Annotated in this window: 29 protein-coding genes; 13 read left to right on the top strand and 16 right to left on the bottom strand. The window is 67.4% G+C overall.

What is annotated here, in order from left to right; all coding sequences use genetic code 11:
- Together ACN6PJ_RS27185 and ACN6PJ_RS27180 are read left to right on the top strand one after the other, a co-directional pair.
- A partial coding sequence (locus tag ACN6PJ_RS27185; RefSeq protein WP_427998883.1) for an electron transfer flavoprotein subunit alpha/FixB family protein occupies positions 1-279 on the top strand: 279 nt, incomplete at its 5' end.
- A gap of 197 nt (positions 280-476) precedes the next feature.
- A complete protein-coding gene (locus ACN6PJ_RS27180; RefSeq protein WP_427998882.1) occupies positions 477-1,622 on the top strand; it encodes a PrpF domain-containing protein in 1,146 nt (381 codons plus the stop codon).
- Positions 1,623-1,938: 316 nt separating this feature from the next.
- On the opposite strand, the gene ACN6PJ_RS27175 is transcribed toward ACN6PJ_RS27180, so the two are convergent.
- Positions 1,939-2,667, bottom strand: coding sequence for an IclR family transcriptional regulator (locus ACN6PJ_RS27175; RefSeq protein ID WP_427998881.1), 729 nt, complete (start codon positions 2,665-2,667; stop codon positions 1,939-1,941).
- A gap of 95 nt (positions 2,668-2,762) precedes the next feature.
- On the opposite strand from ACN6PJ_RS27175, the gene ACN6PJ_RS27170 reads away from it, so the two are divergent.
- The 10 genes from ACN6PJ_RS27170 to ACN6PJ_RS27125 all read left to right on the top strand — a co-directional run bounded on the left by ACN6PJ_RS27170 (position 2,763) and on the right by ACN6PJ_RS27125 (position 12,373).
- Positions 2,763-3,731 carry a Bug family tripartite tricarboxylate transporter substrate binding protein gene (locus tag ACN6PJ_RS27170; protein WP_427998880.1) on the top strand — a complete coding sequence of 323 codons (969 nt, stop codon included), beginning with the start codon at positions 2,763-2,765 and terminating at the stop codon, positions 3,729-3,731.
- Positions 3,732-3,737: 6 nt separating this feature from the next.
- The gene (locus ACN6PJ_RS27165) at positions 3,738-4,604 is read left to right on the top strand and encodes an amidohydrolase family protein (RefSeq protein ID WP_427998879.1); all 867 of its coding nucleotides are present in this window, start codon (positions 3,738-3,740) and stop codon (positions 4,602-4,604) included.
- A gap of 23 nt (positions 4,605-4,627) precedes the next feature.
- On the top strand, positions 4,628-5,623 hold the full coding sequence (locus ACN6PJ_RS27160) for a Bug family tripartite tricarboxylate transporter substrate binding protein (RefSeq protein WP_427998878.1): 996 nt from the start codon (positions 4,628-4,630) through the stop codon (positions 5,621-5,623).
- Between the two features lie 35 nt (positions 5,624-5,658).
- Positions 5,659-6,342 carry an RraA family protein gene (locus ACN6PJ_RS27155; RefSeq protein WP_427998877.1) on the top strand — a complete coding sequence of 228 codons (684 nt, stop codon included), beginning with the start codon at positions 5,659-5,661 and terminating at the stop codon, positions 6,340-6,342.
- The gene (locus ACN6PJ_RS27150) at positions 6,339-7,286 is read left to right on the top strand and encodes an NAD(P)-dependent oxidoreductase (RefSeq protein WP_427998876.1); all 948 of its coding nucleotides are present in this window, start codon (positions 6,339-6,341) and stop codon (positions 7,284-7,286) included. Before ACN6PJ_RS27155 ends, ACN6PJ_RS27150 begins: the two co-directional genes overlap by 4 nt.
- Positions 7,287-7,298: 12 nt before the next feature.
- Entirely contained in the window at positions 7,299-8,369 is a 1,071-nt protein-coding gene (locus ACN6PJ_RS27145; RefSeq protein ID WP_427998875.1) for a cyclase family protein, read from the top strand.
- Between the two features lie 69 nt (positions 8,370-8,438).
- Positions 8,439-9,389, top strand: a complete 951-nt coding sequence (locus ACN6PJ_RS27140; protein WP_427998874.1) for a Bug family tripartite tricarboxylate transporter substrate binding protein — start codon at positions 8,439-8,441, stop codon at positions 9,387-9,389.
- Positions 9,390-9,432: 43 nt separating this feature from the next.
- Complete coding sequence (locus tag ACN6PJ_RS27135; protein ID WP_427998873.1) at positions 9,433-10,392, top strand: Bug family tripartite tricarboxylate transporter substrate binding protein; 960 nt, start codon at positions 9,433-9,435, stop codon at positions 10,390-10,392.
- Positions 10,393-10,419: 27 nt separating this feature from the next.
- Positions 10,420-11,418 (top strand): Bug family tripartite tricarboxylate transporter substrate binding protein, encoded by a 999-nt coding sequence (locus ACN6PJ_RS27130; RefSeq protein ID WP_427998872.1) that lies wholly within the window; start codon positions 10,420-10,422, stop codon positions 11,416-11,418.
- 16 nt (positions 11,419-11,434) lie between these two features.
- On the top strand, positions 11,435-12,373 hold the full coding sequence (locus ACN6PJ_RS27125; RefSeq protein WP_427998871.1) for an SMP-30/gluconolactonase/LRE family protein: 939 nt from the start codon (positions 11,435-11,437) through the stop codon (positions 12,371-12,373).
- A 348-nt stretch (positions 12,374-12,721) separates the two neighbouring features.
- Here ACN6PJ_RS27125 and ACN6PJ_RS27120 read toward each other — a convergent pair whose 3' ends face one another.
- From ACN6PJ_RS27120 to ACN6PJ_RS27055, 14 genes are all read right to left on the bottom strand, one after another.
- Positions 12,722-13,210 (bottom strand): RES domain-containing protein, encoded by a 489-nt coding sequence (locus ACN6PJ_RS27120; protein WP_427998870.1) that lies wholly within the window; start codon positions 13,208-13,210, stop codon positions 12,722-12,724.
- Positions 13,207-13,446 carry an MbcA/ParS/Xre antitoxin family protein gene (locus tag ACN6PJ_RS27115; RefSeq protein WP_427998869.1) on the bottom strand — a complete coding sequence of 80 codons (240 nt, stop codon included), beginning with the start codon at positions 13,444-13,446 and terminating at the stop codon, positions 13,207-13,209. The genes ACN6PJ_RS27120 and ACN6PJ_RS27115 overlap by 4 nt, the downstream gene beginning before the upstream one ends.
- A 151-nt stretch (positions 13,447-13,597) precedes the next feature.
- Positions 13,598-14,644, bottom strand: a complete 1,047-nt coding sequence (locus tag ACN6PJ_RS27110) for a peptidylprolyl isomerase (protein ID WP_427998868.1) — start codon at positions 14,642-14,644, stop codon at positions 13,598-13,600.
- A gap of 28 nt (positions 14,645-14,672) precedes the next feature.
- The gene (locus tag ACN6PJ_RS27105) at positions 14,673-15,188 is read right to left on the bottom strand and encodes a YbjN domain-containing protein (RefSeq protein ID WP_427998867.1); all 516 of its coding nucleotides are present in this window, start codon (positions 15,186-15,188) and stop codon (positions 14,673-14,675) included.
- A 33-nt stretch (positions 15,189-15,221) separates the two neighbouring features.
- Entirely contained in the window at positions 15,222-15,926 is a 705-nt protein-coding gene (locus ACN6PJ_RS27100) for a DNA repair protein (RefSeq protein ID WP_427998866.1), read from the bottom strand.
- 14 nt (positions 15,927-15,940) lie between these two features.
- Complete coding sequence (locus ACN6PJ_RS27095) at positions 15,941-17,665, bottom strand: putative porin (protein ID WP_427998865.1); 1,725 nt, start codon at positions 17,663-17,665, stop codon at positions 15,941-15,943.
- A gap of 42 nt (positions 17,666-17,707) precedes the next feature.
- The gene (locus ACN6PJ_RS27090) at positions 17,708-18,433 is read right to left on the bottom strand and encodes an energy transducer TonB family protein (RefSeq protein WP_427998864.1); all 726 of its coding nucleotides are present in this window, start codon (positions 18,431-18,433) and stop codon (positions 17,708-17,710) included.
- A gap of 10 nt (positions 18,434-18,443) precedes the next feature.
- On the bottom strand, positions 18,444-18,863 hold the full coding sequence (locus tag ACN6PJ_RS27085) for an ExbD/TolR family protein (protein ID WP_427998863.1): 420 nt from the start codon (positions 18,861-18,863) through the stop codon (positions 18,444-18,446).
- Positions 18,864-18,874: 11 nt separating this feature from the next.
- The gene (locus tag ACN6PJ_RS27080; RefSeq protein WP_427998862.1) at positions 18,875-20,746 is read right to left on the bottom strand and encodes a DUF2341 domain-containing protein; all 1,872 of its coding nucleotides are present in this window, start codon (positions 20,744-20,746) and stop codon (positions 18,875-18,877) included.
- A gap of 36 nt (positions 20,747-20,782) precedes the next feature.
- Positions 20,783-22,417 (bottom strand): ShlB/FhaC/HecB family hemolysin secretion/activation protein, encoded by a 1,635-nt coding sequence (locus ACN6PJ_RS27075; protein ID WP_427998861.1) that lies wholly within the window; start codon positions 22,415-22,417, stop codon positions 20,783-20,785.
- A gap of 186 nt (positions 22,418-22,603) precedes the next feature.
- Positions 22,604-36,520 (bottom strand): filamentous haemagglutinin family protein, encoded by a 13,917-nt coding sequence (locus tag ACN6PJ_RS27070; RefSeq protein ID WP_427998860.1) that lies wholly within the window; start codon positions 36,518-36,520, stop codon positions 22,604-22,606.
- Positions 36,521-36,647: 127 nt separating this feature from the next.
- On the bottom strand, positions 36,648-37,604 hold the full coding sequence (locus tag ACN6PJ_RS27065) for a FecR family protein (protein ID WP_427998859.1): 957 nt from the start codon (positions 37,602-37,604) through the stop codon (positions 36,648-36,650).
- Between the two features lie 74 nt (positions 37,605-37,678).
- A complete protein-coding gene (locus ACN6PJ_RS27060; protein WP_427998858.1) occupies positions 37,679-38,212 on the bottom strand; it encodes an RNA polymerase sigma factor in 534 nt (177 codons plus the stop codon).
- Entirely contained in the window at positions 38,209-38,841 is a 633-nt protein-coding gene (locus ACN6PJ_RS27055; protein WP_427998857.1) for an STN domain-containing protein, read from the bottom strand. Before ACN6PJ_RS27055 ends, ACN6PJ_RS27060 begins: the two co-directional genes overlap by 4 nt.
- Positions 38,842-39,018: 177 nt before the next feature.
- Here ACN6PJ_RS27055 and ACN6PJ_RS27050 point away from each other — a divergent pair, with 177 nt between their 5' ends.
- Positions 39,019-39,354 carry a hypothetical protein gene (locus ACN6PJ_RS27050; RefSeq protein WP_427998856.1) on the top strand — a complete coding sequence of 112 codons (336 nt, stop codon included), beginning with the start codon at positions 39,019-39,021 and terminating at the stop codon, positions 39,352-39,354.
- Positions 39,355-39,373: 19 nt separating this feature from the next.
- Here the strand turns inward: ACN6PJ_RS27050 and ACN6PJ_RS27045 are convergent, their stop codons facing one another.
- Positions 39,374-39,853 (bottom strand): YbaB/EbfC family DNA-binding protein, encoded by a 480-nt coding sequence (locus ACN6PJ_RS27045; protein ID WP_156124247.1) that lies wholly within the window; start codon positions 39,851-39,853, stop codon positions 39,374-39,376.
- Positions 39,854-40,398 lie beyond the last annotated feature (545 nt).

Raw genomic sequence — 40,398 nt, 5'->3', positions numbered from 1 at the left:
GACAAGCTGGGCGCGGCGCTGGGCGCTTCGCGCGCCGCGGTGGACGCGGGCTACGCGCCTAACGACTGGCAGGTCGGTCAGACCGGCAAGATCGTCGCGCCGCAGCTGTACGTGGCGGTCGGCATCTCGGGCGCCATCCAGCACCTGGCTGGCATGAAGGACTCCAAGGTCATCGTCGCGATCAACAAGGATCCGGAAGCGCCGATCTTCGGCGTGGCCGATTATGGCCTGGTCGGCGATCTGTTCCAGGTCGTGCCGGAACTGGCCGGGACTCTGTAATTCCCCGCCCGCTCCCACGAGAAACCGGCCTTCGGGCCGGTTTTTTCATTGGGGCGGGATTCCATTTTCACTATGTGGACCGGGTCCCGCACGCGCTGCGTCCGCAAAGACCCGCAACTTGCGTAGAGTGTCGACGACACCGATAGCCAGTGCCGTGGGACGATCGGACCACGCAAACATCTCTTGGGGCCAACGCGATGCACACTCCGGAAAGCTTGCCGTTCGTTATGATGCGCGGTGGAACGAGCAAAGGAATTTTCCTCCGGGAATCCGACGTTCCCGCTGACCGCGAATCGCTGACGGCCCTGTTGCTGGACATCTTTGGCAGCCCTGACCGCCGCCAAATCGATGGTTTGGGCGGAGCCGACAAACTGACCAGCAAGGCTGCCATCATGGGCCCGCCACGCCGCGAAGACAGCGACGTCAGCTACCTGTTCGGCCAGGTCGGAATCCTGGCCCCGGAAGTCGATTACAACCTGAACTGCGGCAACCTGACGGCTGCCGCCGGCGTATACGCGATTGAAAGCGGCCTGGTCGCTCCCCGGGACGGCCATACGCTGGTACGCGTCCACAACCTCAATACAGACCGGATTGTCCACGTCAGCGTACCGACAACGTCGACGCAGGTCATCACCCAGGGCGATCTGCAGATCGGCGGGGTTCCCGGACAGGGCGCGCCCATAGCGTTGGATTTCTCGCGAGCGGTCGGCGCGATCACCGGCCGGCTGCTGCCCTTCGGAGAAGCGCGGACGGAAATTGCCGTTCCAGACAGGGGAAACGTGACGGTATCCGTCGTGGATGGCGCGAACCTCGTCATTTACGCCCACGCCGAGTCCTTCGGGCTATCCGGCACGGAAGATCCACAGGCTATCGATAGCGATCCTGCGCTGCGCGCCCACATGGACGCATTGCGTCGCGAGGTCGCCATCCGCCTGGGATTGAGCGAATACTGGCACCAACGCAGCGCCCCATCCACGCCGATGCTGGTAATGCTGCAAAAGCCTCGCGATTACCATACGTGCACGACGGGCGAACTGATCAGCGCCGATCGCCTGGACCTCGTGTGCAGACAGTACGCCTCCGGCTCCGCCAGCAAGACGCTAGCCGGTACGGTCACCGTCACGACCGGCATGGCTTGCGGAATCGCCGGCAGCCTTCCCGCCCAACTCTGCGGCGAGCCCGGCCCGAGACGCTATACCTTCGGGCATCCAAGTGGCGTCATTCACGTAGATGCCAGCGTGACGCGGCGCGGCGACAGCTGGCATGTCGAACAGGCGGCCATACAACGAACCGCGAGGCGCATCGCGGAAGGACGTGTTTTCCTGCGCGGAACGCTCCCGTAATCGAGGGGAGGCGGGCGCATCAATGCGCTGCGCGGCGCATTGCTGGATACGGCAGCCACCGGGGCCCTGGCGCGGCGCATTGCGCCCTTGGGCTGGCACTTGCAGCGGCATGTCGAGGGCGCGCCGGGCTATCGCGCGCTTGCCCTCTTGGCGGAATTCCTGCTGGGAACCGCGCCGCAGCGCCTGCTCTGGGGCTCCGACTGGCCCCATCCCGGCTGGCGCGCGCGAGGCGCGGGTCGACAACCCCGCGCGTCTATATGGCTTTACCGACGCGCCGGCAAAAAAATAGCGATCGACAAGGCGAATCGCGCCCGCCCTACCCTTGCCCCGCGCCCATCATCGAGCGCGACAGGCGGCTGGCCGCGGCCAGGATCGACTCTTTATGTTCGAGCAGCACCGATTCCGTAAGACGAGAGAGCGGGCCTGAAATGCAGATCGCGCCCTGCAAGGTCCAGTTGATGCCATAGACCGGGGCGGAGATGCTCGACACCTCGGCGTCGCGTTCGCCCAGAGAAAGCATGTAGCCGGCGCGGCGTATCGATTCATAGGGCTCACCCTCCGCTCCGGAGAACGCGAGCAGGACCCGGCCCGGGCTGCCCAATTCCAGCGGCAGCGCGGCGCCGACGCGCACGTGGTGACGGATGGACTTGGGACCTTCGACACGCGCCATGCAGATGCGCTGCTTGCCCTCGCGCACGTAGAACGTCGCGCTTTCGCCGGTGGCGACCGACAGTTCGCGCAGCACCGGCTGCACCACCTCCACGATATTGAACGTGGCCTGGTAACAGGCGCCCAGCCAGCCAGCGGCGCGCGCCAGACGCCACGTGCCGTCCGGCCGTTGCGCCAGGTAGTCGTCCATCGCCAGCGTGCGCGCCAGCCTCAATACGGTGGAGCGGTGGCACCCGGTGCGCCGGCTCAGCTCCGCCAGGGTCAGGTGCGCGTCGTCCACGCCGAAAGCCTCGAGGATTTTCATCGCGCGGCGCACCGCCACCACGCCTTCTTCCGCAGGGGATTCGTCTGAATCCAGCGTCACATCATCGCTCATTGTACGGAACACGTTTCGTTGTACGAACTCGCATTGTATTCCTCGGAACACGCATCCACAATGCTCCCACCAAAAACAAAGATCGGAGACTAACCATGAAGCAGATCGCGCGCGTGCTGTCCGGCCTGGCCCTGATGTGCATGACCGCCCTGAGCGCGGCTCAGGATTACCCCAACAAGCCCATCCGCCTGATCGTTCCGTTCCCGCCTGGCGGCGGCACCGACGTACTGGCGCGGGAAGCCGCGATCAAGGTGGCGGCCAACACGGGCTGGAACATCGTCACGGAAAACCGGCCTGGATCGGGCGGCAATATCGGCGTGGACGCGGTGGCCAAGTCGGCGCCGGACGGCTATTCGCTGGTGCTGGGCCAGACCAGCAACCTCGCGATCAATCCCACCCTCTATGCCAAGCTGCCCTACGACCCCGAGAAAGACCTGACCGCCATCGGCCTGGTCGCCGATGCGCCGCTGGTGATCGTGGTGCCGGCCAACTCGCCGCTGAAGTCCTTCGACGACATGATCGCCGCAGCGAAGGCCAAGCCGGGCGTGCTGAACTTCGCCAGTTCGGGCAATGGCACGGTGGCGCACCTGGCCGCGGTGCAATTGCAGAACGCCGCGGGCATCAAGCTCACCCATATTCCCTACAAGGGCGCGGCACAAGCCTCCAACGACCTGATCGGCGGCCAGATCGACATGTACCTGTCGTCCGTGCCCACCCTCATCGGCCACGTGCGCAACGGCAAGATGCGGGCGCTGGCCGTGACCTCGGCGCAGCGCGTGCCGGACATGCCGGACGTGCCTACCGTCGCCGAACGCGGCTTTCCCGGCTTCGAAGCGGTGACGTGGTTCGGCCTGGCCGCGCCCGCGGGCACCCCGAAAGACATCGTGCAGCGCCTGAATGCCGAATTCAACAAGGCGCTGCAGACGAAGGACCTGAGCGTGAAGTACCAGGAGCAGGGCGCGCGCGTGCTCACCGGCACGCCGGAAGGATTCGCCAGGCTGATCCATGACGACCGCATCCGCTGGGGCAAGATCGTCAAGGATTCGGGCGCGAAGGTGGAGTGATCCGCCATGCGGGCCCGCTATCCCTATTCCAGCGGCGACGCGCGGCCGGCCGTCGCCGTCCCGGCCGGCGCGTGCGATTGCCACATCCACGCCTATGACGCCCGCTACCCGGCCGCCGCCGGCGCGAAGCTGCTGCCGCCGGACGCCTCGATGCCGCAGTACCGCGATATCCAGGCCCGGCTGGGGACGCAGCGCGCCGTACTGGTCACGCCATCGACCTATGGCGCCGACAACCGCGCCATGCTCGACGGCCTGGCGCAATTGGGCGAACAGGGGCGCGGCGTGGCGGTGATCGACGGCACCGAAAGCGATGCGCGGCTCCAGGCGCTGAGCGACGCCGGCGTGCGCGGCATCCGGCTCAATCTTTCGCTGGGCGTGACGAGCTCCGCCGATCAGATCCTGCCCTTGGCGGCGCGCATCGCCCCGCTGGGCTGGCACATGCAATTGCTGATGGCGCCGGATCACCTGGCCGCCATGGCGCCGGTGCTGTCCGGCCTGCCCGTACCGATCGTGTTCGACCACATGGCGCGCATCGCCCCGCATCAAGCCGGCGCGCATCCGGCCCATGCGCTCGCGCTGCGCCTGCTCGAACGCGGCCGCGCGTGGGTCAAGCTGTCCGGCGGCTACATCGTCAGCGCCCGGCGCTCCATTGAAGACGCCGCGCTCGACGCGCTGGCGCGCAGCTATCTCGACGCCAATCCCGAACGCGTCGTGTGGGGCAGCGACTGGCCCCACGCCTCCGCGTCGTCGGGTATGCAGCCCATGCCCGACGACGCGCGCCAGCTCGACCGGCTGGCCGACTGGACCGGCAGCGCCCGGCTGCGCCAGGTCCTCGTCCACAACCCGGCTGCCCTCTATGGCTTTCCGGCATGAACCGCACACCACGGAGACACCCCATGCAAGCCCCGCCCGCCTTCTCCCGCCGTAGCTTCCTCGCCGCAACCGCGGCACTGACCGCAAGCGCCGCCTTCGGCGTGCGCGCCGCGCAGGCGTGGCCCGCGGGCAAGACCATCACCTGGGTGGTGCCCTACCCGGCCGGCGGCAGCACCGATGTGCTGGGCCGCGCCATTGCGCAGCAACTCGACGCCTTGCTGTCGACTCGCGTGATCGTCGACAACCGCCCCGGCGCCACCGGCACCATCGGCGCGGCCCGCGTGGCCCGCGCGGACGCTGACGGCCTGACCCTGCTGGGCACGTCCATCGGGCCGCAGGCGATCGCGCCGCACGTCCTGGGCAAGCTGCCCTACGACCCCGTGGCCGATTTTGCGCCCGTGATCATGATCGGCACCATCCCGCATCTGCTGGTCGTGGGCAAGGCCCAGCCTTTCAGGACGGCGGCCGAACTGGTCGGGGCGGCGAGGCAAGCGCCAGGGAGCCTTGCCTACGCCTCGGGCGGCACCGGCACCATCCTGCACATGCAGGGCGAGCTCCTGCAGCAGAAGACCGGCGCGCGCTTCCTGCACGTTCCCTACAAGGGCGACACGCCAGCGCTGCAGGACACGCTGGCAGGCCAGGTCCAGTTCGCGTTCATTCCCGCCGCGGCAGCGCTGCCGCACGTACAGACCGGCGCGTTGCGCGCCCTCGCCGCCACGTCCGCGCAACGCCTGCCGGCGCTCCCCGACGTGCCGACCATGGCCGAAGCCGGCTTCGACGATTTCGTGGTCGAGCAATGGCAGGCCGTGTTCGCGCCGGCCGCGACGCCCCCTTCCGTAATCGGCAGGCTCAACGCGGATATCGGCCGAGCGCTGCAACGCCCCGCGCTCGTCGGGCTGGCCCGGCAGCTTGGCATCACGCTGGCCGGCGGCACGCCGCAAGCGCTGGACCAGACGCGCAAGGCGGATTTCGACAAGTGGGGCAAGGTCATCCGCGAGGCCGGCATCAAGCCGGCTTGAGCTCATCGTTTTTCCACTCCGAACAGGAAACATTCATGGCCAATCAGGACATCATCAAGGAATTTCCCCGCGTGGACGCCGGCATCGTGCGCCGTGCCGCGGAACTGCAACCCGCCATCCTGGCCGACGTGGCCGGGCGGCGCGGCGCGCTCAGCGGCCGCATCCGGCCCCTGCATCCCGGCATGAAAGTGGCCGGCACCGCGCTGACGGTCGAAGTGCGCCCGGGCGACAACCTCATGATCCACGCCGCGATTTCGCTAGCCAGGCCTGGCGACGTGCTGGTCATCGACGGCAAGGGTGATCTCAGCTCGGCACTGATGGGCACCATCATGATGAACGCCTGCCGCAAGCTGGGCATCGCCGGCGTCGTGATGGACGGCGCGGCGCGCGACACGGCCGAGATCATCGAGATGGACTATCCGGTATTTGCCGCCGGCGCCAACCCCAATGGCCCGACCAAGAATGTGCCCGGGCGCATCGGCCATCCGGTATCGGTGGGCGGCGTAACCGTCCATCCCGGCGACTTCGTCATCGGCGATGCCGACGGCGTGGTGGTGGTCGAACGCGAAAAAATCGCAGGGCTGTTGCCTGCCGCCGAGAAGAAAGTGCGCGACGAAGCCGCCCGCATCGCCGCCATCCAGGCCGGCGACACCGCGGCCAAGTGGCTCGACGCGGCCCTGCGCGCGGCGGGCGTTCTGAAGGAAGGAGAATCGCTGTGAACGCTGCCGCCACGGGCAAGCCCGTCATTGTCGTGACCGCGGCGGACCTGGCGCCGGAGGCGCTGGCGCTGTTGCAGGACTTCGAGCTGGTCTTCGCGGGCAAGACCCCCGCCGAGGAAGGCATCGTCGCGCTGTGCCGCGAGCGCAACCCGGTCGCCATCATCGTGCGGTACAGCAAGGTGGGCGCCGCCGCGATGGACGCCGCCCCCGCATTGCGCGTGATTTCCAAGCACGGCAGCGGCACCGACACCATCGACAAGGCGGCGGCCGCCGAACGCGGCATCCAGGTCGTCGCCGCGGTGGGCGTGAACGCTGCCGCCGTCGCGGAACAGGCCCTGGCGCTGCTCCTGGCCTGCGCCAAATCGGTGGTGGGGCTGGACGAGCGCATGCGCGCGGGCCACTGGGACAAGTCCACCCACAAGAGCCTGGAGCTGGACGGCAAGACCATCGGCCTGATCGGCCTGGGGGCCATCGGCCAGCGCATGGCCGCCATGGCCCGCGGGCTGAACATGCGGGTGGTCGGCTTCGACCCGTATGCCGGGAGCCTGCCCGATTACATCGAAAGCGTGCCGCTGGACGCCCTCTGGCGCGAAGCCGACGTGGTGTCTCTGCACTGCCCGCTTACCGACGACAATCGCGGCATGGTCAACGCGGCGACGCTGGCGCAATGCAAGCCCGGCGTGATCCTGGTGAACACGGCGCGCGGCGGACTGGTCGACGAAGAAGCGCTGTTGCAGGCGGTGCGCTCGGGCCACGTACGGGCCGCGGGCCTGGATAGTTTCGCCGTCGAACCCATGACCGCCGGCCATCCGTTCCAGCAGGAGCCGCGCATCATCCTGAGCCCCCACATCGGCGGCGTGACCGGCGCGGCCTACGTCAACATGGGCGTGGCCGCGGCGCGCAACGTGCTGGACGCGCTGACCCGCGCCAAGGCGCAGGCCTGAAGGAGCTCAGCCATGCCGCAACGATGGAAACACGCGCCGGCCGGCAGCAACTGGGGCGAGTTCGGCCCCGACGATCAACGCGGCCGCATGAACCTGGTGGATCGCGCCAAGGTGCTGCAAGGCATCGCCGAGGTCCGCGAGGGGCTGACGTTCTGCCTTTCGCTGCCGCTGGACGTGCCGGGCGGCATGGCGCTGAATCCGCGGCGCCTGCCCCCGCAGCGCTACGCCACGCTGCGCGACGGCAAGAGCGCCGGCGCTCAGGGCTTCTGCTGGTCGTATGCGTCCGAAGACCCGCTGCTGACCGACGTGGTGTGCGACGACGTGCTGCTGATGAATACGCAGTACTCGACCCAATGGGACAGTCTCGCGCACATGGGCAGCCGCTTCGACGCCGACGGCGACGGTGAAGCCGAAGCGGTGTTCTACAACGGCTTTCGCGCCGGCGCCGAGATTCGCGCGGCAGGCGAAGACACACAAGCGCCGGCGGACTGGGCCCGCTTCCCCGGTCCTGTCGCCGGCGCGCTGGGCATCGAACAGCTGGCCGAGCACGGCGTGCAGGGCCGAGCGGTGCTGATCGACCTGGAGGCCCACGTCGGCCGCACGCGGACCGCGGTCGGCTACGACGCCTTGATGCGGATCCTGGATGCGGACGGCGTGCGCATCGAGGCCGGCGACATGGTGTGCCTGCACACCGGCTTCGGCGACACGCTGATGGCGATGAACCGCCAGCCCGATGTCGCGCGGCTGCATGCCACGGGCAGCGGCCTGGACGGCCATGACGAACGCCTGTTGCAGTGGATCGTGGATTCGCGCCTTGCCTGCCTCATCGCCGACAACCCCGCGGTGGAGCTGGTGCAGCCGGTCAGCCTGAGCGGCGCCGCCACCCCGCTGCGCCGCCCGCGCCTGCCGTTGCACGAGCACTGCCTCTTCAAGAACGGCATCCACCTGGGCGAGCTCTGGTGGCTGACGCCCCTGGCGCGCTGGCTGCGCGCGCGCGGGCGCCACCGCTTCCTGCTGACCGCGCCGCCGCTGCGGCTGCCCGGCGCGGCGGGCTCGCCCGCCACCCCCATTGCCACCGTCTGACCCTAACCCTAGCCCATCGGGCGCAGCGGCCGGCACAGGCTGCGCGCCCTCCCGACGAGGAGACACTTCGTGAAACGCATCCGCATCCTGCCCGCCGTCCTGGCATTCTGCGCCGGCGCAGCCGCCGCCCAATACCCCGAACGCCCTCTCAAGCTGGTCGTTCCCTATTCCGCTGGCGGCGCCGCCGACGCCCAGGCCCGCCTGGTGGCGCAGAAGCTGGGCACGCGGCTGGGCCAGACCGTCGTGGTCGAGAACAAGCCCGGCGCCAGCGGCTCCATCGGCGCGGCCAGCGTGGCGCATGCCGCGGCCGATGGCTACACGCTGCTTTACGACGCGACCGCGTTCGCCATCAATCCGTCGCTCTACAAGAAGCTCAGCTACGACAGCCGCCGCGACTTCCAGCCGGTGTCGCTGGTCAGCCTGACGCCGAATCTGCTGGTGGTGCGGGCCCAGTCCCCCTACCAGCGCATCGAAGACCTGACCGACGCCGCGCGCAAGGGCCACCTGACCTTCGGCACGCCGGGCCAAGGCACGGCGCAGCACATCGCCGCGGCCTGGTACGCGCAGGGCAACAAGCTCGCGCTTACGCACGTGCCCTACAAGGGCGGCGCGCCGGCGCTGACCGACCTGATGGGCGGCCAGATCGACATGATGTTCAGCAACATGGCGGCGTCCTACCCGCTGGTCAAGAGCGGCAAGCTGCGCGCGCTGGCCGTGACCTCTCCCAAGCGCGTGGACGCCCTGCCCGATCTGCCCACCGTGGCGGAGAGCGGCGTGCCGCAGTACTCGGTGTACGAGTGGAACGGCGTATTGGCGCCCGCCGGCTTGCCGGCCGATGTGGCGGCGCGCATCGAACAGGAATTGCGCGCCACGCTGCAGGATCCCGCGCTGCGCCACAGTCTGCAGGAGCTCGGGGCCCAGCCAGTCGGTTCGACGGCCGCCGAATTCCGAGCCTTCCTGGACGAACAGATGGAACGCTCGGCCCACATTCTTGCCGCCGCCGGCATCCCAAAGGAATGACGGGGCGTCCAGCCCGCGCCCCCCTGGCTTACGGAGACCCGCCATGAAATCCAAGCTGTCCATCCTGGCTGCCCTGCTGCTTGCAGCCGGCGCCGTCCACGCCGCCTATCCCGAGCATCCCGTGCGCGTGGTCGTCGGCTTCTCGCCCGGCGGCCCCACCGATGTGGTCGCGCGCGCCTTCGCCTCGTACGCGTCGCAGGCGCTGGGCCAGACCTTCGTGGTGGAGAATCGGCCTGGCGCCAACACCATCCTCGCAGCCGAAGCCGTGGCCAAAGCGGCGCCCGACGGCTACACGCTGTTGTTCGGCGCCACCAATCACACCATGATCCCGGCGCTCTATGCCGACCGGGTCAAGTTCGACGCGCTCAAGTCCTTCACGCCGCTATGCGCCGTCGCGGTCAGCCCCACCGTGCTCGTCACCGGCCCCGCCCTGAAGGTGAGCTCGCTGGACGCCTTTCTTGCTCGCGCGCGCGCCGCGCCGGGCCGGCTTACCTATGCAACGCCCGGCACCGGCAGCTCCGGCCATTTCGCCACGGAGCAGTTCCTGCGCCAGACCGGCGTCAGCATGAACCACATCCCGTACAAGGGCGCGGCCCAGGCCGTCTCGGACCTGATGGGCGGCCAGGTCGACAGCTCGCTGGCGACGCTGGGCTCGGTGCTGCCGCAAGTGCAATCCGGCAAGCTCACGGCCCTGGCCGTGGCCGCGCCCAAGCGCCTGCCGCAACTGCCCCGGGTGCCCACGTTCGATGAGGCCGGCGTGCCCGGCTACACCGCCGACGCCTGGTATGGCGTGCTGGCGCCGGCCGGCCTGCCGCCGGACGTGCGGGCCCGCCTGGAGGAAACGGCGCGCGGTTTTTCGCAGGCCGACGCCACGGCCAAGAGCCTGGACGCCCTGGGCATGCAGCCGCGCGAGACCTGCGGCGATGCATACGCCGCCCAGCTTTCCCACGAAATCGATACCTATCGCAAACTGGCCCAGGAACTGGGCCTCAAGGCGGAATAATCCTTGCACGACAACAGAGGAAGACAAATGACCAACCGTGTTCGAACCTTGCCCGCCGTCCGATGCGCCGCGCTGGCGCTTGCCGCCGCCCTGCCCCTGCTTGCCTGCGGCGCTGCCCGGGCCGCGGACGCCTGGCCCAGCCGTCCTGTGCGCGTGGTGGTGCCCTATGGCCCCGGCGGCGCGGTCGACGTAGCGACGCGCAAGATGGCGCAGATGCTGTCGACGCAGACCGGCCAGAGCTTCATCGTCGAGAACAAGCCCGGCGCCACCGGGACGATCGGCGTGAGCCAGGTCGCCCGCGCCGCGCCCGACGGCTACACCCTGATGGCGAACGACACGACCTATCCGCTGCTGCCGCATATCTTCAAGCAGTTGCCCTTCGATCCCGCAAAGGACCTGCAGCCCATCTCCGCCTTCGTGTTCGCGCCGATGGCGCTGGCCGTATCGAACGACAGCCCCTATCGCAAGCTGGACGATCTGATCGCCCGGGCGCGAGCCAAGCCCGACACGATCACCTATGGTTCCGGCGGCCCCGGCACCACGCCTCATTTCGCGGCCGAAGGCCTGGCCCTGGCAACGAACGTGAAATTCATGCACGTGCCGTTCAAGGGCGCGGCCGAAGCCACCCAGGCCGTGCTGGGCAAGGTGATCGATTTCCAGTTCGCCTCCACCACGGGCGTCATGGGTCCGGTGCAGGGCGGGCAGTTGCGCCTGCTGGCGGTGAGCGGCGACAAGCGCCTGGCGGTGCTGCCGGACGTGCCGACCTTCACCGAGGCTGGCGTGAAGGATTTCGGCGTGGTCAACTGGACGGGCTTGTGGGCGCCCGCGGGCACGCCGCCGGACGTCACGGAACGCCTGCAACGCGAGGTCGCCAAGGCCATGGGCTCGGAAGACATGCAATCCTTCGCCACCAAGATGGGCGCCGAGCCGCGGGCGGCCGACGCCGCCGAGTTCGGCCGCATCCTGGCCGACAGCAGCGTGATGTGGGGCAATGTGGCCCGCAGCATCGGTTACGACGCCAAGTAGGCTTCGAGGAAACGACATGTTCTTTCTGCAGGCGCCCGACGTGGCGCAATTCGATGTCTGGTCGCCCATGCCCGACCGCTTCCGCCGTCCCGAGCGCAGCGATTGGGCGGACGCCAACCGCGGCGGCGTGCCCGTCGATTCGTTTCTGGAAGGCCCCGTGTTCGACCGGGAGGGCAACCTCTACGTGGCCGACATCCCCTGGGGCCGGGTGTTCCGCATCGGCCCGGACCGCGAATGGTCGCTCGTGGCCGAATACGACGGCGAGCCCAACGGCATGAAATTCCTGGACGACGGCCGGCTTCTCATTACCGATTACAAGAATGGCCTGATGGCGCTGGACGTCGAGAGCGGCCGGATCGCCCCTTACCTGGCGCGCCGCAACAGCGAGCGCTTCAAGGGCGTGAACGACCTGATCTTCGACGCCCAGGGCAATCTGTACTTCACCGACCAGGGCCAGAGCGGCCTGCACGACCCCACCGGCCGGCTGTATCGCCTGCGGCCCGATGGCCGGCTCGACTGCCTGCTCCACAACGTGCCCAGCCCCAACGGCGTGGCCCTGTCGCCCGACGGCAAGGTGCTGTACCTGGCGGTAACGCGCGGCAATTGCGTGTGGCGCGTGCCGCTGATGTCAGACGGCAGCGTCAGCAAGGTAAGCCAGTTCTTCACGTCGTACGGCCCCAGCGGGCCGGACGGCCTGGCCGTGGACCGCGAAGGCAATCTGCTGGTCTGCAATCCGGGCCTGGGATATGTGTGGCTGCTCAACCACCGTGCCGAACCCCTGCGGGTCTGGCGCAGCCCCCTGGGCCTGTCCACCACCAATCTTGCCTTCGGCGGCGACGACGGCCGCACGGTGTTCTGCACCGAGTCGGTGTCGGGCGCCATCCTGTGCGCGCGAGCGCCGCATCCTGGACTCGCTCTGATCCGATCTGAATTGCGCGAGGGCCCGTCACCCTGAAAAGCACCTTGATAGCCCCCCAATGATGAAACACCTTCATCCTCGGCACCGAAAATCTCTTCAGCCGCGATTACTACCCGTTGCACAGCCAACTGTTGCGCAGCAACACCCATACCCGCCGGCTCCCGGCCGCGGGAGGCGTGTTGTCGGCGCTCAGGAGAGCTTGGTCGGGAACAACGCGGGCGCCGCGAATCTGCAGCAGCGGGACAAGATGTGAAGCGTCGTCGCTCGGCATGCTACGAAAGGTTCGCCTGAATCTCGGAATTTGGCGGCCTTGGCCGCGTTCTGGATGCGACTAATGGGTGGGCATGTGGGGAGGGCATGTAACGACCACCCGGCGGTTGCGGGCTATGGTTCCGAAGCCTGGGAATGGCTCAACCAATCGCTGCCGGCCGTGAGCGCCGACTCGACAGCGCCAAGCACCCCCAAAAAAGGATGTCCCTCTCCCTCTTTAATCTCGCACATGGACAGATCGGAATGCGTGCAGTTCAGCAGAAACTGCGGAGCGCCTGTCATGGTAGGCACGCGCAGCAGCAAGGGACCTTGCTCCAGCCACTTGCGACCAAAGGCGCGGGTGACGCCGAGGTCGTGCTGCCAGAAACGCGGCGGCTCGGGGGTGGCGATGCAGCGCGCCGGGACCTGCACTTCAAGCAGGCGATAGCCTTGCGGAAGCCCGTCGGGACGTCGAACCTCGACCAGGGCCAGGCGCGCGAGCAACGCGGCGACCGGAGACGCGTCCAGCACGATGACCGGCGCGCCGGCGTGGGTCCAACGGCTCGCCAGGGGCGCCGTGCCGATCAGCGCGTCGCGGTTGCTCAAGCGCCAGAGTGTCGTCATATCAAGTTGCCTTCGTCTATCATGATCAGCCAACGCTCGAGCAAATCCGCTTCTCTCGCGGTGCGCGCCGTATCCAGCGGCGCGCGGCCCTGCAGACGGACCTTGGGATGGTCCAGCCAGGCGCGGGCCGCGTCCCGATCGCCAAAGACCAACTCGGCCAGCCAGACGATGCGCAAGCCCCGGTACAGCGCGACGACATACTCGCGGCTCATGGCGACGGGCCCGGGTTGGGGCAACAGCCGCGCCAGGCGTTCCGGCGTGAGGCTGTCCTGGAGGGCGTCGAGCAGCGCCGGCCCGATGGCGACGGACCGGGGCGAGCTGGCATAGCCCAGCGACGCCCGGATGCGCTGGTTGAGCCGGACCCGCGCGCCCTGCCCGACGTCGTCCTTATTGAACGGCCACCGGGGATGGAGGGGGGCTCGTCGCGCCGACTGCTGGATGAGATGCCGCCTCGAAAGCGGCGCTGACTTCCCCGCCGTCGATACTGACTGTTCCGCCATTGATCAGACCCTCCAGATAGGCGCGCGCGGCTTGCTGCTGGCGCTGGGTGCGCAATGCGGCGCGCAGTTGATCTTCGACTTGCGCCAGCGGTTGCGCCTGCGCTTCGTGAACGTCCACGACTTTGACGATGTGGACGCCGCCGGGCAACTGGATCGGATCGCTGACCTCGCCCTTGGCCATTTTCTGCACGACTTCGCGCAGGCCCGGGATCAGCTGCTGCAGCGCCATTTCGCCGCTGTCGCCGCCTTTTTCCGCGCTGGTCTTGTCTTGCGAGTACTCGCGCGCCAGGGCGGCGAAATCCGCTTTCTCGGCGCGGACGCGCTTGACCAGATCGGCGGCCTGCTTGCTGGCGCGAGCCACGGCCTGCCCGTCGGTATACGGCGCGGCCAGGTAGATCTGGCTGATGCGATAGCGCGCCGGCACGGTCAGTCGCGCCTTGTTCTGATCGTAGGCGGCCTGCAGTTCCTGCCGAGAGGGATAGTCCGCGGGCGGTTCGCTGACGGACTCCAGATAGGTGCGCAGTACGACCTGGTCGCGGGTCAGTTCCAGCGCGCGGCGAATCTCCGGGCGGCTGGCCCACCCCTGGTTGCCGGCTTGCGCGATCAGGGCTTTTTCGGCCAGGCGCGCGCGCAGCCACTGGTCCAGCGAGGCCCGGTCCGCCTGCAGCTGCATCCGTTGCTCGATGGTCAGGCCGCGCAGGACGTCCTCGATGTCGGCTCGCGAGATCGAGACATCTCCCAGGGTGGCGACAGGCTTGTCAGCAGGCGTCACGGTCTGCGTGGCCGCCGGTGCCCCATCGGCGCTGGCCTGCGCGGGCGCCGCGGCCTGGTCCGACGCCTTGGCCTGGGCTTCGCTCTTGTCGCCGCAGGCGCCCAGCAAGACCACGCTCAAACCCGCCGCCGCGACCGCGCGCAAGATATTGCATTCGTTCATAAACGCTCTCGAAAAGGACTGATCACGATCACGCGACGGTTTCTTGCGCCGCGTGGCGGGTCGCACCACCCTCTTCCTGCGCCGCAGTCTCGACCGCCTCCGGCTGCTGCCCGCCCTCCTGCCGAACATACTGGCGCAGGAACATCAAAAACTCCTGCAACAGGCGGTCCCACAGTTCGATCTTGGCGCGCACATGGTCCTGGCTGACGCCGCCGGCGACGACCACGTCCATTTCCAGCACCAGGAAGGAGCCGCCCTGCACCGTCAGGCACGCAAAACGCTTGCCCACGTTCCATGAGCCCACCAGGTCGTCGGGCAGTTCGCCCTGCACGCGCAGTGCACACCTGAACGTGTAGTCGACGAACTCGCCCTCCTTCGGCCCGGGGTTGCCGAAACGCACGGAGAATCCCGCCCCTTGGCTGGCGCTCAGCAACTGCAGCGAACCGTTCTGATCGGAACGGCTCACTCGCAGGCCGGCGTCGTGCAGCAGCGCGGTCAGGCTGTCGGCCGTAACGATCTGGATGAGAGTAGTGCTGTCGGTCATTGTGTATTGCTTCCATGTAAGAAAAATGAAAACTCAATCCGCGGGGCTGGATTCCGCGGCGGCCGGCGGCTGACGCGCGTCTCTATTGAACTGTGCGTCGTACAGCTTGTCGCCATGGCCCTGGGCCTGCTCGTCGAACATGACTCGCGCCTTGCCGGCAAAGGGCTGCCGGATCTTGAGCATGTCGCCCGTGCCGAACGACTCGTAGGCCGCCAGCAGTTCTTTGCCGGCGGCATACATATCGGCGTTCTTGCTTTCGCACATCGTCAGCAACCCCTCGCGTTCCTTGAGCGCGGTTTCGAGACTGTTGCGCCTGGCTTCGCTGGCGCGCGCCATGCCCAGCAGTTCGTCGTAAGCGCCGCGCACCTGGGCGGCATGCGCCTGGCTGGCTGCGACCTGTTCCCGGGCGGCTTCGCGCACCTGGTCCAGCTTGCCGGCTTCGGTTTGCGCCGCCTCCAGCTTTTGCTGCAGTTGCCTGCCTTGGCCGCGCAGTTGCTCGACCTCTTTCTGCGCGGCATCGCGTTGCGCTTCGGCCGTGCTTTTGGCGGCGTTGAGCTGGGCGCGTTCGCTTTGCAGCTGTTGCAGTTGTTGCGTGACGCTGCGCAGCTCGGTGCGCAGACGCTCTTCCATGCTTTGCGCCTGGGCCGTCACGGGCGCGCCCAGGACCGCCGCCAGCGCGAGCCCCAATGCCGCCAGGCCGCCCGGCGCTTGCTTGCGAGTACGAACTGAAGTTCTCATGTCTGCCTTTTCCATCAGAAGCGCGCGTTGATTTCCGCTTGCACGATGTCGACCGCGTATGGCGCGCCATAGACTTCCTTGGAACTGGTCCAGCGCAGCAGGCCGTAGACGTTGTCGTCAAAGGCGTAACCGCCGCCCAGGAAGTAGCCGCGCGCATTGGTGCCGCCCAGATGGAACGTGGAATCGTTGTAGCCGTCCGGCATGGCGTCGGGTTCGATGTACTTGTAGCCGGCGAACACCATCCAGTCGCCCTTGTTGCGCAAGTCCAGGCCGCGGCCCAGCGCCGCCTGCAGCATCCAGGCATTGGGGCCGCTTTCTATCGACGCGCCGTTCGCGCCCGCGCGATTGTTGACGACGTTTCCGACACCGCCGGCGCGGCTGCGCATCTCGCCTTCGTCGTAGGCCAGGTTGCGCACGTAGTTGCCATGCAGACGCAGGCCCAGACCGTCGAAGGCCTCGGTGTCCCAGATGAGGTTCACGTCCAGCAGGTTGAACTTCGAGGCCAGGCCGACGTATTGGTATTGGTCGTTGGCGGCGTTGGTCGGGTCCCCGGGGATGGCGGGAACCAGGTTGCGCAGCAGGAAGGCGGTGTTGCCCTGCTGCATGAAGGCCGGGCGCGACCAATCGGTATCGCAGACCGCGTAATCGGTGCGGCACGGCGACGACCGCTGGCCGGAGATATTGTCAAAGCGGTAATACGCCAGGGAGCCGGTCAGCGCGTTGCGTTTGTTGATTTCCCACTTGGCGCCGACCTGCGCGCCAAACAGCCACTTGTTCTCGGTCTCGCCTTCGCTCCAGCTGCTGTCCGACCACTTGCCGAAGGTCTGCTCCAGGGCAAAGGCGCCCAGGGTGCCGAACATCGTGACCGGACGATCGGCCAAGGCCTGCTTGAACACGGCCGAAACGCCGTCGAAGTTCAAGTCGTTCGAATACAGCATGTCGGTCGACAGGAAGGGGTTGGCGGCGCGGCCTGCCGTTATGTTGACCCACTCCCTGGGGCGGTATCCGATGTACATCTGGTCCAGCCACACGTCTTTCTTGCTCATGCCGCCGCCCAGCGTCTGGGTGGTGGACACCGGGCTGTCGTCGCTGCCCGAAGCCAGGCGCACGCCGGCCAGCCATTGATCCGAGATCTGGGCCTTGACGCCGAGGCGCGCGCGGACGCGCAGCATGTTGCGGCGATCCTGGCGGGTGTTGGTGTACGGGAAATCCAGCGAGTAATCCTGGCCGTTGGCGGTGATGCGGATGGGGCCGTTGTTGTTCCACGCATTGAAGTTGATGATGTTGTCGGCGTTGTACGAGTCGTACAGGCGCGACTCGTAGCGCGCGCGCACATCGCCCTCGACCGTGATGCGAGAGACCCAGTCGGGAAAGGTATTGGGCTGGGCCCAGTTCTCGGCCTTGGCCTGGACCATGACCTCTTGCTTGACCTCGTCGCGGATGCTGGCGCGCACGGACTCGGGAATGTAGGGCACGCGCACATCGCCCGGCTGAGCGATAGCGGCGCCCGCCGCGCCGATCTGGGCCGTCTGGGTCTTTTGGGCCTGGGCGGCTTCGGCCTCGGCCTGCTTGACCAGGGCGTCGGCCTGCTCCTGCTTGAGCACGCCCTGTTCGACCAGCATGCGGATCAGGTTGATCGTGGCGTTGGAGGAGGTCTGTGCCTGCGCGGCGGCAGGGCCCGCGCCCATCACCATGGCGACGGCCAATGCAACGGCCAATCGTGTGGGTTCAAGTTTCATCTTCAAACTCCGAATCTAGGAATCACGTTCAAGACAATGCGGTCAGGATGGGCGGCGGCCCGACAAGGAGGCGCGGATGGGCATGCTGACCGAGGCTGGCGGACGTTCGCCCACGGCGGGCACGGCGCGCAGCGCGGTTATCACTTTTTCGTCGATCTCGGGATCGCCGCTGGAACGGGTCAGCTCGACGCGCAGGATCTGCCCGGCCTGGTTCAGCCAGATGTCGACGTTCATGCGAAAAATCAGATTGCGGGTCCGATCGTCCTCGCGCAGGATCTTCTGCAGGGCGTAGGCCATGTACTGGCTGTAAGTGGCGTTGCCGGCGCGGCCGCCGCCAGAGCCTGACATGCCGCGCCCTTGGCCCGCGCCGATGTTGAAGGCGTCGGTGCCCGCCTGCGAATCGGCATCCATCTGCATGGGGTCGGCCAGATCGTCCGACGGCGAAGGCGGCGCGTTGTCCTCGGGCTTGGGCGCTTCTTCCACCGGCTCGGGCTCGGGCTGCGGCTCCGGCTCGACCACTTCTTCCGGCTTCGTCTCGGGCTCGGGCGGAGGCTGTTCGGGTTCCGGTGGCGGCGGCGGAGGCGGCGGCAGCGGAATGATCGCGGGCACCTGTGGCGCCTGTCGCTTCACGCCCGCCATATCGTTGGCCCATTGCCAGGCGAAATAGCCCAGCACGGCCAGCACCGCCACGATCCCCACGCCCTTGGCGATGCGGACCGCCCGGCGCTTGCCCTTGCGTTCGGCTGGATCAGGAAAGTTCGACGACATGTTGCGCGCTCTAAGGGGTCGGCTTGCCGGTTACCAGGCCAACCTGGGAGAGTTCGAGACGGCGCAGCAGATCCAGCACCTCGACCACTTTCTGGTACTGCACGACGGCGTCGCCGCGCAGGATGATCGGAAAGTCCGGATTCAGCGCCTTCTCGGTGCGCAGACGGTCTTCCAGCTCCTGCAAGGTCACCGGATAGGCGTCCAGGAACACCTGGCCGGCCTCGTTGATGGAAATGGCCTTGGTCTTGGGCTGGGCCAGCGACACCGTGCTGCTGGCCTTGGGTAGCTTGACCTGGATGCCGGAGATCTGGGCGGTGGCGGTCAGGATGAACATGACCAGCACCACCATAAGCACGTCGACCAGCGGCGTGATGTTGATGCCATCGACGGGCGCGCCGTCATCGTCATCGCTCGTGGACACGGATGCCATGTCGAATCTCCTTAAGCAGCGCGAGCGATTTCGGCGACCTGGCTTTCGCCATGTACCTCGGCCAGGCGGGTCACGAACTCATCGACGAACACGCGCATGTCGGCGCCCACGTCCTTGTTGCGGCCCTGCAGCCGGTTGTAGCCAAACAGCGCCGGGATCGCGACGAACAGCCCCATGGCGGTGGCCAGCAGCGCGGCCGCCATGCCCGGCGCGATGGCGTTGATGTTCACGTCGCCCGCCATGGCGGTGCCCAGGAACACCACCATGATCCCCAGCACCGTGCCCAGCAGGCCGATGTACGGGCCGCCGGCGATGGCGTTGGACAGCACCCCCATGCGGCGACCCAGCGTCTGCGCTTCTCTGCTGCGAACAGCGTCCATGGAAGCGCGGATGGCTTCTATGGTGGCGCCGGAGATCGACGAGGTGTCGGCGCCCTGCGCACGGCGTACGCGCAGTTCGTTGACGGCGACTTCGTACAGACGCCACAGCGGAGCCTCGCCCAAGGCGCCCTTCAGCGCAGCGTCGTCCATCAGCATCTCAAGGCGATTGCCGATCTTGGAGAAAGCCAGGCGGAACCGGGCATTGCCTTCTTCCACGCGCGACACCTTGCGGTTCTTGGAGATCATGACCACCCACGACTGGATCATCATGAAGACCAGCACGGCGATCACGATCCACGCGTCCAGGGGAACGGCATTGAGCAGATAGCCCAGCCCGCCAAAGCCGAAGCCCGACTGCTCTTCGTCGGCGCCGTAGACCACCAGCCGCGACTCGGCGCCCTGGGCCATCGCGTCGGCCCTGATGACCGCCGCCGGACGCGCGATCTTGGAGATGCGGATTTCGTCGATGGCGCCGATGAACGGCGTGTAAACCACGGCGGGCGTCACAGGCATGGAGGCTTGCGCGTCAGCGCCGGGGGCTGTCGTCGCCGCGGCGCCTTCGGCGGGCGCGGTCTCAGGAGCCGCCGCCACGGCCCCGGGCACGTCGCCGCCGATCGCGGCGACCGTGTTCAGCGCGGGCAGGCTGACGCCCAGGGTGGCGGCGGGCTGCCCGTTGACATACAGCACGGCCTGCCTGCCGTCGGCGGTCACGGCCAGGTGTTGCCAGGCGGCCGGCGATAGCGGTTGGCCGGGTTGCGTGCGCTGGCCGTTGACCTCGACGAATGGCACGCCATTGTTCACGCCGATCAGCAGCGAATTGCCGCTATCGCGACGGGCATAGACGAGCTGCGTGCCGGCCGGCCGGTCGGCGCGCACCCAGGCGCTGAAAGTGAAGGCGCCGGCGGAAGGCAGCGCCATCGAGGGGCTGGCGGGCAGCATCAGCGGCGCGCCGCCGGCAAACTGCGCGGCGCGACCGATCACGCCGTCCACCATACCGGCCGGCGCGGTCTGCGCGTGGTTGCTGTAAGCCGTGGAATCGCGTGGCGGCGCGTCGGGCGCGCCGTTGAAGTGGTACACCAGCGTGTAGTTGGGGTCGAAAGCCAACTGGCCGTTGGAAGTAGCCGGCGCCTGCTGGTTGCCGTAGTACATCCAGATATCCTGGCGCTGCGCACCCACGACCTCGGGGATGTCGACCCAGACCAGCGCCATGCCCAAGAGTGGATCGAAGCTTTCGATCTGATGGTTCAGCACGGTCTTGTCGTCGCTGGCGACAAAGCGCAGGTCCGAGCCGTTTTCATTGACGCCGTCGAAGGCGAAGTTGGCGGTGTGCAGGCGCACCAGCAGCGGCACGCGGCCCACGTTGTCATTGATGGCGCCGGCCTGCGCCGTCGTATCCACCGAGATCTGCTTGCGAAAGTTCCAATCTGCCTGCCACCAAGCCTTGGCGGTCAGCGGGAACGCGCTGACGACCAGGGTCAGCATCAGAAAGAGTAAGCGTTGCATGGTAGTCGTGCTCCGGAAGGCCTTCATCCGTATGGGTTAATAGGTGGCGCGCAGATTGAAGTTGAGGCGCGAATCGTTTTTCTTGGTGACGTCGCCGTCGCGCAGGGCATAGCCCCAGCTCAGGCCGCCGTACAGCCAATCGAAAACCTGTATGCGGGTACCCAGGCCGACGCTGGCCAGGCCAAAAGAATGCTGCTGCTCGGGCAGCGGATCGCGCAGGCGCAGGTATGCCCAGTCGGCGAAAGCGAAGAAGCGCCATTCATTCACGAGCGGACCGGCCCAGCGGGACAGCGATGGGGTGCGAAATTCGAGCGACGCCATCAGGCCTTCATCGGCCGCGCGTTCCGCGGCCAGGTAGCCCCGCACGCTGGTCGCGCCGCCGGCCGAGAACTGCTCGTTGGACACCAACGCGCCCGACGCCAGCTGGAAGCCGCCACGCGCAAACAGCTGCCAATCGCGTCCGACGTCCTGGGTGTGGGTCAGATCGCCGCGCAACAGCGCGAAGCTGGGGCTGGCCATGTAGCGCTTGTAGTCGAAGTCTTCCGCGCTGCTACCCAGGCCGAACATGCTGCGCGAGGCCGCGACCACGCTCAGGCTGACCGAGCTCTGCGCAAGCTCCGTATAGCGATAGCCGTCGTACGACAGCGTGAACGGCAGATACTTGAGCGGCACGCGATCGCGGTCATCGCCGAAACGGATCTGCTCGTCGAAATCCTTGTAGTCCAGGCCGAAGGAAAAACTGTTGTACCAATTGCCCAGCGGCTCCATGCTGTAGGTCGCCATCGCGCCAAACGAGTGGCCGCGGCCCAGCACATTGGTGCCGCCGATGGTGGCCACGTCGCTGTCGGACTTGTAGCCCGAGAACTGCAGACTCCAACGGTCGGACAGGGGCATGGAGTAAGAGCCTGACCACACACGGGCGTTGGACGGTTCCTGGGGCGCAGTGAAAAAGGTCAGCGAGAAAGCATGGCCGCGCTGCCACAGGTTGTCATGGCCGAGCGTGAACATGGCGCGCAACTTTTCGGTGTCGGCGCTGTAATCGTTGTTCAGGCCCGCGCTGGCGCTCCAGGGACTTTTATCTTCGACCTTGAGGTCGACGTCCATGGTGCCGGGGAACTTTCCCTCCCGCACCAGCGGCATGACCTGGCGGCTGGACGTGCGGTTGAGCGCCGTCAGCTCGACTTGCGCCTTGTTGAAATTGGGCACCCCGCCTTCCTGCAGCGCAGGCACCTCTTCGCGGATCTCCAGCGGCGAGTAGTGCTGCGCGCCCACCACGCGCAAACGCCCCACCTTGGTCTCGGTCACCTGCAGAATCACGACCCCGCCCGTCACCTGCTGTTCGGGCAGGTCGACGTACACGGATTGATAACCCTTCTGGTGATAGCTGTCTTGCAGAGCATTACGGGCCGACTCGATGTCGGACATCGTGCGTTCAGGCCCGAGGAACGGGTAGACGGCTTTTTCGATATCGCTCGCGTCGAGCACTGAGTTGCCGCGCACGATGTATTCGCTGATGTTGACGCGGCGCTCGTCCGATTGCCCGGAAGGCGGCGCGGCAGCCGCGCCTGCGCCAGCCTGGGCGTAGGCGCCGGGCTGCACGCCCAGCGCCAGCACTGCCGCGCCCAAGACCTTGAACCACACGCCCTGTCCTGCGTTTTTCAACTGATGCATGGAACCGCACTCAATACCGGTTGGTTTAGGAATGGAGACGGCCGTGGCTGGGGCAGATACGCCAGCAAACCGGCTGTCATGCTCATTTACACATTCCTAGACGAACGGCGATCGTGCGGAGTGCTCGATGTCACAAAAACTTCATGCAGAAATCCGCGGAAGCGGGGCACGCGCCCCGCATCGGGCTTACAGTCCCAGACTCCGCAACTCGTCTGGCGTCAGACTCGAAACGTCGCCTTGCGGATGGGACCCACGGGCGAGCACCTGGACCATGTGGTTGGGCGTATAGCGCTGTGCCTGCTGCCCGGCCGGAGGCACCGCGCTGGTGGGCCCGGGCGCCGGGGCGCCGCCTGGAAGCGGTTCATCGCCAAAGCCCAGGATCTGCACGCTGATGATCGACGGCAGGGCCTTCTGCGCGGCGGCGCGCGCGCCCTGGGCCGCATCGGAGGCGGCCGAGGCCGCGTTCGAGGCCGCCGTGCTCGCGCTGGTGAGCGCGCCGACGTTGACCGCGGCGATCACCGGGATGCCGGTGGCCTCGCCCTGCGCCTGGATATTTTCCGCGTTGACCACGCGCAAGGCGGCCACATTGACATCGCCCGAGACGCGAATACCCGCTTCGCCCGCGTCGACGGTGCCCAGCGGCGCGATCAGATCGATATCGCCCGGCGAAACCTCCGGGATCGGATTCAGCGTCGCGATACCTGCGCCGGTGCTGGGCGCCGTCGGCGACAACGCGATGTTGCCGACGCTGTCGTACACGCGGCGCTGCGGGGTGTAGACCATGCTGGTCTTGCTGCCGCGACCGGCGTTGATGTCGCCCTGCGCCGACCAGGCCAGGATGCTGCCGCCAAAGGTCGTGAAGACGCGGCTCTGGCCCATCAGGATGCTGTCCATCGCATAGATGTTGATATTGCCGTCGCCCTGCGTGATCACGCCCGAACCGGGCCCCGGATTGAAGCCGCCGTCGATGCCGACCAGCGTGCGCCCGCCCGGCGTCATGAGGTTGATGTCGCCGCCGAAGTTGGTGTGGATGCCCGCGTCCAACACGTCATAGAACGACACGTTGTAGCCGGGGCTGCCCATGGCCTCCCACTGCGCCTTGGTGATGTATTTGGCGCCCGCGCGCGGACGTGACTGCCCGATGGGGTTGTTCACGTAGTCAGCGTTGAAATAGATCGCGCTGCTGAACATGGTGAGATCGCCTTCACGACTCAACGCCTTGCCCTGCGCGTCCTGCGCGGGGAACAGCGTGGCGATGGCTTCGCGTCCGCGCAGATAGCTGCCGGCGCGCTTGCCCCCGGCCTCGTTGTATTCGCGGCCGGATTCACGCAACTCGGCGTAGTAGATATTGCGCAGATAGGCGCGCTGCTGCTCCGCCGGCAGCGCGTCGAAGAAGGTCCGCGCGTCCATGGTCGCCGCATCGTAATGCAGGGCGAGACCGTTGGCGCCGCCAAAGCGCTCGCTCAACCAGTTCACCAGATGCAGCTGGCTCTCCCGCTGGAACTCGCGCGCCAGCGAACGGCTGCTGGCGGTACGCCCCTCGGCAAGCGCGGCCGCGCGCGCCGCATCCAGCTCGGCCTGCTTCTGCGCCAGGAAAGCCTCGGCGCCCGACGCGTCGCCGGTATAGCCGAACTCGTCTTGCAGCCATTGCGCCAGCTTCAGCGAGCCGCCATAGACCGTCACGACTTTGCCCGGCTGGTCGGCCAGCGGCAAATCCAGCGCTGCCTGATTGGCCGGATTCAGATAGCGCTCGGCAAAGGCATTCCAATACACGCCCTCGCCCATGCCGGCCGACACCGAAATACCGGCGCCGCCGCTGCGATCCCCCGACGCGGCGCCGCCGCCGATCGGCCCCAGGCTCTTGATTTCGCCCTTGTTGCCCAGGTAGACGTGACGGCCCGCCGACACATCGAGCAGGCCGGTCCCCATGATGTAGAAGCTGCTGTCACGGATATCGCGGCCCGCCTCCACCACCGATATCTCGTCGGCATAGGCGTGCGCGATCAGGTTGCCGCGCGTCGAGGCGTTACCCACCTTGGCGGCGCCCACCGTGGCGTCTTTCCCGCCCAGCGTGGTGCCGGACCCGACAATGTCCCGGCCGGCGCGGATCGACACCGGGATCGACGCCTCATAACGGCCTTGCTCGAAATCCGCCTGGAAACTGGGCAGCACCGCCTGGCCGACGCGCAAGCCGACGATATCGCCCTGCACCGCGTAATAACGCGCCGGCGCACGCCCCGCGACCGCATCCGCGATGGTCGCGGGACTGCCAAAGGTGAACAGCGCGGCCGTATTCCGTCGTCCGCCATCGGGGTTCGGGGAGCCGTTATACCCGATCGTGATCCAGTCGTTGTAGGGCTGCGATTCGGCGGCGGCGTTGGTGATCAACAGGGCGTTCCCGCCCCAGGGGCCGCCGCCGGTCTCGGCCAGCTTGCCGACAAACCCCGGACGGAAGGGGCTGGCCATGGCCAGCGGATCGGCCGTGGAGGCCGAGAGCACATAGCCGGCGCCCAGGATCGAGTCCCGCGCCAGCAATTGCAGTTCGCCCTTGCCTGTGGCGTTGACAAACTGTCTGCCCACGGGCGACGGCGCCAGCACGGTGCCGTAGCGATAGCGCAGGACCGGGCCCTGGACGGCGGCGGTCGCGCCGCTTGCGCTGGCGCCGTAGTACAGGCTGCCGTTGGGCGCGACCGCGCGCAGGATCGACGGATAGAAATAGCCGTCGCCGTTGGCCGACTGATTATGTCCCTCGCTGCCCCAACGCGTGTCTTCACTGCCCGCGATGTCATCCCAGGCCGCGGTCGGCGTAAGGTTGCCGCCCGCGCTCAACAGATCGATCGCGGTGGCCGGCGTCCAAAGGGAGAACCAGCTCCAGCCGTCGCCGTCATGCGCCGCCCCCTGGTAGGTGAATGGCGTCGCGCTGAGCTGCATCGTGCGGCCCGGATCGGCCGCGCCGCCCAGCACCAGGTCGCCGCGCGTATCGATACGGACGGCCGAGTCGCCCAGCACCAGGATGGGGCCGCCGCTGGCCGCGCCGCCCGCGGCCGTATACACATTGCCCAGGCGCGAGTCCATCTGGTCCCGTCCGCCGCCGTAATTCACCTTCACGCCCCCGACAGCCCCGCCATCGATCGCCGTGGCGCCGCGCAGGTTGACGAAAGTGCCGTTGAGGTCGTATTCGTTGCGCCGCAATTGCGGGTTGGGGTTGAGCGCGCCGCCCAGGCGCAGGGTGAGATCGCCGCCGCCGGTCTGCACCAGCTCGCCGGCCGGCGTGATGCGGCCGGTGCCGGCCACGGCCAGGTGCAGGCCCTGGCTGCGCGGCGTATGCGCCCGCAGGTTCCAGCTCGAAGGAATGCCGCGCGCATCGATGATGCCGGCGTCGCCGCCCGCTTCCACGGTCAGATTGCCGCCACCCAGCGTGCCGATGCCGGTAAAGCCCACGAGGAACGGATCGTTGTTGAACAGGCGTGAGCCAAACGCATCGTATGTGCCTTTGGCATCGCCCGCGACATAGGTGCCGAAATTGATCCACCACGAAGCCGGCGTGGCTTCGGACCCGGTTCCGATGCTGCCCGTGCCCTGGCGCCATAACCAGCTGCCCACCGTGACCGTGGGAATCTGCTCGCGCGAGTTCCAGAACTTGTAACCCTCAGGATCGCCGTAGTTCTCGTTGCCGCCGATCAGGTCGCCCTTGATATCGCCTTGCGCGCGCAGAAGCACGTTGCCGCCGTGCTCCGGATACCAGGCCGCGTACAGGCTTTGGGCGCCGCCATCGACCAGCGACTCGAAGCCCGCGCCTTCGGCGCGCAATATCGTGCCGTCGCTCAAGCGCCCCCGCGCCCGGTGATAGGCGTCGCCCATCGAGGCCGACGGCGTGCCCGCCGTATAGACGCCGTAAAGCGAGGTCATATTGAAATCGCCGCCGGACACCAGGTCCAGATTGCCCGCGCCGGTGCGCAGCACGCTGAACAGCTGCTGGCGCGCGGGATGATAGGACGTGACCGTCTCCGGCGGACCGCCGGCCGACCCGCTGATCATCTCTCCCATGCCGTAGACATTCAATTCATCGGGACTCGAACCGATCAGCCCGAACGCGATCAGCTCGTCGATCTGCGCCTGCGTGACAGGCTGGCCCGATACCGGCGGCGTGCTGAGCGAGACTCCCATCATGTCCATGAAGGCCTGGAACTGGCTCAGGTCGGCCCAGGCAAAACCCGGGGCCTTCACATTGACCATCTCTCCCATGCCGTAGACGTTCAGTTCGTCCGGAGTCGAACCGATGAGGCCGAACGCCACCAGCTCGTCGATCTGCGCCTGCGTGACGGGCTCGCCCGATACCGGCGACGAGCTGAGCGCGACTCCCATCATGTCCATGAAGGCCTGGAACTGGCTCAGGTCGCCCCATACATAAGAGGGCTTGCCGCCGGTGCCCGGGACTTCGGTCACCATGGCGCCCAGACCGAAGTGCGGATCCGCCAGGCGGAGCTGGGCCGTCGTGTTCGCCAGGGTCAGGCGCGTGTCCGCGGCCTGCAGATCGGCGCCCGCCACCAGGCGCAGGTCCCAGGACTGCGAGCCGGCCGGCAGCATCGGCGCCAGCGCAAGATTGCGGCCCTGCGTGCCGTCGGCGCCGGTGGGCCGCAAGTTGACCATCTCGACGCCGCCTGGCAGCACGACATCGGTCTCGGAGGGCACGAGCGCGCCCTTGGCCAGCGTCAGCGGCCGTGACAGCTTCATCGCCACCGGCAGCACGACGCCCTTGGGCCAGATCGTGGCGCCGATCTGCGCCTGCGCGGGCAGGCGGAAGCCGGCGGCCAGCTGCATGCCGGCCTCCAGCGTCAGCGGCGTTTGCACCACCGAGCCCGCGGGGTGAACGACATTGCCCGACGCATCCAGCACCGCCGAGGCCAGCACCGTGCCGGCGGGCAGCGTCAAGCTCTGCGCCAGCGGCATGGTGACGGGCAGACGCGTTCCCGCAGGCAACGTCAGGCCATCGACCGGCAAGTCATAGTTCAGCGTGCGGCCGCTGGCGAATTGCGTGCCCGCATCCAGCGTCGCCATGCCGCCGTGCGGGATGACGAGATCGCCGCCAAAGGGCATGCGGCCAGCGGGCAGGACCCAGCCGTTGTCGTCGTTCGTCACCCCCAGCCTGGTCGTATCGAAACCGTCGGTAATGCTGCCGAACAGCGTCAGATCGCCCTGGGCGCGCAGCACCAGAGCGCCGGCTTCGCCCGAACCGTAGACGCCGGTGCGCTGCGTGCCCGGGTTGACACCGGCATAGCGATAGCCCGAGAGATCGATATCGCCATCCACGTGCAGATCCCCATGGGGATTGACCGCCGCGTTGCTGACGATCTCCACGCCGGGGCGCAGGTGGAACTGTTCGGTATAGCCGCGCAGCCCCGCGAGCTTGCCCTGCATCAGCGTGCCGTTGGCCAGGGCGTTGTTGATGAAGGCAACGCTGTCGGCGTGTTTCGCGTCCAGGTAGGCCTGGTCTATGCGTTGATAGCTGCGGCCGTCGACGGAGGCGTCGGTGCCAACCGGCGCATCGTCATAGGAATGGAAGGCGTTGACGGCGATGGACCTGGCTCCGGTAATAACTACCGCGCCCCGGGCGTCGATGTCGACGTCGTTGCCGCTGGCGCCGCCCAGGCGCGGGGCATTCAAGGTCACCGTACCGTAGTTCGCGCTCGCGCCGTCCACGGCAAGGTCCATGCGCACACCGTCGGCCAATGTCAGACGGCCATAGCCCGAGTCGATCTCGACGATGGCGCGGTTGGGCGCCTCGATGACCTGGCCGTAACTGTCGCGGCGCAATACGCTGGCGCTGGCGTCGAGCACGGCGCCGCCGGCAAGCGTCACGCCCTGGTTGGCGGCGAGACGGATACTGCCGGCGCGTTCGCCACCGGCGTCGATCGTGCCGTTGACCGTCAGGCTGCCGTTATCGACCGAGATATTGATCTCGCGGGCCTTGAGCTCGCTACCGATGACAAGATCGCCTTGCTTGAGCTGGAAACTGCGGCCACCGAAGACTTCGCCTTCGGTCAGGCGCAAGTTCAGGCCGGAGAAATCCGCGATTCGCCCGGCTCGTACGTCGATGTAGCCTGCCGCGTATGGCACGGACGTGCCGCCCGCATCGTAATGGCCGGTGCTGCCGCCGTGCATCGTGCCGTTCAGGTCGGCCGTGCCCGCCAGGGCGAGCACGGTCAGCCTGCCCGCGCGGTTCTGCTTCGCCGACAGGTCAATGGTCGACGCGGCACGTTGCATGACACTGCCCTGACGGCTGTCGAGAATGACGTCGCCGCCCCAGCTGTACTTGCTGACGTCGAAGAAATGCAGTTCACGCCCGGCCAGGTCCAGCTGCGCGCCGTCTTCCAGCACCACATCCTGCAGCGCCGATGCCGTGAATTTGCCGCTGGGCAGCAGCACGGCGGTATTCAGCGTCAGGCGCGTGCCGGCATCCAGGCCCAGCGTCGCGCCCAGCGCATTCGCCAGGGTCGCGTTGTCGGCCAAGGGAGATGCCGAACCGGCCGGCGCGGTCACCACGATCGCGCCGCCCGCCTTGATATTGTTGACCGATCCCGCCTGACCCGTTAGCAGCGGCGTGTTCAGACGCAGATCACCGCCGCTGTAAGTCCAGGCCTTGGCCGCCTCATCCCAGGCCCCCTGCGATTGATAGACCGACAGCGCGCCCTTATGGTTGGCGGTGATGCGCTCGCTGGCGTTGAGGTCCACGCCGGCAAAGCCCAATGCCAGACGCTCATGCGTACCCACGGTGTCGGGCTGGCTCAACGGGCCGTAGCCGAACTCGATGGTCCGGGCATCGACCACAAAGCGGCCGCGGCCCGTGCCCGCGCCGCCCGCGATGACATTGCCGGCAGGCGTGGTCGCGCCGTTCCATACCAGCGTGCCGGTCTCGATGCGGGCCACGTCGCCCGCGCCGCCATGCCCGTAGAAGGCCGGCGCGCCCAGCACCAGGCGCTCGAGCGATGATTTGCCCGTCGCCTTGTCGATGGTGCTGAGGTCCACGCTGCCGTAGAAATTGACCGAGTCGCTTGCGGTAAGAACCAGGTTCTCCAGCGCCGGCGCTCCGGTGCGGGTGTCGCCCCGCAACAGGCGCGAGAGCACGTCCTGATTCAGCGTAAGACCGGCAGGCAGGACGCCCGCGGCCTTGGCCTGCGCGAGCGTCGCGGTCGTGCCGATGTTGATGCCGCCCACGGCCAGCGTCAGGTTGCGCGTTCCGTAGCGTACCGACTCGCCCAGTTCCAGCGATTTATTGGTCGCGGCGGTAATGCTGCCTTCCGAGTACAGCATGGTATCGCCCGCGCAGCTTGCGCCCGCCGCGCAAGTGCCGATGTGCAGGTATCCCGCCCCGTTCATGCCGTAATCGTCAGCCGTCGGCGAGGTCAGGTTCAGCCAACCGTTGGTGACGGCCAGCACGCCGGCCTGTCCTGGTCGCAGCACATAACCGTCGTTCGAATCCCAGGCCGCCCTGCCCTGTCCCAGCGTATTGATGCCTGCGCCCTGCTCGATGGTGAGGCCTTGTTCCTTGTTGCTCACCACCAGGAAGACGGAGCCGGCTTCCAGCATCGCGCCCCGGCGCAGGATGAGCTCGCCGGTCGTACCGCCGCCGAGGCCGACCTGCCAGGAATTTTCAGTGGAGAATCCGCTGGCGGTCTGCGTGACGAAGGTGGATGTCGGCGCGCCGCCGATGCTGATGGTGGCCGCCTTCAAGTTGTTGAGCGTGCTGGCATGAACCGACGTGCCCGCAAAGCCTTCGGTGGGCGCGGCGCCGTCGGCCAGAATCTCGATGCGGCTGCCGTTCAGGACCGCGGCGCCGCCTCGCCCGTCCTTGGCGGGGGTGAAGTCCACCGTGCCGGCGGCGACATCCAGCCGGCTTCCCGGCGTGAGGTGCAGCTGCCGCGCATCGCGCTCGAGCTGCGGGCGCGGCGCGCCGTCGCGCAGCGCCCAATTCAGGCCGAACTGCGCGTAACCCGTCTCGTTGAAGTTCGAGTAGGTGCGCAGCGTGTCGGCCGGCGTCAACACCACCGAGGTGGTCTGCACGTCGGCAATGCCGGTGTTGGCGAAACCCAGGCGGGCGGCCGTGGTGTAGGACGCATTGCGCATGCGCCCGCCACTGCCGAACGCGGCGTTGCCAACCGCCCGGCCATTCAACTCGACGCGGAAAGCGCCCGGCAGCAATGCATAAGTGGACGGCAACAAGGTATAGGTTCCGGCCGCCAGGCCCGGTACGCCGTCGCCGACGGTGATCTGCCGACCGATCATCGGATCGCCCGCGCCCTTCTCCGCCGCGATGGGCGCGGCGGCGGGCTGCGCGCCAGGCACGATGGCGTAGACCGGGTTGCTGGACAGCGACGGCAGCGTAAAGCCGCTGCCATCCCACTTCACCTGCATCAACGGATTCAGGCGCGCGTCGGTCGAACCGCCGCGCCCCGTCAAAAAGCCCGCGCCGGTCAGCTCGCCGCCGCCGGACAGATCGATCCGCGCGCCGGACTGGACCTCGATGCTGTCGCCTGTCAGGCTCACATTGCCCAGGGCGCCGCCCAGGCCGGCATAGCCGGCATCCGCGCCCGCGTAGTTATAGGTCAGGCCATCGACGGTGCCGCCATAAGGCATGAGCAGGCCCGCCGCGCTCACCGAGGTGGTGCTGCCCGGACGCAGGGTGATCGTGCCCGGCGGTTGGTCGCCGCTCGCGGCGATGCCCAGTTCCAGGATACCCAGCGGCGCGCGCAGCACGCCGCCCTGATCGATATTGGCCGAATACAGGCGCAACGTGCCGAAGGCCGAGTACGGCGTGGGCGGCGCGGCGCCGTCTCCGCTACGTTCGATACGCAGGCTGCGCGCGGCGTCGTAGCGGGTTTCATAAGAGCCCCATTGGTTGAACGCGCCGCTACGCCCGGCGATCACCTCGCCCAGGGCGCCGGTGGCCGGATAGATCTGGCTGGCCGCCAGCAGCAGATCGCCTTCTGTCGTCAGGGATGTACGGTCGCCGACCGCATGCTTCAGGAACCGCAGATCGTTCCGGCTGCGCAGTTCCACCTGTTCGAATCCCTGGCGCGACACCAGGGCCTTGTCGCCCTGCATCGAATAGCCATAGGCGCCGAATGCAACCCTGTTGATGACATCCAGCACGCCGGCTTCCACGCGCAGCCGCGTGGCGTCGCCCAGCTCGACCATGCCGCCTTGGGTCGAGGTGGGTGCGTTCAGGGCCGGCATGACGTGCTGGTCCTTGCCCAGACGCGAGGCGCCCGCCAGGCGCACATAGGGCGCGGCCAGCGTGACGCGGCTGCCGGCGGGCGCGCCGTCGGCCAACGCGAAGGCCGTGCCGACCAGGTTCAGTCCCTGGCCGAGCGTCAGATCGACGCCGCCTTCCAGCGACAGGACGCCGTTGACCAGCAAGGACAGATTGTCGAAACCGCCTGCCTTGATGCGGTCGGCGCCGATGCGGCCACGGCCATAGACCAGCCCGGCATCGGATTGGCCCGGCCTCAGATCGGCCGCCAGGCCCGTTGGCGTCTGTTCCCGCAGCAATTGAAGTTCGCGCGGCGCCAGCACGCGATCTGCCGGTCTGCCCGCGATGCGGTAATTGGGCGACTCCAGCGCCAGCGACAGCGTGCCGCCGGCCGCGCCCGCGCCGCCCGAGGCGGCCGTCATTTCCCCGTCCAGGTACAGGCCATTGAAGCTGGCCAGGTGGATCGCCCCGCCGCCGGAGGCCACCAGCATCGCCCCCTTGCCGTTCATATCCAGCATCGTCGCCGCGCCCGAGGCATCCAGGCGCGCGCCCTCGCGGATGACGATGAAATTGTCGATGGCATCGGCCTCGGTGGCGTACGCCCGGTACGCGCCGCCGATCTCGATGCGCCCGCCATCGAGCACCGTGCCGTAACGACGGCCCTGGCTATCCAGCGCGCTTTGAGCCAGACCCGCGACATCCAGCACCGCCTCGCGCCCGATCCACACCGAGCCGTCATGCCCCTTGAGACGCGTGACGTCCTGCGCGCCGGCGCCCAGGCCGTAGACGCCGATGCGTCCGCCCGCCGCGCGCAGCGTACCGTCGATGGTTATCTGGCCGTTGTTCCGCAAGATGATGCTTTTGCCCGGATCGACCTCGATGCGCGCGCCCTCGGCGATGACGAGCGGCGGCGCATCGGCATTCTCCAACGTGCTGCGCGCGTTGCCGGCGGTCAGGGTCAGGCTTGCGCCGCCTCGCTGCGTCAGCGCGCCTCGCGCCGGGCTTTCGGTGAACAAAGGCGGCAGCCACATCGTCAGCGCCGCGTGCGGATCGGCGCCGGTGGCCACGCCGCGCGCGATGGAGAAGTCGGCCTGCAAGACCGGCATGGTCACGCGCAGATCGGCGCCTTTGGCCACGGCTAGGCCATCGCCGCCCGTCACCGCGTAATGCGAGAACCCCTGCTGGAAAAGGCCGGCGTCCAGCAGCAGCAGGGGCTCGACCGCTACCGCGCGCGGCAGGCTTGCGCCCGCGCGGATCAAGGTTCCGGCCGAGAAGGTGACATCCGTGGGCGCGAGATTACCCGCCGGGATCACGACGGGAGTGGGCGCAAGCGGTATGCCATTGGCATGTATCGCGGCGTCCACGACATAGTTGGTCGGGAAGTTCGCCGGATTGACGATTCCCGTGATGACCGTTCCCGCCGGCAACGTCGGCGGCACGTACCAGCTGGCGGTATAGCCCGCGACCCTCAGGGACTGGCCGTTCGACAGGTTGACGCTGTAGAACGCGTTTTCGCTGCTGGCCTTGGGCAGGGTCCAATCGGCTCCCACCGTCAGCCAGGTCGACGAATCGCTCGCGATCACTCTTGGCGCGCCGCCGACCGCCTCGCCAGGATTGGCGTGCGTGCGGATGGAGTGGTAGTCCAGGGGCAACACCGCGCCTTCGGCAATGGTGAAGTCTTCGCTCGTGACCAGGTCCACCGGCGCGCTCTGGCCTGCCTGCAAGGCGCCGTCGGCGCCAGCCACCCGTCCGCCGATCACGACGGCGCGGCCATTTTGCAGGGTCAGCGTGCCACCGCCTTCGACGCCGTAACCGCGCAATTCGCCTTGCAGCGTCAACCCTCCCTTGGCGGCGGTGGCCGCCGCGTACGCATCGGCGGCCAGCGTGATGTCGCCGCCCTTGCCTCCCAGCAGACTGTCATCGCCCAGCAGCGCCGCGCCCGAGGACACATCCAACAGCGCGCGCTTGCCGACGGTGACGTCGCCGCTGCTACGCGCGACGATGCGACCGCCGTCGATGTGCGGCAGACCGCTGAGGTTGCCGTCGCCTTGCTGCAGATTGCTCCAGATGCCGCGCGCGTCCAGGGTCACGCCTTCGCCGATCGACACACGCGCCGTATAGCCCGCCGGCGCCGTCGTCGCCAATGGCAGGTCCTGCCAACCCGAGCTGACGTTGGGGTATTGCTCGACCATGTCGCCCAAGGCGATGGCCCCGCCGCGCGCGGTCAGGTCTGCATTGACGTCGACTTGCGTCGCATGCAGCGCGATCTCGCCTCCCGCCGCCACCTTGACCGCGCCGTCGACCTGCACGGCGCCGTTCGCGTAGGCGCGCAACTCGCCCAGTTCCAGGCCATTGAGCCAGTCTGCGCTCAGGGTGATGCGCGAAGGTTCGGTTTGCGTCGATGCCGCCTCGGCGTCCTCCGAATCCCGCGGCATGCCCAGCACGATCTCGTCAACCACCGCCCCCGGCGTATAACGCAGATTGCCCGAGGCCTCGTCATACACCGGCTGCCAGGTACCCAGGATCAGGCCCGCGCGGCGCGGCGCGGCCGTCTGGCTCTGCTGATAGCCGTCCAGGCGCGACTGCGGCGCGTTGATCTGCCGCACGCCCTGAAAAGCCTTGGCTTCCACATCGCCGTCCAGCGTAGCCTGGCGCGTGCCGATGATCAGGCGGCCCGCGTCGCGGCCCACCGTGTAGCCTTCTTCCCAGCGCTGCGCCTTGGCGATCAAGGGATTGAGGAAGGTGTCCGTGCGCCCCCAGCGCACGCTCTTGCGTTCATAGCCCGTGTACGAGGCGTCCTCGGGAAAGAGCAGATCGCCCGGCGCGCGATCCACGGTATAGAGACGGCCGTCGCCGCCGCGCAGCCAACTCTGGTTGAGATAGCCGCTTTGCACGTCCAGCGAACCGCCCGAAAGGTTGATGCTCGAGCCCGCTCGCGTCGTCACCCCGCCGCCGGCAAAGTTGACCGTGCCGCCCTGCGCCATCCACTCGCCGATGGTATGGCCGGTGGTGCCCAGGTACCCGCCCACTTCCAGCAGGCCGCCTTGGGTATACCATCGGTCGGTTTCATAGCCGCCCGTACCGGCCGGCACCAGCACCAGGTAGCGGCGGTCCACCCACACATTGGTGTTGTTCAGATTGCCGGACTCGCGATTGCCCGAGGCGTCGCGCTGCTCGTTGCCCTGGATGTTGATCTGGACGTTGTTCGAGGCCATCGCGACTTGCACGCCCACGGCGCCCGAGACGTCCACGGCCGCGCCGGCGTGGATCGTGGCGCTGCCTTCGGCGCTCACCGCCACTTGGCCGCCGGTCGCCAGCGTCAGACTGCCGTCGGTGAAATCCACGTTCTGGCCCGAGACGATCTCGATGCGGGACTGGTCCCGACGGTCGGACTGTTTGGACAGATTATCGAAGGTGCCGCTGATGCCCCGCCGCTGCTGGTCCAGCGTGGCGGACGCTTCGATCAAGGCATTGCGCTGGCCATCGAAGGCGGACTGGCCATCGTCTTCGAGCAGGATGGCGGTGACGGAATCCTTGCCGAGCGTGACCTGGCCTTGCGCGTCGCCCGCGCTGTTGAGCAAATGGATGGTGCCGCGCGCGTTGACCGAGGTCGTGGTCAGCGCCACGCCGTTCTGGCGCACGTCGTGGCCGGCAAGGGTGATGTCGCCTTCGCGGGCCTGGATGAGGCCGGTGTTCTGCACCAGGCCACGCTCAATCGCCGGGTCGACGCGCGCGAGATCGAGATTGGCGTCGGCCTTGGGCGCGATTTCATTGCCGCGCGTGGTCGAGTAGGTCGTGCCGCCATCGGTGCTGTTGGTGACCAGTCCTTTGCGGATCACGAAGCTGTCGCCCGCCGCCAACTGCGTCTGGCCCTTGCGGGTGCGGATGTCGCCGTCATTACGCACGTCCTGGCCCATCAGCAGCACATAGCCACCACCCTGCGTCACGCTGGCGGGCTCATGGGTCTGAATCAATGCGCCCGCCTGCACCGAGACATTGCCCAGGGCTTCGGTGAACGAGGCCGTGTTGGCGTCGGCGCCGTAGATGCCGCGGCTGAGGAACTGGTCGTTGCTGATCCTGGCCGCCGCCGCCACCAGATTGCGCGCGTTGACCTGGCTGCTGCCGGTGAAGATCACGCCGTTCTGATTGACCACCATGACCGAGCCATCGGCGCGGATCGAACCCTGGATCTGGCTGGGCTTGGCCGAGGCCCCGACCACGCGGTTGAGCACCGCCCACTCCGACTGTGCGGTTCGCGCGCCGCTGCGGGCGGCCGCGTTGGCGTAAGTCGCCTGATCGAACACCACCTCGGTGTTGCGGCCGATGTTGAAGGTGTCCCAGTCCAGGATCGCCTTGGCCTGGGTCTGCTCGATGGTCACCGTGGTCTTGCCCTGGGCATTGCTGGCCACGGCGCGTTTGTCGGACACCCCGATCCAGGGCAGCGCCTGACCGTTGGCGTCCTTGTCCCACAAGCCGCCCTGCGTCAGACCGTCGGGGGAGTCGCCGGCCTGCGCCGGGCGATTGCGCTCCTTCTGCCAGGCGGCTGTCTGGCGCGCCTGGGCCTGGGCGATGGCGCCCGCTTCGCCGGCCACGCGATTGAGGTTGTCGACCGAACGGCGCAGTTGCTGCGTCGCCTGGCGGCGCTGTTCGGCCGCCGTCTGCGCGCCCAGGCCCGGCGAGTTCTGGCGCAGGGTGCGCGTCTGCTTGGCGACGTCCGCGCCGACCCACCACGCGCCGGAAGCGTGCGCAACGGATGCGCCGCCCAGCGACAATGCGCTCAGCATGGCCAAGGCCGACAGCGACGCGGCCAGAGGGGTCAAGCGATAGTGAGCGGAAACAGCGGGGTGAGTCATGTGCGACGGTTCCAGGATCTAGCGTGAAAATGGCAGCATCGGGGCGGACGCTTTTCCACTAGACGTTCGACGCGCGAAACGCGGAAATGCCAAGCCATGAATCTTTCATGACAGGCGTTTGTGACACTCAGCCGATCAGCACCAACTCACCCACGCGGCGCAAACGGATGTGATGCGCCGTCCGCAGCAGCTCCAGGGCCTGGTCCAAGTCGCTTACCCGCACGCGCGCCGAGAACCGTCGATCGGCCAAGGCGTCGTCGACCAGCACCACCCTGCCCGGCCGATAGCGGTTGATCTCCTGCACCGCCTGATCCAGCGGCAGGTCATCGAACACCACCACCCCCTCGCGCCAGGCGGACGCCAACGCTGCCTTGGCCAGCGGCGTCGCGGGGCCGACGCGTCTTTCGTCGTAAAAGGCTTCCTGTTGCGCCGCCAACGCCACCCTGCCGGCCGGATGCCGCAACTCGGCCGCGCCGCGCTGGCAGCGCACGCGCACGCGGCCGTCTTCCAGCTGGCGCATTTCGATATCGGCGTGGTCGAGCCTGACGCTGGCCGCGCCCGCCACGATGTCGCAAGCGGGCGCGGACACCGCGGCCTCGCCGCTGATCAAGTCGATGCGCGGCCTGGCGGCGGCGTCGTTCACGGTGATGCTGGTGCGAGTATTCAGGGTGACGCGCACCTGGCCCGGCAGCTCCAGCGAGCGTTGTTCCCCCGCGCCTGTACGGTAGTCGGCCCTGAACTCCGACCAGGATGGCCACAGCCCCCAGGGCGGGCTCACGGCCAGATACGCCGCGCCGGCGGCCACGGCGCCGCCCAGAAAGGCGCGGCGCCCGACGCGCGCCCCCGCGAAACCATGGACCTTACGCGCGGGCTGGGCCTGCGGAACGCGCTGCGCAGCGGTCTCGACGGCCTGCCATTCATGCGCGGCCTGCGACCAGGCGCGGGCGTGCCCGGCGCTTTGCGCGCACCAGGCCTTCAGGGCTTCCAGATCGCGCGTGGTCGGCTGCCCGGTCTTGAGCAATACCACCCACGCGCGCGCCTGACGCAGGACGTCATCGCCTGGAGCGTTGAGTTCGGTCGCCATGAAGGCCTTGTTCATTGTTCAAAAATAAGTGCTATCAACAGACCAGACGATTGACGACGCAAAACCGGAACCGGTCATCGGGTTTTCTTCGGAACATCGCGAGCCTCCATGGCGGCCATGCAGGTTTGAGCGGCGGTCTGGATCTCGCGGCGCACCATGCGCGCCGAGATGCCCCAGCGGCGCGCCAGGCTTTCGGTATCTTCGCCGTGGACGCGATGTGCGATCAGCAAGGCGCTCTGGCGCGGCGGCATGTCCTGCAGCGCCCGCATCGCCGTGTCCAGGCGCTGGCGCGCAGCCAGGTCGCTATCCAGCCCCGGCTGCGCGCCGCGCGCCTGCTCGAACACGGCCTCGATCTCATCGTCGCCCAACAGGCGGGCGTCGCTGCGGATGCGGTCGATCGCCACATTGACGGCGGTATTGACCAGATAGGTGTGCGGGTGGCGTACCTCGTCGAGATTGTCCTGCGACACCAGGCGCACATAGGCTTCGTGCAACGCGTCCGAAGCCATGTCCGACGAGCTCCCGAGGCGGTAGGCCACTTGCCGGCGCAAAGCGTCGTAACCCTGCGTGATCAGCTGCTGCAGGCGCTCCACTCCCTTCCTGCTCATCGCTGGCAGCCTCCCCATCGGGCGGCGGCCTGCGGCGACACCAGCAGGACCATGGGTTGCGCCAGGCCGGCCGGCGGCGGACGTAAGCGCGCCTGCGACAGGGCCTGGCGCACGACAGGCTCCATCTCGGGCCGCGCCTGGACACGCACGCGCAGGTCTTCGACGCGGCGATCCTTATTGATGGAGAAGCGCAACGCGATGCGTTGACGGTCGGCCTGCAAGCCAGGCTGCGCGCACAACACATGCATGATGCTTTGCTGCAGGTATCCGTCGTAGGACAGCGCCAGCACATTGCCTCGATCCGGCGTGGGCGCCTCGGCCTCCAAAGGCACGACCGTGACCACGTCCGAAGAAACGGACTGCGCGCGCATCTGCGTGCCTTTCAACAAACGGCTCAAACCCTCGGCCCGGGTATAACGCCCCCGAACGGACGGACTGCGTTTGCCGCGCACCTGCTCGGTGTCAAAGAAAATAGACAGCCTCGTGATTTCTCCATAGCGCCGCAAGGCTTGCTCCAACGGCAGGGCCGGCAGATCGAACACGTGCGTCTCGGCCGACGCTTGCGCCCATGCCGACGCCCCAGCCGCCCACAGCATGACCGTCATCGTCAACAACCAGACCACGCGCATGGATGGCGGGAGCAGAGGAAAAAGGGGGATTGCCCAAGTGCTGACATCGACAAAACAGGGGCGCGGTAAAAGGATGCAACATCTTGCAGCCGGCGCATGACATGAATCTTTCACGGCACGCCGCAGCAGGTAACACTACACTGTGTTCGCGCTCGGTAGCACTGAAGGAGCCGTCTCATGTCCGTTGCCCTTAGGCCCAAATGGTTACTGCTGCTTGGCCTGGCCCTGCCCGTGGCGGCCGCCGCGCAGCAAGCCGCCTCGCCCCGAAAGCCTGCCGACTCCGCCTGCGTCGATGTCGAAGTCAACGGCCATCGCGCCCTGTCGTACGAGTGCCTCAACGCCCAGATGGCGCCAGCGTCGAGCGCACCGCGCGACAACCCCGCCCTGGCGTCCGAAGAAATCTTCTCGCGTCCCGGCAACCAGATCGGCCAGGTCAATCGCGCGGCGACGTCCAATCGCATGGGCAATACCTTCGGCGCGTCGGCCCAGCCGCAGCGTCCGCCCCGCCCCTGACATCCCAGGAAGCCGCACCTCAGGAGGGGTATTCCAGGTTCAAACGCAGTGCCATCGGCTGGCGCATATCGCGCGGCGGCGGCTCTGACAACGGCTGTGCCGTCAATACCCCGTGCAGGTCGGCATCGGCCTGCGCATCGCCCAGGCTCGCGAACTCCACGCGATGCACCTTGCCGTTCGCCGCCACCCATACTCGCACCACCAGCGGCTCCGGCGGCGTCGATGAGGTACTGTTCAACAGGCGGCCCTGCATTTTTTCGTGCAGTCGCACCACGGCTTCGTTGTTGGGATCGCTCAGCCATGCCTGGAATTGGCTACTGGCCAACTGCGCATAACTCGCCCAATGTTGCGGCACGGTCTGGGCTTGGACCGGCGGCGCCTGCGCCGCGATCAGCCCCAGCCCCAGCAGCCCCCGCGACATCGCGCGCAAGCGGCACCACCAGGCGGCCATGCTCGGTCGGCGGGACACGTCATGGGATGTGGCACGGGTGCTGCGCATCGTGGATCCTTATATTTCACGCACACGGCGCACCGACCGACAAGATGGCGGCGCCTGGCGCGCGGGCGGGCACAGGCCCGGACTGGGTCGGGTTGCTTTCGTTGAACGGTGCGTCGCCATTTCGCTGAAGACGACTGATAAGAATGGGCGATTGTGACCGGCTGTTCTAACCGCGTGATGACGGCTCGAAGGGCCAAAGTGTTGCATCGTCTCGACGATCGCCCGTGGCGTGTCCGCAGCCCGCCTTGCCTACAAGTTGTCACGCCATGTAGACAGGGAGCCCCGCGACATAGACATCACGTCACGTAGACAAATGGATTGACGGCAATCCAACCAGCGGAAAAAAAGCGAAGATGGCGGCCCTATATGCCGAGCGTTTGCCTGCTCGGGAGCCTGAATTGAACACCAAAGAACTCACGTAGATTCGCGCGCTTTGGGCCCAAAAGTGGCCCCGGAAAAACGTAAGTCCTTGATTTGATGGCGCGCCCGACAGGAATCGAACCTGTATCAAGAGCTTCGGAAACTCTCATTCTATCCATTGAACT

Origin of the sequence: Achromobacter sp., from assembly GCF_050285585.1 — a bacterium.
GTDB lineage: Bacteria > Pseudomonadota > Gammaproteobacteria > Burkholderiales > Burkholderiaceae_B > Achromobacter.
The sequence above is the reverse complement of the archived record's forward strand: the minus strand, read 5'-3'. Positions and strand labels throughout refer to the sequence as shown.

Bases quoted from the DNA above. Each gene is read 5' to 3' on its own strand.
- ACN6PJ_RS27085 (WP_427998863.1), bottom strand. From the start codon at position 18,863: ATGGCATCCGTGTCCACGAGCGATGACGATGACGGCGCGCCCGTCGAT.
- ACN6PJ_RS27090 (WP_427998864.1), bottom strand. From the start codon at position 18,433: ATGTCGTCGAACTTTCCTGATCCAGCCGAACGCAAGGGCAAGCGCCGG.
- ACN6PJ_RS27175 (WP_427998881.1), bottom strand. From the start codon at position 2,667: ATGAGCGATGATGTGACGCTGGATTCAGACGAATCCCCTGCGGAAGAA.
- ACN6PJ_RS27165 (WP_427998879.1), top strand. From the start codon at position 3,738: ATGCGGGCCCGCTATCCCTATTCCAGCGGCGACGCGCGGCCGGCCGTC.
- ACN6PJ_RS27060 (WP_427998858.1), bottom strand. From the start codon at position 38,212: ATGAGCAGGAAGGGAGTGGAGCGCCTGCAGCAGCTGATCACGCAGGGT.
- ACN6PJ_RS27145 (WP_427998875.1), top strand. From the start codon at position 7,299: ATGCCGCAACGATGGAAACACGCGCCGGCCGGCAGCAACTGGGGCGAG.
- ACN6PJ_RS27095 (WP_427998865.1), bottom strand. From the start codon at position 17,665: ATGAAACTTGAACCCACACGATTGGCCGTTGCATTGGCCGTCGCCATG.
- ACN6PJ_RS27055 (WP_427998857.1), bottom strand. From the start codon at position 38,841: ATGCGCGTGGTCTGGTTGTTGACGATGACGGTCATGCTGTGGGCGGCT.
- ACN6PJ_RS27070 (WP_427998860.1), bottom strand. From the start codon at position 36,520: ATGACTCACCCCGCTGTTTCCGCTCACTATCGCTTGACCCCTCTGGCC.
- ACN6PJ_RS27045 (WP_156124247.1), bottom strand. From the start codon at position 39,853: ATGCGCAGCACCCGTGCCACATCCCATGACGTGTCCCGCCGACCGAGC.
- ACN6PJ_RS27065 (WP_427998859.1), bottom strand. From the start codon at position 37,604: ATGGCGACCGAACTCAACGCTCCAGGCGATGACGTCCTGCGTCAGGCG.
- ACN6PJ_RS27075 (WP_427998861.1), bottom strand. From the start codon at position 22,417: ATGCATCAGTTGAAAAACGCAGGACAGGGCGTGTGGTTCAAGGTCTTG.
- ACN6PJ_RS27170 (WP_427998880.1), top strand. From the start codon at position 2,763: ATGAAGCAGATCGCGCGCGTGCTGTCCGGCCTGGCCCTGATGTGCATG.
- ACN6PJ_RS27180 (WP_427998882.1), top strand. From the start codon at position 477: ATGCACACTCCGGAAAGCTTGCCGTTCGTTATGATGCGCGGTGGAACG.
- ACN6PJ_RS27135 (WP_427998873.1), top strand. From the start codon at position 9,433: ATGAAATCCAAGCTGTCCATCCTGGCTGCCCTGCTGCTTGCAGCCGGC.
- ACN6PJ_RS27155 (WP_427998877.1), top strand. From the start codon at position 5,659: ATGGCCAATCAGGACATCATCAAGGAATTTCCCCGCGTGGACGCCGGC.
- ACN6PJ_RS27110 (WP_427998868.1), bottom strand. From the start codon at position 14,644: ATGAACGAATGCAATATCTTGCGCGCGGTCGCGGCGGCGGGTTTGAGC.
- ACN6PJ_RS27130 (WP_427998872.1), top strand. From the start codon at position 10,420: ATGACCAACCGTGTTCGAACCTTGCCCGCCGTCCGATGCGCCGCGCTG.
- ACN6PJ_RS27160 (WP_427998878.1), top strand. From the start codon at position 4,628: ATGCAAGCCCCGCCCGCCTTCTCCCGCCGTAGCTTCCTCGCCGCAACC.
- ACN6PJ_RS27100 (WP_427998866.1), bottom strand. From the start codon at position 15,926: ATGAGAACTTCAGTTCGTACTCGCAAGCAAGCGCCGGGCGGCCTGGCG.
- ACN6PJ_RS27050 (WP_427998856.1), top strand. From the start codon at position 39,019: ATGTCCGTTGCCCTTAGGCCCAAATGGTTACTGCTGCTTGGCCTGGCC.
- ACN6PJ_RS27120 (WP_427998870.1), bottom strand. From the start codon at position 13,210: ATGACGACACTCTGGCGCTTGAGCAACCGCGACGCGCTGATCGGCACG.
- ACN6PJ_RS27105 (WP_427998867.1), bottom strand. From the start codon at position 15,188: ATGACCGACAGCACTACTCTCATCCAGATCGTTACGGCCGACAGCCTG.
- ACN6PJ_RS27080 (WP_427998862.1), bottom strand. From the start codon at position 20,746: ATGCAACGCTTACTCTTTCTGATGCTGACCCTGGTCGTCAGCGCGTTC.
- ACN6PJ_RS27125 (WP_427998871.1), top strand. From the start codon at position 11,435: ATGTTCTTTCTGCAGGCGCCCGACGTGGCGCAATTCGATGTCTGGTCG.